Genomic DNA, 55,754 nt, shown 5'->3' with positions numbered 1-55,754 from the left:
ATGGAGACCCTGGCGGATTTCGGCGCTGTCTCGGTGTTCAATTTCGACACCTTCACCACCGCCATCTACAAGACCTGGTATGGCTTTTTCAGCCTGTCCAGCGCCGCTCAACTGGCCAGCCTGTTGCTGCTGGTGGTGATGCTGGTGCTCTACGGTGAACGGCGTGCCCGAGGGGCGAGTCGGCCGAGCAATGAGCGGCCTCGGGGCAAGGCGTTGTATCACCTGCGTGGGTTCAAGGCAGCGGCTGCGAGTACCTGGTGTGGCGTGGTATTCGCCTGCGCCTTTGTCATTCCGATGCTGCAGCTGGTCGCCTGGTTCTGGCAGCGTGGCCGGTTCGATCTGGATGAGCGCTATACCGGTTTGATTATCCACACCCTCTACTTGGGCGGCATCGCGGCGCTGATCACGGTCAGCGTGGCGCTGGTACTGGCTTTCGCCAACCGTCTGGCGCCGACGCGGGCGATTCGTTCCGGTATCAGCCTGGCCAACGTCGGCTATGCCTTGCCGGGCTCGGTGCTGGCAGTGTCGATCATGTTGGCGTTCAGCTACCTGGACCGTGAACTGGTGGTGCCGTTGTCGGGTTGGCTCGGCGGTGCGGGCAAGCCCTTGTTGCTTGGCAGCCTGTCGGCGTTGGTGCTGGCCTATCTGGTGCGATTCCTGGCGGTGGCCTACGGGCCGCTGGAAAACAGCCTGGCGCGAATCCGCCCGTCTTTACCCGAAGCGGCACGCAGCCTGGGCGTGAGTGGGCCACGACTGTTTTGCAAAGTGTATCTGCCGCTCTTGCTGCCGGGGACGTTGAGCGCGGCACTGCTGGTGTTCGTCGATGTGCTCAAGGAAATGCCCGCGACCCTGCTGATGCGCCCGTTTGGCTGGGACACCCTGGCGGTCCGGATCTTTGAAATGACCAGTGAGGGTGAATGGGCACGGGCCTCCTTGCCGGCGCTGACCCTGGTGTTGGTGGGCCTGTTGCCAGTGATTGGCCTGATCCGACGCTCCGCACGACAAATCGCTTAGGTGCCAGTCCTACAGCTTGCGGCTACAATGCGCGGCATTCGGTGCGCTCCGTCTTTCGGAGCGAGTCGCTGTATGCCGCTGCAGGCCTTGTAATCAAAGGCGTTCAGCACAAACGGCAACTCTGCGCATCTTCGCCAAGCCCGGAAGGAGAAACCCATGGGACAGCGTACGCCTCTGTATGACCTGCATCTCGCCCTCGGCGCGAAAATGGTCGATTTTGGCGGTTGGGATATGCCTTTGCATTACGGCTCGCAAGTTGAAGAACACCATCAGGTGCGACGCGACTGCGGGGTGTTCGATGTATCTCACATGACCGTGATTGATGTCACAGGCCTTCAGGCCAAGGAATGGCTCCAGCACCTGCTGGCCAATGATGTCGATCGTTTGCATGGCTGCGGCCGTGCACTTTACAGCGCCATGCTCAATGAGCAGGGCGGCGTGGTGGACGACATGATCGTTTACCGTACCGAGGCCGGTTACAGGCTGGTGGTCAACGCCGCTACGCGTGATCAGGATATGGCCTGGATGCAGGCGCAGTTGGGCAATTACTCGGTGCAACTGCATGAGCGACCGGAGCTTGCCATGCTCGCTATTCAAGGCCCGCACGCCCGGCAGAAAATCGCCGAGCTGGTCACCCAGTCTCGCGGCACCCTGATCCACCAGCTCAAGCCTTTTGAAGGCCAGGCCGACGGCGATTGGTTTATCGCCCGCACAGGCTATACCGGCGAAGACGGCCTTGAGATTGTCCTGCCTGCCGATCAGGCGCCGGGCTTTTTCAATGACCTGGTCGGTGCGGGGATTTCACCCATCGGCCTGGGCGCCCGCGATACCTTGCGCCTGGAAGCCGGCATGAACCTGTATGGCCAGGATATCCACCAGAATGTTTCGCCCCTGGCCGCCAACATGGCCTGGAGCATTGCCTGGGAACCCACCGAGCGCCAATTCATCGGTCGCGCCGCGTTGGAAGCGGAAAAGGCCGCGGGTGTGCAGTTCAAACTGGTCGGGCTGGTGTTGGAAGAACGTGGCGTTTTACGCGCTCACCAAGTGGTTCGTATCGCCAATGTTGGCGAAGGGGAGATCACCAGTGGTAGTTTCTCTCCTACGCTAAGCAAATCCATTGCGCTGGCGCGTGTGCCGACGGCTACCGCTGATCGGGCTGAAGTGGAAATCCGCGGCAAGTGGTATCCGGTTCGAGTGGTCAAACCGACCTTCGTGCGCCATGGCAAAACCTTGATCTAACTATTTCCGGCAGGCCAAAGGCCGCTGACATTTCTTCTTGAGGACACAGACTATGAGCGATATCCCTGCCGACCTGCGTTTTGCCGAAAGTCACGAATGGGCCCGTCTGGAAGCTGACGGCAGCGTGACCGTCGGTATCTCTGACCATGCTCAGGAAGCGTTGGGTGATGTGGTGTTTGTTGAGCTGGCCGAGGTTGGCGCCAAGTTTGAGGCTGAAGGCCAGGCTGGTGTGGTTGAATCGGTGAAAGCGGCTTCGGACATCTACGCCCCGGTAGCTGGCGAAGTGATTGCGGTCAACGAGGAATTGAGTGGTAGCCCTGAGCTGCTGAACTCCGACCCGTACAGCGCCTGGATCTTCAAGCTCAAGCCAAGCAACCCGGCTGATCTGGAAAAACTGCTGGACGCTGCCGGCTACAAAGCTGCTATCGGCGAGTAAACACAAAACCCATGTGGGAGCGGGCTTGCTCGCGAAGGCGGTCTGTCAGTAACGGATGTCCTGACTGATAAACTGCATTCGCGAGCAAGCCCGCTCCCACATTGTGCTGTGCCAGCCGTAAATGATCAGCCCGCTTTCAATACCGCTTTAACCGCCGCAACAGACCGCTCCACATCCGCCTCTGTCATCGCCGTGAACATCGGCAGCGACACGATCAAACGCCCAACACGCTCCGCCACCGGGAACATGCCTTCCTTGAACCCTTGTGCCCGATACAGGCTCAGCAGGTGAATTGGTGGGTAGTGATAGCCAATGCCGACGCCATGGGCTTGCATCTGTTCCATGAATGTAGCGCGGGCAGGCAGGCCGTCCTGACGTTCCGGCAAGACCAGCTGGAACAGGTGCCAGTTGCTGTTCTCGAAGTCCGCCGGCGGCAATTGCGCACCATATAGCGCTTCAAAGTCGCTGCCGAAGCACTTGAAGTAGTGCCGCGCCAGGTTCTGGCGATGTGCCGTGATCTGCTCAATATGCGCGAACTGGCCCAGACCAATGGCCGCCGCAATATCGGTCATGTTGAACTTGCCGCCCAACACATCCACATCCAGACCGTCGAAGCCGGTACGGGTGACGCCTTGCAGGCGATACTTTTCCGCCAGGCGGGCTTCCTCGGCATTGTTCAATACCAGGCAACCACCTTCGGAGGAGGTGATGTTCTTGTTGGCCTGGAAGCTGAACGACACGAAGTCGCCGGTGGCGCCGATACGCTCGCCGTCCCAGCTGGAACCCAAGGCCTGGGCCGCGTCTTCAACGATGCGCAGGTTGTACTTGTTGGCCAGTGCATAAAGCATCGGCATGTCCAGGGGCAAGCCCGCCAGATAGACCGGGATGATCGCTTTGGTGCGCGGGGTGATCGCGGCTTCCACTTGGGCCAGGTCGATATTGCGGGTGACCGGGTCGATATCGGCAAACACCGGCGTGGCGCCCACTTCCAGAATGACGTTGGCCGTGGCAACCCAGGAGATCGGCGTGGTGATCACTTCGTCCCCAGGGCCAATACCGGCGATGCGCAAGGCAATCTCCATGGTGCAGGTGCCGGAGTTGAACGTGCGCACCGGCCGGCCGCCAAAGTACTCCGACAGTTGCGCTTCGAATGCCTGGACTTTAGGCCCGCTGGTGATCCAGCCCGAGCGCAGTACATCGCCGACCGCCGAGATGGTGGCTTCATCAATGGTAGGTTTGGAAAACGGCAGAAAGGGCTGTTGGCTCATAACGACGAAGGCATCCGTTTCAGGTAGGCGATGAGTAAGGGGTGTATCAGTACCGGCATGGTTGCACGGCTCGACTGAATATAGCCTGTCGCCCGTGAACGAATCGTCATGTTGCGCACGAAAAATGCCGCGTTGTCAGCGGCATTCTCATCGGCGTGTCAGAAGGACAGGCGGGCTTCAAGAAACACATTCTGCTCTTTGAGCTTGCCCTTGAGCTGCTCATCCTTGGCATTTGCCCGGTTGACGAAGGTGTTGTAGCCGGTTTCAACCTGCCCCATGTCCACGTAACGCCAGCCGGCGCCCACGGTCAGCTTTTCGCTGACCTTGGCATCCAGGCCCAGGCCTACGCTATAGGCGAAATTGTATTGGCGGTTGCTGGCGAACTGACGGTTAGGGTTGCCCTGATAACCTTCGGCATCAATTTGCGCCACACCCACGCCGGCCATGCCGTAAAACGACAGCCAGTCGTTAAGCGGGATGTTTTTATAGCCGTTGAGCATCAAGCGCTGGCTATCGACTTCAAGGCGGTTCACGTTGGCATTGAAGGGCGCCCAATAGGAGTCGAACGTTGAGCTATTGCGGGTAGTGTATTCGCCCTCCAGGCGCCAGCCCTCGGCAAAGGCATACCCTGCAGCGAATGAGCCGGTGAAAGCTTTGTTGCTGTCAGGTGCATCTATCTGATGAGTGACGCGTGGGCTGGTCAGCAAGGAGCTGGAGAGATTCTGACGGGCGCTGTTGAGCTTTGCCGAGCCGTACCAACCTTCTGCCTGGGCATACGGCGTGATGATCGCGGCGAGGAGTAGAAGGGAAGACAGTTTTTGCATGGTGGTCGATTCGCTGGTGGAAAAGGAATCGATAGCTTGTTGCTGCCCTCGTGAAGTGGTCGACAGGACTTATCCTGTTCAGGCACCCATGTCTGTACCGTCGCGGTAGGAAAAATCCGTGCAAAAAAATGCCGCTCCCAAAGAGCGGCATTTTTTGTGAAGCGCTGTTACTCGGTCACAGCATTTTTCGCGAGGATGGCGTTAGCCAATTGCATGTCCGTGGCTTGTAAGCCAGGGTTATCGGCGCGGACTTTCTGCATGGCAGCTTCCAGGTACGGGCCCCGGATGCCGCCGTCGCTGGCAACAAAGCTGCCTGCGTCGTCTTGGGCGGCGACCACCAGCTTGTGGTCCTTGAAGGTCAGGTACGTCGAGCCGGTAGTGGCGCCGGACGAAATGACATTGCGCCAGAAACTGTCGGCCATGGCTGAGCCGACAGGAAGGGAAAGCACAGCGAGGGTTGCGACAGCATATTTGAGACGCATGGGGGTGACTCCGGGTGGGTTATCTGAACAGTTTGATTGTAGATAACCCAACCGAGTTCCATCACTGACTAAACAGTTTCGACCTGTAAAATCACCCCGTCCTGACCAGTGACACGTACATGCGCGCCTACTGGACTGTCCGGCCCGGTTGCCATCCACACGCTATCACCGACTTTTATCTTGCCCCGGCCATCAATGATCGCCTGATGCACCATAAAGGTGCGGCCGACCAGCTCGGAGCCACGCATGTTCAGCCCCGGCTGGTCACTGACCTTGGCGCTGCTGCGCTGGCGTTTCCACCAGTACACCGCGGTCAGGATCGATAGCACGGCGAATAGCAGCAGTTGCCATTCCAGGCCGAGCGGTGGGACCAGAAACTTGATCACACCCACGGCGGCGGCAGCGATCCCCATCCACAGCAGGTAGCCACCGGCGCCGAACACCTCAAGAATCAGTAGCACCGTCCCCAGTGCCAGCCAATCCCAGAACGACAGATGCTGCAGGAAATCCCACATGGCGATGGCCTCAGCCTTTCTTGTTGTCGAAGGTGGCCTTGACGATTTCGCCGATACCACCGACGGCGCCAATCACCTGGCTGGCTTCCAGCGGCATCAAGATGACTTTGCTGTTGTTGGCCGAAGCCAGTTTGCCCAAGGCGTCGATGTATTTTTGCGCAACAAAATAGTTGATGGCCTGCACGTTACCGGTGGCGATTGCTTCGGAGACCACCTGGGTTGCACGGGCCTCTGCCTCTGCCTGGCGTTCACGGGCTTCAGATTCCAGGAATGCGGCTTGACGACCACCTTCTGCTTCGAGGATCTGCGCCTGCTTCTTGCCCTCGGCGGTCAGGATCGCGGAGGCTCGCAGACCTTCGGCTTCCAGGATTTGTGCGCGCTTGATTCGCTCGGCTTTCATCTGGCCGGACATGGCGGCCATCAGGTCGGCAGGTGGGCTGATGTCCTTGATCTCGATGCGGGTAATCTTGATGCCCCACGGTGCGGTTGCTTCATCCACGGTGCGCAGCAGCTTTTCGTTGATACCGTCACGCTGGCTCAGCATCGCATCCAGCTCCATGGAGCCGAGCACGGTACGGATGTTGGTTTGCAGCAGGTTGCGAATGGCGTGTTCGAGGTTGTTGACCTCGTAGGCGGCCTGGGCGGTGTTGACCACCTGGAAGAAGCACACAGCGTCGATCTGTACCGTGGCGTTGTCAGCGGTAATCACTTCCTGGGGCGGGATATCCAGCACGCTTTCCATCACGTTGATCTTGCGACCGATGCGGTCCATGACCGGGATGATGATGTTGAGGCCGGGTTTGAGGGTGTTGGTATAGCGCCCGAAACGCTCGACTGTCCATTGGTAGCCCTGAGGCACTACTTTAAAGCCCATGAACAGGATGGCCACGGCCAAACCCACGAAAAGAAGCAGTACGGTTCCGATCTGCATTGCGATTCCCTATCTGATGGTGTCAGTGAAACTACGTTCGGGCGATTGTAACGGTCTGGTCACAGATAAGGACGGTTTCACGGCCCAACAATAAAAGCATTTGTATCTGAATCCCCAGGCGTTACCCGTAAGACCTCCGCCAGGGTCGTCAGCCCGGCGTTGACTTTGTCGATGCCGGCCATGCGCAGGCTGTGCATGCCTTGCGCAAGCGATGCCCGGCGTAGAGCCTGCACGTCGGCGCCGGGGGTGATCAGCGCCTTGAGTTTCTCGTCCACAACCATGATCTCATAGAGCCCGGCCCGGCCTCGATAACCGCTGTCACGACATTCTGCGCAGCCGACCGCCTCATGAACCTCCCCCAGGGCATTTGCCGAACGTTTGCAGTGCGAGCACAAAACCCGCACCAAGCGCTGCGCCATCACGCCTATCAGCGTAGCTTTGATCAAGTAATGAGCAATGCCTAGTTCCTGCAAACGGCTGATGGCGCTGGGCGCATCGTTGGTGTGCAGGGTCGAGAGCACCAAATGCCCGGTCAGCGCGGCCTGGATCGCCATTTCGGCAGTTTCCAGGTCACGAATCTCACCGATCATGATGATGTCGGGGTCTTGGCGCAGCAGGGCGCGAATACCACTGGCGAAGGTCAAGTCGATATTGTGCTGCACCTGCATCTGGTTGAAGGCGGGCTCGACCATTTCTATCGGGTCTTCCACCGTGCACAGGTTGACCTCGCGGGTCGCCAGCCGCTTGAGTGTGGTGTAGAGCGTGCTGGTCTTGCCTGAGCCGGTCGGCCCGGTGACCAGGATGATGCCGTTGGCCTGGCCGGTCATGGCGTGCCAGCGCTGTTGGTCCTCGTTGGATAAACCCAACTGATCAAAATCCTTGAGCAGCACCTGCGGGTCAAATATCCGCATCACCAGTTTTTCGCCAAACGCCGTCGGCAAGGTTGAAAGACGCAGTTCCACTTCGACACCCGCCGGGCTCTTGGTCTTGATCCGTCCGTCCTGGGGTTTGCGTTTTTCTGCCACATTCATGCGGCCCAGGCTTTTCAGGCGGCTGACCACCGCCATGGTGACCTGGGGTGGGAATTGATAGACGTCATGCAGCAGCCCGTCGATGCGAAAACGCAGGCGGCCCTGGTCGCGACACGGTTCAATATGGATGTCGCTGGCCCGTTGGCCGAAGGCGTATTGCAACAACCAGTCGACGATATTGACGATATGCGCGTCATTGGCATCCGGCTCCTTGTCGCTGGCGCCGAGGTTGAGCAGGTCGATATTGCCCGCCACCGCCACCTTTTGATCCGCGCCGCTGACCGACTTGGCCAGCCGGTAAAATTCGTCGATGCAGCGCTGAATGTCCTTGGGGTTGGCGACCACGCGTTTGATTGAGCGCTTGAGCACTTGCGCCAACCCAGCCTCCCAGCCGCGGATGTATGGCTGGGCGCTGGCGACGGTGACGGTCTGCGCATCCACGGCCACCGCAAGAATGGCATGGCGTTGCGCAAAAGCATGGGACATCAATGGCACTACCGTCGCCACGTCGATTTTCAGCGGGTCGATACGCAGATAAGGCTGCCCAACATGCCCGGCAAGCCACTGGGTCAGCGTTTCCAGGCAAGGCCCCTGCGCCGCGATGCATTCCAAAGGATGTTGCGTGGAGGGCTCCGCCGCCAACCTTTGCGCCACGTCCGCTGTAACAAGCGCCTGCTCAACCAGGGCAGGCAGCAACTGATGCAGTTCCAATGGGTGATCGTGCAAAGCCGCGGGCATGTAGATTTCCTGGGTGGCGTGGGGCGTAATCCCAGGCTAGTCAGCCCCTGAAAAAACACCGCCCAGGGTGTATTTCAGCCTTTTACAAACTACCCGCCATCACCGCCGCAGGCCGCAAGGAATCAGCCGGCCACACGTCCAGCGAGCACACGCTGATCAGGTTTCGAATCTTTTCACCGATCACTTGGGCGCGGTGCCAGCTCAAACCGTCCATCACGATTTCAATGTTTAGCAGGTCGTCCAGGCGGCTTACATTGACCTGTTGCGGCGTCAGGAACTGCAGCGCGAAGTAGTTGAGCACGCGGCACAGCACATCCGGCTCAGCCTCGGCGATGATCTGATAATGCGCCTGGCAATGGGCACTGTTGACGGCCCACGCATCGACGCGGGTAGCGGGGTGGGATGTTTCGACGGCGTGCATGCTGACTCTCCAATTTCGACTGAAGAAATTTTTACATTCGTCTGCGGAGATTTCTTATCTAAGATGAGCCGTATCCGTAGAAAATAGACTCAAACAATTCAAGTTAAGCATCATCATAGGTATTTTTATGCAAGGCGAGTTGGACGCCTACGACCGCCGCATCCTGGCCCTGCTGCAAGAGGACGCTTCGCTTTCCAGCGCGCAGATCGCCGAACAGGTTGGCCTGTCGCAGTCACCGTGCTGGCGGCGCATCCAGCGGCTCAAGGAAGAGGGCGTAATTCGCGGCCAGGTCACGCTGCTGGACCGCAAGAAAATCGGCCTGAACACGCAGATTTTTGCCGAGATCAAACTCAACGCCCACGGCCGATCCAACTTCACGGAATTCACCGAAGCGATTCGCGGGTTTCCGGAGGTGCTGGAGTGTTATGTGCTGATGGGTGCGGTGGATTTTCTGCTGCGCATTGTTACCTCGGACATCGAGGCGTATGAGCGGTTTTTCTTCGAGAAGCTGTCGATGGTGCCGGGGATTCAGGAGGTGAACTCCATCGTGGCGTTGTCGCAGATCAAGTCCACCACCAGCCTGCCTATTTAGCGCTAAACCTGTGGGAGCGGCTTGCTCGAGAAAGCGGTGAGTCAGCCACCAAAAAGTCGACTGATCCAACGCCTTCGCGAGCAAGCCCGCTCCCACATTTGACCGAGTTGCCCGGTGTTACAGGCGCAGCAGGGTCTTCCAGGCACGGTTCTGATACACCGCAATCGCCTGATGCATACGTGCATCCAGCGACTCATCGGTGATCGGCTGGTTGGCCAGTTGCGCCAGTTTATTCAGCTCGCCGTACAAACGGTCCAGTTCAGGAATGTCGACCACCTGACGTGCGTGGTGCAGCCAGGCCTGGATGCGTTCGATACGCGGCAGTTGCTCGGCCAGGTCTTCCGGTTGCTGCTGGTAACGCTGCAGTTGCAGCGCAACGGCGTCGTCAGCCAGCAGGCGTGGCAGCCAGTTGGTGATTTGCGCAGCGCCCTGGCGGTTGCCGCGCACGTTGCGGTCGGCGGTCCAGGTGCGGGCCAGCAGCCAGCGCGAGGTGTTCAGCGAGAACAAGCCCCAGCGCACGTCTTGCAGTTCTTCAACAAACTGTTCCGGTGCGGCTTTGCGGATGTCTTCATCGTCGTCACCGGCCTGCACCAGTGGGCGCCAGTCTTCGAGCAACGCATCCAGTGCACTGCGCAGCTCACTGGTGGATTGACGTGGGGCGGCTTGGCCGAGGCTGCCGATCAGGGCGCGCAGTTCGCCGAGGTTTTCGACCCAGTCCTGCAGCAGGCGCCAGTGGCCATTGAAACGGTATTGCTCTGCCAGGCGCTGACTGCTGCCGAGCAGGTGCCACATGATGGCGGCGAAGGCGTCGTCCAGCGGCATTTCGGCGTGGATCTGCGGCGCAGGCAGGCTCAAGGAGTAGCTGCTGGCGTCGTACAGGCGGTAGCCGCGTTCGGCCTTGCTGATATCGCATGGCATCAGCGCCAGGGTGGCGGCCAGCTCGGCAGCCAGTTCCAGCAGGGCGGCGGGTTCACCTTCGCGCAATTCCAGTTCCAGCTCGCAGATTTCTTCTTTCTGCTTGCCGACCACCACATGGCCCAGGTCCAGGGCGGCTTCGATCACGACCTTCGCCTTGCCACGGCCCCAAGCGATTTCGGCGCGCTCACGCACGAAGTCGGTGGTGAAGATCGGCTTGAGGGTTTTTTTGTCCAGCTCGGCCAGTTGCTCGGGCCAGCACTCGCCATCGAGTTTCTTCACATCGAGCTTGGCTTTGGGCAGGTCCCAGTTGTATTCGTTACGTTCCGACAAGCCGGCGACGCTTTGGCCACGGGTCTTGAGGGTCTGGATGATTTCGTCACCGTCCTTGCGCAAGCGCAGGGCGACTTTGGCCTGGGCCAGGTCGCGCTCGGGGGTGTCGAAATACTGGTTCATCAACTCACGGCGTTCCCAGCCACTTTTGTTGCGTTTTTTCAGTAGCGGGTGCTCACGCAGCGCGGCGAGTGTTTCGCGGCTGACGCGGAGCTTGATTTCGGTTTCTTTCTGCATGGCCGGAAAATCCAGGATCGGGAGCGCAGCCGGGGAAAAGAGTGGCTGCCAAGGTCGTGCAGTGTACAGGACTGAGCCCGGCAACGCGCCGCAACGGTTTATTGTGTCGTGCAGATGGTTCTATAGTGGGGCTCATCCGGGACGTTGAGAGGCCGCGCATGCCGTTACCTACTATGAAAGAGCAGTTCGCCGCGCTGATCGCCGCGCCGTCGGTCAGTTGCACCCAAGCGTCTCTCGACCAGACCAACCGCCCGGTGATCGACCTGCTCGCCAGTTGGCTGGGCGACCTGGGTTTCGCCATCGACATCCAGCAAGTCAGCCCCGGCAAGTTCAACCTGCTCGCCAGTTTCGGCAGCGGCCCTGGCGGCCTGGTGTTGGCTGGGCATAGCGATACCGTTCCTTATGACGCTGCGCTGTGGAAAACCGACCCGCTCAAGTTGACGGAAGTCGACGGCCGCTGGGTAGGCTTGGGCAGCTGCGACATGAAGGGTTTTTTCGCCCTGGCCATCGAAGCCGTGCTGCCGTTGTTGGATCAGCCGTTCAAACAACCGCTGCTGATACTCGCCACCTGCGATGAAGAAAGCTCCATGTCCGGCGCCCGCGCGCTGGCCGAGGCAGGGCGCCCGTTGGGCCGCGCGGCGGTGATCGGCGAGCCGACAGGCCTCAAGCCAATCCGCCTGCACAAAGGCGTGATGATGGAGCGCATCGACATCCTTGGCCAAAGCGGCCATTCGTCGGACCCAAGCCTGGGCCACAGCGCCCTTGAAGCCATGCACGATGCCATCGGCGAACTGCGTGGCCTGCGCCTGGCCTGGCAGCGCGAGTACCGCAACCCGCAATTCAGTGTGCCGCAGCCGACCATGAACTTCGGTTGCATCCACGGCGGCGACAACCCCAACCGCATCTGCGGCCAGTGCTCCCTGGAATTTGACCTGCGGCCCTTGCCGGGCATGGACCCGCAGGTGCTGCGCGCGGCCATCCGGCAGAAGCTCGAACCCCTGGCCGAGCGCCACAAAGTCAAGATCGACTACGCGCCGCTGTTCCCCGAAGTGCCGCCGTTCGAGCAGGCCGAAGACGCCGAGCTGGTGCGGGTTGCGGAACGTTTGACCGGTCATCGTGCCGAAGCAGTAGCGTTCGGCACCGAAGCGCCTTATCTTCAGCGCCTTGGTTGTGAAACCCTGGTGCTTGGCCCTGGCGACATCGCCTGCGCCCACCAGCCGGGCGAGTACCTTGAAATGTCACGCTTGACGCCTACAGTGCGTCTATTGCGGGAACTGATCGAGCATTACTGCCTGAAACCTGCATAAATTAACCCCTGCCCATTCGTACATAAGGAGAGCGAGCGTGTCGCCAAGCCTGTTCCGACGATAACCATCAGCCCGCTGTGCGCTTTCACGATTCATCCTTTTTTGGCTGCTTTTTATTACAGGCCCAGGTTTTATGCCCGAATACGTCAATTGGCTTCGTCACGCTTCGCCCTACATCAACGCCCACCGCGACTGCACCTTTGTGGTCATGCTGCCCGGCGATGGTGTGGAACACCCCAACTTCGGCAATATCGTCCACGACCTGGTGCTGCTGCACAGCCTGGGTGTGCGGCTGGTGCTGGTGCACGGTTCGCGCCCACAAATCGAAGCGCGCCTTGAAGCGCGCGGCCTCACCCCGGCTTACCACGAAGGCTTGCGCATCACCGATGCGGCAACACTGGAGTGTGTGATCGACGCGGTCGGCCATTTGCGTATTGCGATTGAAGCGCGCCTGTCGATGGACATGGCCTCTTCACCGATGCAGGGCTCGCGCCTGCGCGTGGCCAGCGGCAACTTGGTCACGGCGCGGCCGATCGGTGTGCTTGAAGGCGTGGATTACCACCACACCGGCGAAGTTCGCCGGGTCGACCGCAAGGGCATCAACCGCCTGCTCGACGAGCGCTCCATCGTGCTGCTGTCGCCGCTGGGTTATTCGCCCACCGGCGAAATTTTCAACCTGGCTTGCGAAGACGTCGCCACCCGCGCCGCCATCGACCTGGCCGCCGACAAGCTGCTGCTGTTTGGCGCGGACTTGGGCCTGATCGATGAGCATGGTCGCCTGGTCCGTGAGCTGCGCCCGCAACAAGTGCCGGCGCACCTGCAACGCCTGGGCAGCAACTATCAAGCGGAATTGCTCGATGCAGCCGCCGAAGCGTGCCGTGGTGGAGTAGGGCGCAGCCATATCGTCAGCTACGCCGAAGACGGCGCCTTGCTCACCGAGCTGTTTACCCGGGACGGCGGCGGTACGCTGGTGGCCCAGGAGCAATTCGAGCAGGTGCGCGAAGCGGCGATTGAAGACGTCGGCGGTTTGCTTGACCTGATCAGCCCGCTGGAAGAGCAGGGCATTCTGGTGCGGCGTTCGCGAGAAGTGCTTGAACGTGAGATCGAACAGTTCAGCGTGGTCGAACGCGAAGGCATGATCATCGCCTGTGCGGCGTTGTATCAGATCGCGGATTCGGATGCGGGTGAGCTGGCGTGTCTGGCAGTTAACCCGGAGTACCGTCACGGCGCACGCGGTGATGTATTGCTGGAGCGCATCGAGACCTGTGCTCGGGCTCAGGGTTTGAAGACCTTGTTTGTCCTCACCACCCGAACCGCCCACTGGTTCCGTGAGCGCGGGTTTGTGCCGAGCAGCGTGGACCGCCTCCCATCGGCGCGGGCGTCGCTGTACAACTATCAGCGTAACTCGAAGATTTTTGAGAAAGCGCTGTAAACCCGATTTTGGAAGTGAAGCAGGTCTAAATGTGGGAGCGGGCTTGCTAGCGAAGGCGCAGTGCCAGTCACTGAATGTGTTGACTGACCCACCGCTTTCGCGAGCAAGCCCGCTCCCACATTTGATCGCGTTTAGTCTTTGATGAATTTGTCGGTCACATATGCCGAGTAGTCCGGCAACACCGTTTCAACCTTCCCCTGTTCCTTCAAAAACTTCGCCGTCTCCCCAATCGCCTTCGCTGTGCCCCCTTTTAGCAGGGCATCGGTTTGTTGCGCCTGGGCATCCGGGAATGTAGTGCCAGCCAGCAACTCAGGAATGTCGGCAGCATTTGAACCTGTCAGTTTAGCGATTTTCTGCACCGGCTCGGAGTTCACCGTCCAGCTGTCTTTATGGGCGGCATAGTCGGCGAAAGAATCCAGCGTGACCTTGGCAAACTTGGCCACAACGTCAGGATGTTTTTCCGCGAAATCCTTGCGCGTCACCCACACTTCGAATGTTGGTGCACCCCACTGACCCACCTGGGCCGAGTCTGTCAGGGTTTTGCCGGTCTTGCGGATCTCGCCCAAGGCCGGTGACCACACGAACGCACCGTCAATATCACCCCGTTTCCACGCGGCGGCAATTTCGGCGGGTTGCAGGTTCACCACGTTGACTTTTTTAGTGTCCAGCCCCCAATGCTTCAGCGCGCCGAGCAGGCTGTAATGAGACGTTGAGACGAAGGGCGTAGCGATGGTTTTGCCGACCAGATCTTCTGGTTTGTCGATGCCGCTACCATTGCGCACCACCAAAGCTTCAGAAGCATTGATTTGTGCCGATACGATAAAGGCCACAATGGGGAGATTGCGTGAAGCCGCCGCCGCAAGCGGGCTAGAGCCCAGGTTGCCGATTTGCACATCGCCGGATGCGATCGCGGCTACAACTTCGGGCCCGCTGTTGAAGCGGCGCCAGGCAATCTTCTCGCCGATGGTTTTTTCATAGAGTCCGTCGGCCTGAGGGACTTTGCTGGGGTCGATGCCGGTTTGATAGCCGATGGTTAAATCGGCGGCTTTGACACCAAAAGAAAGAATTAGTGACACAAAAACTGTAACAAATTGACGGGAGGATGTGCCTTTGGCCATGATGGCGTCGCCTTTTTGATCGTGGGTGACGTATGCAAACGTACGGCCACACTAATCGATCTAAAAAAAGGCTAGTAAATACCATTTAGGAATTAGCTTATGGAGCGGTTGGTCTACGCTGATCGGCTCGCCTCATGGGGAGGCTTATTCCTGAATCGTATGAAAAAGAATGAAACAATTCTTTTTGGGTGTATGAAAAACTCATTACCCTGCAGGGACCAAATCAACTGCGGTTAGACGAAGGTAGTAGACACACAAGGTTACGATTGACTTGTCGGTCACTATCCGGCGCTAATCGCGCATCTGTGGATCGAGGGCGTCAGACCCGAGACCAAAGAAATACAAAAATTAGAAATGAGAGGAGCGGTACATGAAGAAGTCTACCTTGGCGTTGGCTGTGACCCTGGGCGCAATCGCTCAGCAAGCAGGCGCTGCCGGTTTTATCGATGACAGCAAAGTAACACTGGGTCTGCGTAACTTTTATATCAACACCGATAACCGTGACAGCGGTACCAAAGCGGCCGGTGCGCAGAACAAGAACGAAGAATGGGGCCAAGGCTTCGATCTGCGTTTCATCTCCGGTTTCACCCAAGGCACCGTAGGCTTCGGTCTTGACGCTATTGGCCTGCTGGGTGTTCGCCTGGATTCCGGCGGCGGCACCAATGGCGCGACTGCTTCGTCCTACGGCGGTACCGTGTTCCCGAGCAAGTCCAATGGCGAAGCCGTTGATAACTACTCCAGCCTGGGCCTGACCGCTAAAGCCAAGATCTCCCAGACCGAACTGAAGCTGGGTACTCTGCAACCTAAGCTGCCTGTTATCGTGACCAACGACGGTCGTCTGCTGCCGCAAACCTTCCAAGGTGGCCAGATCACGTCCAACGACATCAAGGACCTGACGCTGGTTGCTGGTCAGATCGAAAAGGCCAAAGGCCGTAACTCCAGCAACGTAGACAATCTGTCAATTGCGGGCGCGAACTCCCGTGGCGTGAACTGGCGTGACAGCAACAAGTTCTACTACGCCGGTGGTGACTACAAGATCACCAAAGACCTGACTGCGCAGTACTACTACGGCAATCTGGAAAACTTCTACAAGCAGCACTTCCTGGGCCTGACCCACAACTGGGCAATCGGCCCGGGCGTACTGAAGTCTGATCTGCGTTATTTCAACAGCTCCGATGACGGTTCCAACGGTAACGATCCGGCTTACTACAGCTCGGGTAACTATCAAGGTTTCCGTGCCGGTAAAGGCAAGGTCGACAACAACCTGTACAGCGGCCTGTTCCTGTACACCGTTGCCGGTCACACCTTCGGTGGTGGTTACCAAGTCAGCAACGGCAGCAGCGATTTCCCTTGGTTGAACCAAGGCGACGGTTCGTCCGCTTACCTGACCACTGACATGCAGATCGCCAAGTTTGCCCGTGCCGGCGAACGTACCTGGCAAGCTCGCTACGCATTCGACTTCGCCCAAGTGGGTGTACCTGGTCTGACCGCCGGTGTTGTTTACCTCAAAGGTACCGACATCGACACCGTGGCCAACAATGCTCAGCGTTCCCAGTTCAACGGCCAGTCCGAGTGGGAACGTGACATCACTGTTGCCTACGTGATCCCACAAGGCCCGTTCAAAAACCTGGGTGTTGCCTGGAAAAACGCTATGTGGCGCAACGATGTTGCTTCCGCACGCGATCAAGACGAAAACCGTGTAATCGTCAGCTACTCGTACGCATTCAAGTAACTGCTTAAAGCCTTGCCCGGCGCAACGCCGGGCAAGGTGTGTTGCTTTTCAAGTCGGGCTCAACCCCCGCAAGCCCTTCCTGAAACCCTCTTTGTACAGCGTCTCAAGGCCTTCTCGAACCTTGTTGCAGATGTTGATCCTCGCCGTTTCCCGCGTCCAATGAATTGATTTTTAATATTCGTTTATCGTCTAAATAAATCGATATTTATTCTTTTTAAATAATCCGCAACCCATGCACAGTGGGCTCCATAAGCACTCACCAGGAGCCACACCATGAGCCTAAGACTGGGCGACATCGCCCCCGACTTCGAACAGGATTCCAGCGCCGGCAAGATTCGTTTCCACGAATGGTTGGGCGATAGCTGGGGCGTGCTGTTTTCCCACCCGGCCGACTTCACCCCGGTGTGCACCACCGAGCTGGGCTTTACCGCCAAGCTCAAGGACGAGTTCGCCAAGCGCGGCGTCAAGGCCATCGCCCTGTCGGTAGACCCGGTGGACTCGCACCACAAGTGGATCGAAGACATCAACGAGACACAGAACACCGTCGTCAACTTCCCGATCCTGGCGGATGCCGATCGTAAAGTGTCGGACCTCTATGACCTGATCCACCCGAACGCCAGTGACACGCTCACCGTGCGGTCCTTGTTCGTGATTGACCCGAACAAGAAGATTCGCCTGACGATTACCTACCCGGCCAGCACTGGCCGCAACTTCCACGAAATTCTGCGGGTCATCGATTCGCTGCAACTGACCGACAACCACAAGGTTGCCACCCCAGCCAACTGGCAGGACGGTGATGAAGTGGTGATCGTGCCGTCGCTCAAGGACGAAGAAGAGATCAAAAAACGCTTTCCGAAGGGCTATCGTGCCGTGAAGCCGTACCTGCGCCTTACCCCACAACCCAACCGTTAACACCGAACTAACTGTGGGAGCGGGCTTGCTCGCGAATGCAGGCTTTCAGTTGATGCATCTGTGAATGACACACCGCTTTCGCGAGCAAGCCCGCTCCCACATTTGATTGCATTTCAAGTTTCACAGAGCAGGGGTTTTCAGGCCGTTTCGACGGCCTTTTTTTTCGCCCGCAGATCTATAAATCTCATATGCATTTATAGAATAAACAAATGAAAAAATAAGATTTATAGATATATAAATCTGCTGCTAAGGTCTGTCCCATCTTGGCGCCATCGCCACACAGCGAACCGCCGACACTTGCTCAAGGAATTTCCTACATGCTGGTCGTAACACTTGGAGGCAGTCCCAGCCAGCGTTCCCGCTCCGGGGTCTTGCTGGAAAAAACCCGTCAGTGGCTGCAAGACAAAGGCGTGGAAGTGGTGAGTTATCAGATACGGGACTTCCCGGCCGAAGACTTGCTGCACGCGCGCTTCGACAGCCCAAAAGTCATCGACCTGCTGCAACAAGTCGCCAACGCCGACGGCCTGGTGATCGCCACGCCGGTGTACAAGGCCTCGTTTTCCGGCGCGCTGAAAACCGTGCTGGACCTGCTGCCCGAGCGCGCCCTGGCCCACAAAATCGTGTTGCCGATGGCCACCGGCGGCAGCATCGCGCACATGCTGGCAGTGGACTACGCCTTGAAACCAGTGTTGTCGGCCCTGAAAGCCCAGGAATTGCTCCACGGCATCTTTGCCGAAGACAGCCAGATCGCTTATGCCGAAGGCAGTGCCCAGGCGCAATTGGTGCCGGTGCTTGAACAGCGTTTGCACGAGGCTTTGGAAACGCTCTACGGCGCCATGGCGCGTCGCCCCAAACCGCTGGACCCCAATGTGTTGAATGAACGTTTGTTGAGTGCTCGCTGGAGCATTTAAGCCGTACCGGATTTTGTAGTACTCACCTTACTCAGCCGCCAACGGCCAAGCAGGTGCAGCCAACCCCCTAATCGCATTTTTTGGAGAGAGCGCCATGCGCACTGTCATCTTGCGTCGTGGTCTGGTCGCACTGTTTGCTGCGGCTGTGTCCTTCGGCGCCATTGTTCAAGCCCAGGCCGCCGAAACCCTGCGGATCGGTTATCAGAAGTACGGCACGTTGGTGCTGCTCAAGGCCAAGGGCACTTTGGAAAAACGCCTGGCCGCCCAGGGTGTGCAGGTGCAATGGACCGAGTTCCCGGGTGGCCCCCAACTGCTCGAAGGCTTGAACGTCGGCTCCATCGACTTCGGTGTGACCGGCGAAACCCCACCGGTGTTTGCCCAGGCTGCCGGCGCGGATTTGCTCTACGTCGCCTACGAACCACCCGCGCCGACCAGCGAAGCGATCCTGGTGCCGAAAGACTCGACGATCAAATCCGTGGCCGAGCTCAAAGGCAAGAAAATCGTGCTCAACAAAGGCTCTAACGTGCACTACCTGCTGGTGCGTGCGCTGGAAGACGCCGGCCTGAAATACACCGACGTAAAAACCATCTTCCTGCCGCCCGCCGATGCCCGCGCCGCGTTCGAGCGTGGCAGTGTCGACGCGTGGGTGATCTGGGACCCGTACCAGGCCGCCGCCGAGAAACAACTGCAAGCGCGCACCCTGCGTGATGGCACCGGCATCGCCGACAACCACCAGTTCTACCTGGCCACCAAGCCGTACGCCACGCAGCATCCGGAAGTGATCAAGGCGTTGGTGGAAGAAGTGCGCGCGGTGGGCGAATGGTCCAAAGCCAACCCGCAAGAAGTCACCGAACAAGTCGCGCCGCTGCTTGGCCTGCCGGCTGACATCACCCTGACCTCGGTGAAACGCCAAGGCTACGGTGCGTTGTTTCTGACCCCGGAAGTGGTCGCCGCGCAGCAGAAAATTGCCGACAGCTTCTACCAGCTCAAATTGATCCCCAAACCCTTGAGTATCAAGGACGTGATCTGGACGCCACCCGCCGCCGTCGCCAAAGCGCCGTAATCCGACTTCTTCAGGAGACAACTCCATGAGCCTCACTATTTTCTGGTTCCTGCCTACCCACGGCGACGGCCACTACCTTGGCACCGCCGAAGGCGCTCGTGCCGTCGATCACGGCTATTTGCAGCAAGTGGCCCAGGCTGCTGATCGGCTGGGTTTCGGCGGTGTGCTGATTCCTACCGGTCGCTCCTGCGAAGACTCCTGGCTGGTGGCCGCCTCACTGATTCCGGTGACCCAGCGTTTGAAATTCCTCGTCGCACTGCGCCCCGGGATCATTTCCCCGACGGTGGCTGCGCGCCAGGCCGCAACCCTGGACCGCTTGTCCGGCGGCCGTGCGTTGTTCAACCTGGTGACCGGCGGTGACCCGGAAGAGTTGGCCGGCGATGGTTTGTTCCTCAGCCATGAAGAACGCTATCAGGCGTCGGTGGAATTCACGCGCATCTGGCGCCGCGTGCTGGAAGGCGAAACCGTGGATTACGACGGTGAGCACATCAGCGTCAAAGGCGCCAAATTGCTCTACCCGCCGATCCAGCAACCACGTCCGCCGCTGTACTTCGGTGGTTCCTCCGAAGCGGCCCAGGACCTGGCAGCCGAACAGGTGGAAATGGTCCTGACCTGGGGCGAGCCACCGGCCGCCGTCGCGGAAAAAATCGAACAGGTACGCGCCAAGGCCGCAAAACTTGGGCGCACTGTTCGCTTCGGTATTCGCCTGCATGTGATCGTGCGCGAAACCAACGATGAAGCGTGGAAAGCCGCCGACAAACTGATCTCGCACTTGGACGACGAGACCATCGCCCGCGCCCAGGCTTCGCTGGCGCGCTTCGACTCCGTTGGCCAGCAACGCATGGCGGCCTTGCACGGCGGCAACCGTGACAACCTCGAAGTCAGCCCCAACCTGTGGGCCGGCGTCGGCCTGGTACGTGGCGGTGCAGGCACTGCGCTGGTGGGCGATGGCCCAACAGTTGCGGCACGCGTCAATGAATACGCTGCGCTGGGCATCGACACCTTTATCTTCTCCGGTTACCCACACCTGGAAGAGTCGTATCGCGTGGCCGAGCTGCTGTTCCCGCACTTGGATATCGAACGTCCCGAGTTGCCGAAAAGCGCCGGTTACGTCAGCCCGTTCGGCGAGATGGTCGCCAACGACATCCTTCCCAAAGCTGCGTCGCAGAGCTGAGGCGTAGCCATGAACTTTGAAAAATTGAGCCATCGTGTCGCGCCCTGGGTGCTGCCGATCTTGTTGCTGGCGGTGTGGCAGCTGTCGGTGTCGGCGGGCTGGTTGTCGACCCGCATTCTGCCGGCGCCGAGTGCAGTGATCGAAGCCGGGGTCAACTTGGTCCGTACGGGCGAAATCTGGACACACCTGGCCATCAGCGGCTGGCGTGCGGGCCTGGGTTTTGTGATCGGTGGCAGCATCGGTTTGGCCCTGGGCTTTATCACCGGCCTGTCGAAGTGGGGCGAGCGCCTGCTGGACAGCTCGGTGCAGATGATCCGCAACGTGCCGCACTTGGCGCTGATTCCGCTGGTGATCCTGTGGTTCGGCATTGACGAGACCGCGAAGATCTTCCTGGTCGCCCTCGGCACGTTGTTCCCGATCTACCTGAACACCTACCACGGCATTCGCAACGTCGACCCGGCGCTGGTGGAAATGTCACGCAGCTACGGCTTGTCCGGTTTCAGCCTGTTCCGCCAGGTGATCCTGCCGGGCGCGTTGCCGTCGATCCTGGTGGGCGTGCGCTTTGCCTTGGGCTTTATGTGGCTGACGCTGATCGTGGCGGAAACCATCTCGGCCAGTTCGGGTATCGGTTACCTGGCGATGAACGCCCGCGAATTTTTGCAAACCGACGTGGTGGTATTGGCCATCGTCATGTACGCCATCCTCGGCAAGCTGGCCGATTTGGCTGCGCGCGGCCTGGAACGTGTGTGGCTGCGCTGGCACCCGGCTTACCAAGTGAATAAAGGAGGTGCGGCATGACCGCTCAACAACCTCCGCGCCTGCTCAAGGGCATCCCGCTGGCGGTGCGCAAATTGCGCAAGGCCTTCGGTGCGCGGGAAGTCCTTAAAGAGATTGATCTGCACATTCCCGCCGGCCAGTTCGTGGCGGTGGTCGGTCGCAGCGGCTGCGGCAAAAGTACCTTGCTGCGCCTGTTGGCCGGTTTGGACAAAGCCAGCGGCGGCGAGCTGCTGGCCGGCGCCGCGCCGCTGAGTGAAGCGATTGAGGACACGCGGTTGATGTTCCAGGAAGCGCGCCTGCTGCCGTGGAAAAAAATCATCGACAACGTGGGGCTTGGTCTCAAGGGCAACTGGCGCCCCAAAGCTTTGGAAGCGCTGGAGGCGGTTGGCCTGGCCGAGCGTGCCAATGAGTGGCCGGCGGCCTTGTCCGGTGGCCAGAAGCAGCGCGTGGCCCTGGCGCGTGCGTTGATTCACCAACCGCGCCTGCTGCTGCTCGATGAGCCGCTGGGCGCGCTGGATGCCCTGACCCGCATCGAGATGCAGCAACTGATCGAAAACTTGTGGCAAAAGCACGGCTTCACCGTGTTGCTGGTGACCCACGACGTCAGCGAAGCCGTGGCGATTGCCGACCGGGTGATCCTGATCGAAGACGGCGAGATCGGCCTGGACCTGATCGTCGACCTGCCACGCCCGCGCGCTCGGGGCTCACATCGCCTGGCCGCGCTGGAAGCCGAAGTGCTCAACCGTGTGCTGTCGTTGCCAGGCTCGCCGCCGGAACCTGAACCTGTTTCACCGCTGCCTACGCAATTGCGTTGGGCTCAATAACTCACTTGTCCTACGAAGGAAGAACACCATGACTATTAAAGCCATCAACGTACGTAACCAGTTCAAGGGCACCATCAAGGAAATCGTCGAAGGCGACGTGCTGTCGGAAATCGACGTGCAGACAGCGTCTGGCATCGTGACGTCTGTGATCACCACGCGCTCGGTGAAAGAGCTGGAGTTGGTGATTGGCAGTGAAGTGATTGCCTTTGTGAAGTCCACCGAGGTGTCGATTGCCAAGTTGTGATTGCCTCACTAGATCATTCCCACGCTCTGCGTGGGAATGCCGCCAGGGACGCTCCGCGTCCCACCAGCCACCGCATGACCTGAATTTTGCGCGGGGGTGACGCAGAGCGTCACGGGATGCATTCCCACGCGGAGCGGGGGAACGATCATGTGGGTCGCTTGGGCAGGTAGGGCGGTAGGTAGAGCCCCACATACGCATCAAACACCCGCATCCCTTCCTCTGCCATGCGCGGCGTAATCTGCCCATGCTGATGCACCGAGCGCGCATACACGCGGTCGCTCAGTTCCAGCGCCAAGGCAAACACATCCACATCGGCGGGCAACGTCGGCACCTCGAAGTGCCGGTTGAACACGGCGAGCATCAAATCCCCCAACTCCAGATCATGCTGACGGTCCGCCTGGGTCACTTCGGTCAGCCCGTGCTGCGCCAGAATCAACTGCCGTGCGGCCGCGTCGTTACTGTAGATGTTGAGCATGCGCTGTTCGACGATGCAGGACAGGTCGCGCCAGTGCTTGAGTGAGTCATGGTCGATGGGCGCCTGAATCGCGGCGCGGAAAGCGGCGTGCACATCCGCTGTCAACGCTTCCAGCAACGCTGGCACGCTGGCGAAAAAGTGATACACCGACGACGGCGGAATCTGCGCGCGCTCGGCGACGCTGTAGATCGACAAACTGGCCACGCCTTCGGTCGCCAGCAAGGTGCGGGCGGCATCGAGGATCGCATCGATCCGGGCCTGGCTGCGGGCGCGGGGTTTGCGAGGGGCGGCGGTGCGGGTGGTCATGGAAGTCTCCTACAAGGCAGCGGGCATTGTATGAGCAGGAAGGTGTGTTGTCTGCCAGGCCGCCTTCGCGAGCAAGCCCGCTCCCACATTTGACCGAGTTCCAACTTTGGAATGCAGTCAAATGTGGGAGCTGGCTTGCCTGCGAAGAGGCCAACTCGGTCTCCATGAATACACCCATAAAAAAACGCCACAGACCAAAAGCCTGCGGCGTTCTTTTAAAGCAGCAACCGCTTACACGGTATGCAAGTACCAGTTGTACTCAAGGTCGGAGATGGAGTGTTCGAACTCTTCCAGCTCACTTTCCTTACAGGCGACGAAGATATCGATGTATTTAGGATCGATGTACTTGGCCATCACCTCGCTGTCGTCCAACTCGCGCAGAGCATCACGCAGGTTGTTCGGCAGGCTCTGTTCGTTCTGCTCGTAGCTGTTGCCTTCCACCGGAGCCCCCGGCTCGATCTTGTTGGTCAGACCGTGGTGCACGCCCGCCAAGACCGAAGCCATCAGCAGGTAAGGGTTGGCGTCGGCGCCGGCCACGCGGTGTTCGATACGTACGGCATCTGACGAGCCGGTGGGTACGCGAATCGCCACGGTGCGGTTATCCAGGCCCCAGCACGGCGAGTTCGGCACGTAGAACTGTGCGCCGAAACGGCGGTAGGAGTTGACGTTAGGGCACAGGAACGCCATTTGGGCGGGTAGGGTCTCGAGCACACCGCCGATCGCGTGACGCAATGCGGCGTTCTGCTCGGGATCCTCGCTGGCAAAGATGTTCTTGCCGTCTTTGTCCAGGATCGAAATGTGTACGTGCAAACCGTTGCCTGCCTGGCCTGGGTAAGGCTTGGCCATGAAGGTGGTGTCCATTTCATGGTCGTAGGCGATGTTCTTGATCAGGCGCTTGAGCAGTACTGCGTAGTCGCAGGCCTTGATCGGGTCGGCCACGTGGTGCAGGTTCACTTCGAACTGCGCCGGGGCACTTTCCTTGACGATGGCGTCAGCCGGGATGCCTTGCTCTTTGGCACCTTCCAGAATGTCCTGGAGGCAGTCGACGTATTCGTCGAGGTCGTCGATCAGGTAGACCTGTGTCGAGTGCGGGCGTTTGCCGGAGATCGGCGAGCGGGGCGGTTGTGGGCGGCCGTTCACGTTCTCCTGGTCGATCAGGTAGAACTCAAGCTCGAAGGCGGCGCAGATGGTCAGACCGAGGTCGTCAAATTTGCTTACAACTTGGCGGAGCACTTCGCGAGGATCGGCGAAGAAAGGTTCACCTTCAAGTTCGTGCATGGTCATCAGCAGTTGCGCGGTTGGGCGCTTTTGCCAGGGCTCATTGCACAGGGTGTCAGGGATCGGATAACAGATTCGGTCAGCATCACCGATGTCCAGACCCAGGCCGGTGCTTTCCACCGTTGAGCCGTTGATATCCAGGGCAAATAAAGAGGCAGGCAGGTTAATGCCCTTCTCGTAAACCTTGTGGAGGCTGGTGCGTTCGATGCGCTTGCCGCGCACCACACCATTCATATCCGCAATTAGAAGGTCTACGTACAGAACCTCAGGATGATCCTTAAGGAACGCGTTCGCTTCGTTAAGCTGAACGGCACGCGGGGGTACCGACATGATGCAACACCTTTGTTGTTAAAAATATCAATCATTGATCTTTTCTGGTTTCAGTCAACCCGAACGGCATGCCGAAGTCAAGCGAGGGCTTTTTTGCCCTAAAAAAGCGCCTTGTGGCCTTTTTTGGGGCTTTTTGGGGCGGTTTTTTGGGTTTGAAGGGCTTGGGACTAGCAGGCTTGAGCGGGCCGTGTTGTATTTTTTACGGGGGTGTTGTGTAAAAAAATGAACAAGGCTAAGCTCGATTCAAACCCATAACAGCAATAATACCGGGGTGCTTCATGTCTCGCCTGCCGCGACTCGGCGTTTCAACCTGTTTCAGACAAGTCTTGTCACCCGTCCAATTTTTCCTCGTGAATGACCGCGCCCCGGCCAATATTCTTGACGCCTTGGCTGACCTCTTTTTTGCTCCCTCCTTTCCCTCGTGCCTGCCATTGAGCGGCTCCCGTCTGGGGTGCTGCTCATGATTCTGCACGACTTTGGCGTGAGGAATGCAACGCTGCAGCAAATGGCAGGTAAGCTCCTACCCTGAACGAATAGACGACGCGGATGCTGCGTCCACCAACGCCTGACCTTTTAATGGATGTCAGGAAACCCAGCCCAGAGGCATTTATGAGTAACAACCTCGACCAGCTCACCGATTGGTTGAAAGACCACAAGATCACAGAAGTCGAATGCATGATTGGCGACCTCACCGGCATCACCCGGGGCAAGATCTCGCCGACCAACAAGTTCATCGCCGAAAAAGGCATGCGTCTGCCCGAGAGTGTTCTGTTGCAGACCGTCACCGGCGACTATGTCGAAGACGACATCTATTACGAATTGCTCGACCCGGCCGACATCGACATGATCTGCCGCCCCGACCAGAACGCCGTGTTCCTGGTGCCCTGGGCCATCGAGCCCACCGCACAGGTGATCCACGACACCTACGACAAGCAAGGCAACCCGATCGAGCTGTCGCCGCGTAACGTGCTCAAGAAGGTTCTGAAGCTGTATTCCGACAGGGGCTGGCAGCCCATCGTGGCGCCGGAGATGGAGTTCTACCTGACCAAACGCTGCGAAGACCCGGACTTCCCGCTGCAGCCACCGATTGGCCGTTCCGGCCGCCCGGAGACCGGTCGCCAGTCCTTCTCTATAGAAGCCGCCAACGAATTCGACCCATTGTTCGAAGACGTCTACGACTGGTGCGAGCTGCAGGAGCTGGACCTCGACACGCTGATCCACGAGGACGGCACGGCGCAGATGGAAATCAACTTCCGTCACGGTGATGCCCTGTCCCTGGCTGACCAGATTCTGGTGTTCAAACGCACCATGCGCGAAGCCGCGCTCAAGCACAACGTGGCCGCCACCTTTATGGCCAAGCCGATGACCGGCGAGCCTGGCAGCGCGATGCACTTGCACCAGAGCATTATCGACATCGCCACCGGCAAGAACGTCTTCTCTAATGAAGACGGGACCATGAGCCAGCTGTTCCTCAACCACATTGGCGGCCTGCAGAAGTTCATCCCTGAATTGCTGCCGCTGTTTGCCCCCAACGTGAACTCGTTCCGCCGCTTCCTGCCCGACACCTCGGCGCCGGTTAACGTGGAGTGGGGCGAAGAGAACCGCACCGTCGGCCTGCGCGTACCGGATGCCGGCCCGCAGAACCGTCGCGTGGAAAACCGCCTGCCGGGCGCCGACGCCAACCCGTACCTGGCGATTGCCGCCAGCCTGTTGTGCGGCTACATCGGCATGGTCGAAGGCCATAACCCAAGCGCGCCAGTGGTGGGCCGTGGTTACGAGCGACGCAACCTGCGCCTGCCGTTGACCATCGAGGACGCCCTGGAACGCATGGAAAACAGCAAGACCATCGAGAAGTACCTGGGTCAAAAATTCATCACAGGCTACGTCGCGGTCAAGCGGGCCGAGCATGAAAACTTCAAGCGCGTGATCAGTTCGTGGGAGCGGGAATTCCTGCTCTTCGCCGTCTGATGCGCCGGGCGCGTCGCAGGAATGGCGCGCCCTCACCTGAAAAGTCTAGGAGATTGGTATGTCCAGCAACAACCCGCAAACCCGTGAATGGCAAGCCTTGAGCAATGATCACCACCTGGCGCCGTTCAGCGACTTCAAGCAATTGAAAGTGAAAGGCCCACGGATCATCACCAAAGCCCACGGCGTTTACCTGTGGGACAGCGAAGGCAACAAGATCCTCGACGGCATGGCCGGCCTGTGGTGCGTGGCGATCGGTTACGGTCGCGATGAACTGGCTGACGCCGCCGCCAAGCAAATGAAAGAACTGCCGTACTACAACCTGTTCTTCCAGACCGCTCACCCGCCGGTGCTGGAGCTGGCCAAGGTCATCTCCGACATCGCGCCAGCCGGCATGAACCATGTGTTCTTCACCGGTTCGGGCTCGGAAGGCAACGACACCATGTTGCGTATGGTCCGCCACTACTGGGCGATCAAGGGCCAGCCGAACAAAAAAACCATCATCAGCCGCAAGAATGGCTACCACGGCTCCACCGTGGCCGGCGCCAGCCTGGGCGGCATGACCTATATGCACGAGCAGGGCGACCTGCCGATCCCGGGCATCACCCACATTGCCCAGCCGTACTGGTATGGCGAAGGTGGCGACATGAGCCCTGAAGAGTTCGGGGTGTGGGCCGCCAACCAGTTGGAAGAGAAAATTCTGGAACTGGGCGTGGACAACGTCGGTGCCTTTATTGCCGAGCCGATCCAGGGTGCCGGTGGCGTGATCGTGCCGCCTGCCACCTACTGGCCGCGCATCAAGGAAATCCTCGCCAAGTACGACATTCTGTTTGTGGCCGACGAAGTGATCTGCGGTTTCGGCCGTACGGGTGAGTGGTTCGGTAGCGACTTCTACGACCTCAAGCCGCACATGATGACCATCGCCAAGGGCCTGACCTCGGGTTACATCCCCATGGGCGGCCTGATCGTGCACGACGACGTGGTTGCCGTGCTCAACGAAGGTGGCGATTTCAACCACGGCTTCACCTATTCCGGTCACCCGGTGGCGGCAGCGGTGGCCCTGGAAAACATCCGCATCCTGCGCGATGAAAAAATCGTTAACCGTGTGCACGACGAAACGGCACCGTATTTGCAGAAACGTCTGAGGGAACTGGCTGATCACCCGTTGGTGGGTGAAGTGCGCGGTGTGGGCATGCTCGGTGCGATTGAGCTGGTGCAGGACAAGGCCACGCGCAAGCGTTATGAAGGCCGTGGTGTGGGCATGATCTGCCGCACCTTCTGCTTCGAGAATGGCCTGATCATGCGCGCCGTGGGCGACACCATGATCATTTCGCCGTCGCTGGTGATCAGCAAAGCGGAAATCGACGAGCTGGTGACCAAGGCTCGCCAGTGCCTGGACCTGACTTTGGCGGCATTGCAGGGCTAAGTGCTAGGCTCAGTGCGCAGCGGCTTCGGGCGCTGCGTCCGGGCAGTGACAAAAACACAGTAATAAAGGGGGCTTTGGTTGAAAGCCGGCCCCTGAACTTGCCAGACTGTCGCCCTGTTTTGTTGCCCTTTGGAAGGGCCGTGAGACGACTAAAGAACGTGGCCCAAAAAAGAAAAAATTGGAGCATCACCAAAATGAAGGCATTAGGTTTGAAGAACGCTGGCAAGACCCTCCTCGCCTTGTCCCTGATGGGTGCAATGGCGGGCGCGGCCCAGGCAGACAGTAAAGTGCTGCACATCTACAACTGGTCCGACTACATTGCCCCGGACACCATCGCCAACTTTGAAAAAGAGTCGGGCATTAAAGTGGTGTACGACGTTTTCGACAGCAACGAGACCCTTGAAGCCAAGTTGCTGGCAGGCAAGTCCGGTTACGACATCGTCGTACCGTCGAACAACTTCCTGGCCAAGCAGATCAAGGCGGGTGTCTACCAGGAGCTGGACAAGTCCAAGCTCTCCAACTACGACAACCTGAACAAGTCCCTGCTTAAAGCCGTGTCGGTCAGCGACCCGGACAACAAGCACGCGTTCCCGTACATGTGGGGCTCGATCGGCATCGGCTACAACCCGGAGAAGGTCAAGGCTGCGCTGGGCGTGGACAAGATCGATTCCTGGGACGTGCTGATGAAGCCGGAAAACATCGCCAAGCTGAAAAGCTGCGGCGTAAGCTTCCTCGACTCGCCAACCGAAATGCTGCCGGTGGCCCTGCATTACCTGGGCTTGCCGACCGACACCCAGAAGAAGGCCGACCTGAAACAAGCCGAGGACCTGTTCCTCAAGCTGCGCCCATCGATCGGCTACTTCCATTCGTCCAAGTACATCTCGGACCTGGCCAACGGCAACATTTGCGTAGCCGTGGGTTACTCGGGTGACATCCAGCAGGCCAAATCCCGCGCGGCTGAAGCCGGTGGCAAGGTCAAGGTGGCCTACGACATTCCGAAAGAAGGCGCCGGTAGCTTCTACGACATGGTCGCCATCCCTAAAGATGCCGAAAACGTCGATGCCGCCTACAAGTTCATGAACTACCTGCTGGAGCCAAAAGTAATGGCTGCGATCACCAACAGCGTACGTTTCCCGAACGGTAACGAGAAAGCCACCGCACTGGTCGACAAAGACATCACCAGCGACCCAGGCATCTACCCGCCAGCGGATGTGCAAGCCAAGCTCTACGCCATTGCTGACTTGCCGGCTGCAACCCAGCGTGAAATGACACGCAGCTGGACCAAAATCAAATCGGGCAAATAAGCCTTGATACCTGTGGGGGCGGCGAACCGCCGCTCCCACAAATTAAATGACAGAAAGCTTTGCCGGATCGGTTTATCGAGGGTAAGTTGCGCGCCGGTTTTGTTGCCGGGCAACAACTTTGGGCCCAACTATTTAAGAGGACCTCCACTTGCCAATTTCTTTATTTCGCAAAGCCATGCTGGTGGGTGCAGGTATCACGCTGGCTATCAGCGTGCAGGCCGCGCCGACGGTGCATATTTATAACTGGTCGGACTACATCGGCCCCGACACCCTGGCCAACTTCGAAAAGGCCAGCGGCATCAAGCCCGTGTATGACGTGTTCGACTCCAATGAAACCCTGGAAGGCAAGCTGCTCGCCGGGCGTACCGGTTACGACGTGGTCGTGCCGTCCAACCATTTCCTCGGCAAACAGATCAAGGCCGGGGCGTTCCAGAAGCTCGACAAGTCATTGCTGACGAACTATTCCAACCTTGACCCTGCGCTGCTCAAGCGCCTGGAAAAGAACGATCCGGGTAACAGGTACGCCGTGCCGTACCTGTGGGGCACCAACGGCATCGGTTACAACGTCGACAAAGTCAAAGAAGTGCTGGGCGTCGACCACATCGACTCCTGGGCCGTGCTGTTCGAGCCGGAGAACATGAAGAAGCTGGCGACCTGCGGCGTCTCGTTCATGGACTCGGCGGATGAAATGCTGCCGGCGGTGCTCAACTACATGGGCCTGAACCCCAACAGCACAAACCCGGCCGACTACAAAAAGGCCGAAGAGAAACTGCTGAAAGTGCGTCCTTATGTGACCTACTTCCATTCTTCCAAGTACATCTCGGACCTGGCCAACGGCAACATCTGTGTGGCGGCAGGCTTCTCCGGTGATGTGTTCCAGGCCAAGGCCCGCGCGGCCGAGGCAGGCAAGGGCGTGAACATCGCCTACGCCATTCCGAAAGAAGGCGGCAACCTGTGGTTTGACGTGCTGGCGATCCCAGCCGACTCGGCCAACGTTAAAGAGGCCCACGCCTTCATCAACTATTTACTGCAACCTGAGGTGATCGCTCAGGTCAGTGATTACGTCGGTTACGCCAACCCTAACCCAGGGGCGGACAAACTGATGGAGCAATCGATACGCACCGACGCAGCGGTTTACCCACCGCAGGCGGTTCTCGACCGGACCTTCGTCAACTTCGAGTTACCCCCGAACGTGCAGCGTTTAATGACCCGTAGCTGGACCAAGGTCAAGACGGGCAAGTAAGGCTTAAAGCTCAAACTATCCAAGGTTTCGCCCGTATTGGGCGAACCTCAAATTTTGTTGGGAGTTTCGTAAATGGCAGTTGCCTCCGGCGCCTATAAGAAAGCCCTCGAGGGCGACCAGACACCGAAAAAGGTGTTGGTCAAAATCGACCGGGTCACGAAGAAGTTCGACGAGACGATTGCCGTGGACGATGTGTCCCTGGAAATCAAGAAAGGCGAGATCTTCGCCTTGCTCGGCGGTTCGGGTTCGGGCAAATCCACCTTGCTGCGCATGCTCGCAGGCTTCGAGCGCCCAACGGAAGGTCGCATTTACCTCGACGGTGTGGACATCACCGACATGCCGCCCTACGAGCGGCCGATCAACATGATGTTCCAGTCCTACGCGTTGTTCCCGCACATGACCGTGGCGCAGAACATCGCGTTCGGCCTGCAACAGGACAAGATCCCCAAGGCCGAAGTCGACGCCCGTGTGGCCGAGATGCTCAAGCTGGTGCAGATGAGCCAGTACGCCAAGCGCAAGCCGCACCAACTGTCTGGCGGTCAACGTCAGCGTGTGGCACTGGCTCGCTCCCTGGCCAAGCGCCCGAAACTGCTGCTGCTCGATGAGCCGATGGGCGCCCTCGACAAGAAACTGCGCTCGCAGATGCAGCTCGAATTGGTGGAAATCATCGAGCGCGTCGGCGTGACCTGCGTGATGGTGACCCACGACCAGGAAGAGGCCATGACCATGGCCGAACGCATCGCGATCATGCACCTGGGCTGGATTGCCCAGATCGGCAGCCCGATCGACATCTACGAGACGCCAACCAGCCGCCTGGTGTGCGAGTTCATCGGCAACGTGAACATCTTCGACACCCAAGTGGTGGACGACGCCGAAGGCCACGCGGTGCTCAAGTGCCCGGACCTGGACCGCGACATCTACGTGGGCTACGGCATCGCCACCTCGGTGGAAGACAAGTCGGTGACCTACGCGATCCGCCCGGAAAAGCTGCTGGTGACCACCGAAATGCCGACCTGCGAACACAACTGGTCCAGCGGCAAGGTACACGACATCGCCTACCTCGGCGGCCACTCGGTGTTCTACGTGGAACTGCCGAGCGGCAAGCTGGTGCAGTCCTTCGTGGCCAACGCCGAACGCCGTGGCCAGCGCCCAACCTGGGGTGACCAGGTGTACGTGTGGTGGGAAGACGACAGCGGCGTGGTACTTCGCTCATGAACATGAAGAAGTTCAAACGCCAGCTGCAACGAATAACACCCGGTGGCCGGCACGTGGTCATCGGGATCCCTTTCCTCTGGCTGTTCCTGTTTTTCGCACTGCCGTTCTTCATCGTCTTGAAGATCAGCTTTGCCGAAGCCGACGTGGCGATCCCGCCTTACACCGAGATCTACACTTTCGTTGAGCAAAAGCTGCAATTGGTGCTCAACCTGGGCAACTACGCGATGCTCGGCGACGACGAGTTGTACATCGCCGCGTACCTGGGCTCGCTGAAGATGGCGTTTTTCAGCACGCTCCTGTGCCTGTTGATCGGCTACCCGATGGCCTACGCGATTGCCAGCGCGCGCAAAGAGATGCAGACCGTGCTGGTGCTGCTGATCATGATGCCGACCTGGACCGCGATCCTGATCCGCGTGTATGCGTGGATGGGCATCCTCAGTAACAACGGGTTGCTCAACGGCTTTTTGATGTCCATCGGGCTGATCAACGAACCGCTGCAGATCCTCAACACCAACATTGCGGTGTATATCGGCGTGGTCTATTCGTACCTGCCGTTCATGATCCTGCCGCTGTACGCCAACCTGGTGAAACACGACCAGAGCCTGCTGGAAGCCGCGTCCGACCTGGGCTCGAGCACCTTCAACAGCTTCTGGAAGATCACCGTGCCGCTGTCCAAGAACGGCATCATCGCCGGCTGCATGCTGGTGTTTATCCCGGTGGTGGGCGAGTTCGTGATCCCGGAACTGCTCGGCGGCCCGGAAACCCTGATGATCGGTAAAGTGTTGTGGCAAGAATTCTTCAACAACCGTGACTGGCCGGTGGCGTCTGCCCTGGCGGTGGTGATGCTGGCGATCCTGATTGTGCCGATCATCCTGTTCAACCGCAGCCAAGCCAAAGAGATGGAGGGCAAGATATGAAGCGCTTCAGTTTCTCGAGTTTTATGCTGGTGGCGGGGTTGGTGTTCATCTACCTGCCGATGCTGATCCTGGTGATCTACTCGTTCAACGAATCCAAGCTGGTGACGGTGTGGGGCGGTTGGTCGATCAAGTGGTACGTGGGCCTGCTGGACAACACCCAGTTGATGGGCTCGGTGGCACGCTCCCTGGAAATCGCCTGCTACACGGCGGTGGCCGCCGTGGCGCTGGGTACGTTGGCGGCATTCGTGCTGACGCGCATCAGCCAGTTCAAGGGCCGCACGCTGTTCGGCGGCCTGGTGACGGCGCCGTTGGTGATGCCTGAAGTGATCACCGGTCTGTCGCTGTTGCTGCTGTTCGTGGCCATGGCGCAGATGATCGGTTGGCCCCAGGAGCGTGGCATTGTCACCATCTGGATCGCCCACACCACGTTCTGTGCGGCGTATGTGGCGGTGGTGGTGTCGGCGCGCTTGCGTGAGCTGGACCTGTCGATTGAAGAAGCGGCCATGGACCTGGGCGCGCGGCCGTGGAAGGTGTTCTTCTTGATCACCATCCCGATGATCGCGCCGTCGTTGGCGGCGGGCGGCATGATGTCGTTCGCGCTGTCGCTGGATGACCTGGTACTCGCCAGCTTCGTGTCGGGCCCGGGCTCGACGACGTTGCCGATGGAAGTGTTCTCGGCCGTGCGTCTTGGGGTTAAGCCTGAGATCAACGCCGTGGCCAGCCTGATTCTGTTGGCGGTGTCGTTGGTGACCTTCCTGGTGTGGTTCTTCAGCCGCCGTGCCGAAGAGCACCGCAAGAAAGCCATCCAGCAAGCGATTGAAGAAGCCGCGGCGGATGGCTGGCAGCAGCCGGACAAACGCCGGGCGCCTGCACCGGTGTAATCAGGCCCTCCTGAAGAAACCGGATCAAAATGTGGGAGCGGGCTTGCTCGCGAATGCGTAGTGTCAGTCACCAGATGTACTGACTGATCCACCGCTTTCGCGAGCAAGCCCGCTCCCACATTTAGTTGTATTTCAAATTGATTATGCTGCCCACGGCGACTTACGAATCACCTCCACAAAATTCATCGGCTTGAACCCCGGCTCCTGATCCACCAGCACATCGGTCTTCACGTTGCCAAACGTGGTCTGCGGGCGATGGCGCAGGCCGTCGGCAAACGCACAGATGATGCACTCCTTGAACCCTTCACCGCGTGGATGCGCATGCACCACGGCTTCGCGCTGCACGCTGGAAAACGCGGCGTAGTCCATGCCCAGCACGTCCATCTCCACACCGGCGGTCACCAGCGCCACGGTCGGGCGCAGATGCTGCGGCACACCCGGCGTGGTGTGCAGGGCGATAGACAGCCACACTTGCTCGATATCGTCATCGCTCAACCCGTACGGCTTGAGGAACGCGGCGGCGGCGTTGGCGCCGTCCACTTCGAAACGCTCGTTGTCACTGCGATGGCCTTCGACCAGGCCCAAATCATGGAACATCGCGCCGACGTACAGCAGCTCCGGGTTGTAGGCCAGTTGCTTGCGCTCACCGCTTAACGCGCCGAACAGAAACACACGGCGCGAGTGGTGATAAAGCAGGTCGGATTCGACGTCGCGAATGTATTCGGTGGTGGCCTTGGCCAGGGCGCTGTCCGGGATCTGGATGCCGGCGATGGTGGTGCTCATGGTCGTTCTCCTCAAGCAAGCGCCGGGGGTGGCGCCGATGAGTCCAGTCTGGTCGCGCGTGCGTGAGGGGGCTATCGCGGCGAGGGTGCGATGTCGGCCAATGTGGCGCGATATCGCGCCAAGGGTGTACACGGTCAAATGTGGGAGCTGGCTTGCCTGCGATGCTGGCGACTCGGTCTGTCAGTTAGACTGAGGTGATGCCATCGCAGGCAAGCCAGCTCCCACAGGGGATTTGTGTTCATTCAGTTAATCAAGGTTTACCACCCATGGGCAAAACCGTCGCCATCCTGATCTTCCCCGGCGTCCAGTCACTGGATGTGACCGGCCCCATGGATGTGTTCTGCGAGGCCAACCGTTTCCTGCCGCCGCAAGACCATTACCAGCTTGAAGTAATCGGCCTTGGCCACGGCAGCATGGCCGCCTCAAACGGTTTGTCGTTGCAGGCCCATCGGCATTACAGCGATGCCCTGCAAGCCTACGACCTGCTGCTGGTCGCCGGCGGCCCGCAATTACCCTTCGAAGATTTCGGCGCACCCTTTGACGATTGGCTACGCGCCGCTGCTGCCCGGGCGCAACGCTTCGGCTCGATCTGCAACGGCGCCTTCATGCTGGCCCGCGCCGGCTTGCTGGATGGCAAAACCGTCACCACCCATTGGAACGACGCCGCTGACCTGGCGCGCTTATGCCCTTCGGCTCAGGTCGACGCCGACCGCCTCTACGTGCAGGACGGCAACCTCTACACCTCGGCCGGGGTCACGGCAGGTATCGACCTGTCGCTGTACCTGCTGGCCCAGGATCATGGCCCGGAAGTCGCGCTGAGCGTGGCCAAGCGCCTGGTGGTGTTCACCCAGCGCTCGGGCGGCCAGTCGCAGTTCAGTCCGTTTCTCACGCCCCACGCCGAAAGCACCTCGGCGGTGGCGTTGGTGCAGTTGTACGTGCTGGCAAACCTGACCGGGGATTTGACCATCGCCGACCTGGCCAAGGCGGCCAACATGAGCGCGCGCAATTTTTCCCGGGTGTTTGCCCGTGAGGCGCGCATAACGCCGGCTGAGTTTGTCGAGCGGGCGCGGGTGGATGCGGCGCGGGTGATGCTTGAAAGCAGCCCCGCACCGCTCAAGACCGTGGCTTATCAATGCGGTTTTCGCGACGCCCAGCACATGCGCAGTGTGTTCAATCGCCGGCTGGGCGTGACGCCGCAACAGTTTCGGCTCAACTTTGCGGCGCCGGTTTGAGCGTGTCGTAGGCTTCCAGCGCGCGCAGCGAGTAGATGTACGCGGCGCCGGCATTCAACGAAATCGCCGTGGCCAGTGTTGCCGCCACCTCTTCGCGGGTGGCGCCGGCCTTGATCGCCGCGTCGGCATGCACGCCGATGCAACCGTCGCAGCGCGTGGTGATGGCCACGGCGATGGAAATCAGCTCACGGGTCTTGGCGTCGAGCACGTTGTTTTCCTCGGCAGCTTCGCCCAACGCCATGTAGGCTTTGACCATCTTCGGGTTGCTCTTGCCCAGCGCGCCAAAGGCTTTCTTTACGGTAGGCAGCAAGTCGGACCAGTTATTGAACATTGCGTTAACTCCTGAACAGGTGGGGTGTGAAGCCAGTTTCTGCTGTTCGGCGTTGGCGTTATTGTTCGATCCGCTCATCTTTTTGACCGAAGCTCGCAAATGAATTCGATCGACACCCTTATCGCGCTGGCCAACCTGCGCGGCAGTCTGGATTTGCGCTGCCAGTTTCAGGGCGACTGGGCGCTGGATCACCTGCCTGAGAACCTCGGCGTGGCCTATGGCGAGGCGCCGGGGCGAATGCGCACACGATAGTCGCTACAACACAAAGCAAATGTGGGAGCGGGCTTGCTCGCGAATGCAGTGGGTCAGTCGATACATCTGGTGACTGATACTCCGCATTCGCGAGCAAGCCCGCTCCCACATTGAACCGCATCCTTCAGCGCTATTGCCTGGCTGGCAGCAGCTTCAACGTACCGCGCGTATTCGCCGTCACTTCCTCATCGCTCAAATGCGCCTGCTCATACCCGCCTTCGATGTAGGTTTGCGCCTGGTCGCCATAGTGCGAATCAAACGGCACACCGCTTTGCCCCACCGGGTTGATGGTCAGGGCGTGGGCCGCGTCGGCGAAGTCGATCAGCCGGCGCGTCGACGGCCCGTACGTCACCGGCCACGGCGCGGGGCCGATCATGGCTGATTGGTTGTTCGGCACTTCGTGGGTGCCGGGGGCGGGGAACGGGCCGACGTTGAAGAGCTTGTCCAACGGCTTCTGCATGCCCAGCGGGTGGCCGTGGGTCAGGGTGTGCGCCTTGCCCCACTGCCACTGCGCCGGGTCATCGCCGAAGGTGGCTTTCAGATGCGCCAGGCTGTTGTCCCACGCGAGTTTGACCGTGTCGGCGCGCTTGCCGTCCCACCAGGGCGAGTCCGGCGAGGCAGCGAGGCGTGGCAGGGCGGCGTCAATCACCCGTGTCGTGAGCAGGGTTTTGAATAGGTTATCGCCGAGTTTGGGGTGAAAAGCCGCGTCGGTGAGGTTGAACAGGAACTGGTTGAACAGCGTGGCGCTGGTGGAGTCCAGCGGGTAGTCACCCTTCCAGCTTGCAAGCTGCTCCACCAGTTTCAACTGCGCCGGGTCTTTCACCACGTCACGCAGCACCGGCAACAGCGGCGCCAGCAGGCGTGGGCCATAGGCGGTGGTGGTGCCCAGTTGCAGGGCCTGGCTGTTGTTCACGTCCCACTTCACGCTTTTGTCGCTCAACTGCGTGTTCAACTGTTGGCCACGGTCGGCGAGGTTGTAATAGCCGGGGATTTCCATGCCGGTGGGCGAGACCGGCTGGGCATTGGCCGACACCACATAACCGCGCGCCGGGTTTTCTTCCTGCGGGTTGGCGCTGAACGGGTAGAAGCCCAGCTTGTCGGCCTGGGCGGTGCTGCCGTCAAGGATGAAACCGGGGTTGACCCCGGCCGGGCGAATCGGCAATTGCGCAGCCGCCCACCAGCCGATATCACCCTTGGCATTTGCCCACACGATATTCAGGCCGGGCGCCGATACCTTGGCCGCAGCAGCGCGTGCCTTGGCCAGGGTGTCGGCGCGGTTGAGCTGGTAGAAGCCTTCGAGGATCGGGTTTTCGGTGTCGAGGAACGCCCACCACATGGCGATGGGTGTGTTGCCGGCGTTCTCGCCGAGCACGTCATTGATGATCGGGCCGTGGGGCGATTGGCGCAGCGTCAGCGTGACCGGCGCCTGGCCCTTCACCGCAATCTGCTGCTCGCTGCGGGTCATGTCGACCCATTGGCCGTGATACCAGACCTGGTTGGGATTGTCCGGGTTGACCTTTTCGGCGATCAGGTCGAGGTCATCGTTCTGGAACATGGTCAGGCTCCAGCCGAAATCCAGGTTGTGGCCCAGAAACGCCACCGGCACCAGCGCGTTGTGATAACCGTACAGCTCAAAGCCCGGCGCGCAGAGCTGCGCCTCGTACCACACCGACGGCACCGAGAAGCGGATATGCGGATCGCCCGCCAGCAATGGCTTGCCACTTTTGGTGCGGCTGCCGCTGATGGCCCAGGCGTTGCTGCCTTCGAACTGTGGCAAACCATTATCGGCCAAGGCCTGTTCGCTCAGGGCGGCGATGGCGCCGAGGGTGTTCCAGTCGCTGGCGGCCAGGTTCAGCGCGCCTTTGGGTTGCCAGCCCAGATCAAAGACTTTCAGGTAGTCGCTGCCCAACTGGTCGCGTACGTAAGTCAGCAGTGGCTCGGTACGAAACGCAGCGGCAAAGCTGTAGGCCATGTACCCGGCGACGCTGATGGTGTCCTCGGCGGTAAACGGCCGCTTGGGGATGCCCAGCACGTCGAACTCCATGGGGCTGGCGTGGCTGTCCTGATACTGGTTGATGCCGTCCAGATACGCTTGCAAGGCCTTCCAGTGTGCGGATTCATGGTCCAGTTGCGCGACATAAGTGGCCGCACGTTCACGAATGCGCAGGCTGCGGAACAGTTTGTCGGTCTCCAGCACCTTCGGCCCCAGCACCTCGGCCAGTTCGCCACGGGCCAGGCGCCGCATGATTTCCATCTGGAACAGCCGGTCCTGGGCATGCACGTAGCCTAAGGCGCGATACAGGTCGGTCTCGTTTTCGGCGCGGATATGCGGCACGCCACGGTCGTCGTAACGCACCGTGACCGTGCCTTGCAGGTTGGCCAGTGTCTCGGTGCCCTGGCGGGTGGGCTGCTTGCTGTAGACATACCAGCCGGCGCCGGCCATAAGGGCGGCAATCAGGATAGCGAGCACGGTCAGGCTGCGTTTCATGGACGGTCCTTGGTCATTCACCTTTCAGGTCAGCGGAGTCTAATAGGTTTGGCGGGGGCTGAGGGAAATGCTGATGTGCCTTGCCGACAGCCGAGGTTCAAGTGGAGAACACCCCATCGGGGCTATTATTTGACCTGTCATCTTTGAGCTTTTTGTCATGACCTGCGCCACGCAACCACTGCCGAACTCCAGTTGCCCCGAGGTTGCCTATGCGTGCTGCCTGGAAGCGCAATCGCTGATCGAGCGCTTTTTGCAGCACCCGCCGGTGGGTTTTGATGCGCGTTTGTCCGAGCAGGGCCTGCCGTACTTCTTCACACCCTTCGACCTGCTGACCACCGCCGACGATGCGTTCGAAACGCGTGTGCGTGGCTGGCCGGGGTATCGTTTCTGGCATTCGTGGCTGCGTATCGACAGCTGTTTTGTCGGCACCACGGTCAGTGAATACTCACCGTTCCCCCAAGGTGTGTCGCCGCAGGACCTCGCGCAGTGGCTGCAATATGAATGTGCGCCGCAGCGCAAACTCACCGTCATCAAAGACGTGCCGTGCAACTCGCCGCTGCTCAGCGACGCGGATAATCGCTACGCGCAAGACCTGATCGAGGACTGCACCCGGCGCGGCTTCATCAGCCTGGAAGGCCAGGCGTTGGCGTATGTACCGATCAACTTCACCACTGTCGACGAATACCTGGCGCGCTTGTCCCACAGCCGTCGGCGCAATATCCGACGCAAATTGCGCAGTCGCGAGGCGTTGCGCGTGGAAGTCCTGGAAACCGGTGATGTGCGTTTCAACGATGACGCCTGGCTGGCGCACTTGTACGCGCTGTACCGGGCCGTGTACGACCAGAGCGAAATCCATTTTGACCTGCTCACGCCTGAGTTTTTCAGCGGCTTGCTGACGGACGCCGCCAGCAACGGGCGCGTGTTCTGCTACTGGCACTGCGACGAATTGATCGGCTACAACCTGTGCTACGTGGAGGGCGACAAGCTGCTCGACAAGTACATCGGCCTGAATTACCCGCTGGCGCTGGAGTTCAACCTGTACTTCGTCAGTTGGTTTGTAAACCTGGAGTACGCGGTGGCCAACGGCCTGAAGTTTTACGTGGCCGGCTGGACCGACCCGCAGGTCAAGGCCAGCCTCGGCGCCGACTTTACCTTCACCCGCCATCTGGTCTGGTTGCGCAACCCGCTGCTGCGCAAACTGGGCAATCGATTCCGCCATCACTTTGAAAGCGATGCCCAGTGGCAACAGGAGCAGGCGTCATGAGCCAGGATCGACCACCGCTGATTCTGGATTTCGATGGCGCCGTCAGTGACATACCCGGCGCTATCATTTTGCCGTTGCAGGCCTGGCAGGAAAAAATCCGCTTTGGCTGCCGTTGGGCACAGTTCAAAGAGTTGGAAGCCGCCCTGCATGCACAGATGCCCAGCGACTACGGCTGTGTGTTTACCGGCAGCGGCGATTATCACCACCTCAGCCAGTTGCTGTTGAACCGGCTGCCGACGCAGCAGAAATTCCAGCTGATCATTTGTGACAACCACCCGGACAACATGCGCTACCCGTTCGGCATTCATTGCGGCTCGTGGGTCTATTGGGCCAGCCGCTTGCCGCAGGTCGAGCATGTGCATGTGCTGGGCATCGGCTCGCAGGATATCGGGCTGGGCCACGCTTGGGAGAATCACTGGTCGCCGCTGCTCAAGCGCAAGCTGACCTACTGGAACGTCAACGTCGACACACGCTGGATGAACTGGGTCGGCGCCGGGCGCAGCAATCGCGCGTTCAGCAACCCGGATGAGTTGATGCGCGCGTTCCTGGCGCAGTTTGACCGTTCGCTGCCGGTTTACCTGTCCATCGATAAAGACGTGTTGAGCCCCGAGGTGGTGAACACCAACTGGGACCAGGGTGAATTCCTTGAGCAGCACTTGACCGACCTGATCAGCGCCTGCCAGGGCCAGATCATCGGTGCGGACGTCACCGGCGATGTGTCGGCGTACCACTATGAAAGCAAGTTCAAGCGCTGGTTGAGTGCCTCCGATGGTCAGGAAGAACTGCCTGCGGCGCAGGTACAGATTTGGCAACGGCAGCAGAACGAACTGAACGGCCGCTTGGTGGCACGTATCAATCAGGGCTGGCGACGATAGCGTTGAGCTGGGCCAGTACTTGTTCGAAGAGGGCGTCCGTCAGCCAATGGCTGTTGCTGATCGACAGCGTGCGGCTGGCGAAGGCTTGGGCCTGGGTAATGTCGCTGCCTGGCTGCAACAGCGGGGCCACGGCCGGGTAGTCCGGCAAGGTGTGGATAAACAGGCGGGTCACGCCCAGCCCTGAGGTCCACAGCTGCGCCATCGCCGCATCACGCATCTGTGTAGACGGCATCATCACCATCAGAAAGGGCCAGGTGCCTTGCTGGCCCGGCCGGTCCATCACGACCGAAACGTCGGGCAAGGCATTCAAGCGTATGGCGCGGCGCAGTGCCCGGCTGCGGCCTTGTTGCAGATGGTCAGGCAAGCGAGCCAGTGCGGCGGCGCCGACCTTCTGGCGATAGCTGCCGAGGCGGTGCAACGGGATGTCGTTGATCGAAAAGTCGTCGCCCACGGCAGCCACTTCATCGCCCTGCGCCAGCGCCGCGCGCAACCCGTTGCCATACACGTAGTACAAACCGCGTGGCTGATAGGCCAGGGCGTAACCCCACAACTCGGCGCTGCGTTGCAGTTCCCAGCGCGGGCTGAAGGGCAAGTCTTGCCGGCATTGTTGGTGCAGTGCCTGATGCAACACCGGGTCGCGGCTGAACAGCACGCCGCCTTCGGCTGTCGTCAGGCCTTTGCCCAGCGCCATACTGAAAAAGCCCACATCGCCTTTGAGCCCGACGCTGTGGCCATCGTCGAGTGCGCCCATGGCTTGCGCGGCGTCTTCGATGACCGCCGCACCGACTGAGTCAGCAATACGTTTGGCGGTGTCGACATCTGCCACGCGCCCCGCCAAGTGGGTGACCACCACGGCCAGTGTGCTTTCATCGCACAACTGCTTGAGTTGTTGTTCGTCCAGATCAATGCCGCCCGGTTGCAAATCACAGGGCACCACCCGCAACGGCGGGCAGTAATGCGCAGCCAGTGCCACCAACGGGCAGGTGTAGGCAGGCACGATGAGCCGGGTGCGGCCGGGCATGCGCTGCTGCAAGGTGCGCAGCGCGATGATCAACGCCGCCGTGCCGGAGCAGGGCAGCGCCGGCAGTGGAATCGAGAATTGGCGGGCCAGCGAGTCGGCCAGGTTGCCCGAAAGGCCGAGTAAATCCCGCCAGCGCAAAGGGAGCCCTGCGGTTGGCGGAATTTCCCATCGGCGTGTCATGACACCGGGGCCTGCGCCGTCTCGACCTCGGCCTGTTTGCTCTCTTTGTCTTCGCTGCGCGCCAGGCACAGAATGCCCGCGATAATCAGCGCACCGCCGATGATTTTAGGCAGGGTCAAGGTGTCATCGAACAGCCAGACGGAGATCAGCGTCACACTGATCAGCTCCAAGTGAGAGGCTGCAAACGCCGGGCCCACCGGGGCGTACTTGAGCAACGTCATCCAGGTGAAGAAGGCGCCGATGTAGCCAACAAAGGCGCCGTAGATCCACGGTGCGCCGAACACACGAACCAGCCAGGCGGCGTCCATGGTCAGCGGCTCGGCGTGCACGGAGGCGAACTTGAAGCTGACCTGCGCCAAGGTGTCGAAAATGATCAGCGCCAGAAAACCCAGGATATAAAAGCGTTTCATCATTCAAACCCTACGACGGTCACACCACAGGCGATCAGCATGATGCCGATCAGGCGCCATTTGCTCAGGCTCTCTTTGAACAGGAACCGCCCGGCAATCATGATCACGACAATATTGATCGAGCCCAGCATCACCCCCACCGACAGCGGCACCAGGGTCAGGAACGCCAGCCACAACACGAATTCGAAGACGTAGCAGATCACACCCAGCCAGATCCACGGCCGCTTGAGCATGTGCTTCCAGTGGGCCATGCCATCATGCTCGGCGCTGGCCGAGGCGGCGGCTTTAAAAGCCAACTGGCCGCACGTATCAACGATAACGTTGAGCATCCAGAGGATGATGGTTAACTGGCTCATGTATTCCTACGCTTACAATCTCACTGAAAACGTACGATACAGCAGCCGATTGGTCGGGTGATTGGAGTTTGCCGGTTGAACAGGCTGTGTTCAGTTTGGTGCCTTGCTCCACTCGCAATAGCAGCCCACCGCCAGCGTATGGGTGGCATCGACTTCGCGCCCAGCCTTTAGGGCTTGCAGGATCGGTTCGATAAAACTGTTGCTGGCGTTACACGTGAGCCCTTCGCTGTACGGCCCGAAATACGCAAGTTTGCCCGTACGGTCCCAAATCCCGACAGCCGGGGTCGCCGGCACTTGGTCGGCCCCGAGCAGGGTATTGAGGGTTTTCATCTTGCGCAGGTTGTCGGGCAGTTGGCCGTGGCTGCCGGCCTTTTGCAGGGCATAAAACTCGACGCCTTGGGGCGCGTAGTGCTCGATCAGCTCGCCCAAGTGTTGCTGGTTGCCGACGTTGCACGGGCAGGCCGGGTCCCAGAAGTGCACCAGGCGGATCGGGCCAGGGCCTGAGAGTTCGGCGGGCAGGCGCAGGGCGTCGCCGGAGAACACGGCCGTGTGTTCGCTGAATGCGCGCAGGTAGCGGCCCTGGAACCAGTCATACGCCGCCCACAGCACACCAGCGCAGATGACCAGGATCAGGCTGGCGAGCAAGGCGGAACGGTAGGGCTGTCGCATTCAGATCAATCCTCGAAGGTCGCGTAGCTTGCCATGCTTGCCCTGACAGATGAATATCACAGCTCGATATTCATCTTCACCGCAAGTCTGGAACCCTTTATGCCTGTCAGCTTTGACCCCGATCATCTGCGCGAAAGTTTGCGGCCACTTGTGGATGCGCAACCGCTCAGCGCCGAAGCGCGGGTCTACCAGCGTTTCTACGGGCTGGACCTGGCCGCACGCAAAGTACCCGCAACGAGCCGTCTGGGGCGTTTCGACGTGGATGGCTTCCAAGTGGTGGCCCAGGTGTGGTGGCCGCCAATGCCGGTGGCGACGATGTTCATGTTCCACGGTTTCTACGACCACATGGGCCTGTACCGCAACGTGGTGGACTGGGCGCTGGACCAGAACTTCGTAGTGATTGCCTGCGATTTGCCGGGCCATGGCCTGTCCAGCGGCGCGCGTGCCAGCATTGACGATTTTGCGGCGTATCAGCACGTGGTGCAGGCGCTGTTTGCGCAGGCCAAGGCGCTGCAGCTGCCGCAGCCCTGGCACCTGTTCGGGCAAAGCACCGGCGGCGCGGTGGTGGTGGACCATTTGCTCAATCACGGCGCCGACAGCCCGGCCCAGGGCAAGACCTTCCTGTTGTCGCCCTTGGTGCGCCCGCGTGCGTGGGGGTGGTCTCAGGTCAGCTATTACTTGCTGCGGCCCTTCGTCAAAGGCATCGCCCGGCGGTTCAGCGAGAACACCAACGACCCCACGTTCAAGCCGTTCCTGGAAGCCGATCCTTTGCAGCCGCGACAACTGCCTACGGCCTGGGTAGGTGCGCTGGCGGGTTGGATCAAGCGCATCGAAGCCGCACCGCGCAGCCCACGGCGGCCGCTGATTGTGCAGGGTGAGGAAGATATGACGGTGGACTGGCAGCACAACTTGCAGGTGCTGCGGGGCAAGTTTGATCAGCCTGAAGTGTTGATGATCCCGCGTGGCAGGCATCACTTGGCCAATGAGATTCCCGAGATTCGCCAGCAATATTTCAGCTTTCTCACGGACCATCTGAAGTAACACAATCCAAATGTGGCTGGCTTGCCTGCGATAGCGGTGTTGACTGACACGCCGCGATCGCAGCATAGGTATCTACGCAACTTTTTGTGTTGCGCTGGGGCTGTGGCGCGTTTAGGTAGATTGAGTACATATCCGTTGCTGCGGTAACGGCTTCGTATGGTTCCGCTCTTACAGCGGGTCACTTTTGGCAAACGCCCCAAAAGTAACCAAAAGGTCTTTGCCCCACCACTCGGTGCCTCGCTAAGGCTCGGCATGCCCGCACTCCGGCCCGTTTCCGCGGGTCGCCGCGATGGGCCATCCCTGGCCCAGCGCGGCTAAACCGGCATCCCTGCCGGTTTACCCGCTCCACCGTGCCTACGTGCGGCCATCGTGGTTAACGGGGCCTGTCAGATCAAGATCAAAATCTACAGCACGGCGGCCTAGTAGCCGACCTGAGTGGTTGAAGCAAAAGCAGGGCAACAGCACAGCAAGAACAGATCAAAAGCAGAACTGCTTTTCTGTGGGAGCTGGCTTGCCTGCGATGCAGACACCTCGGTACATCAGTAAGACACAGTCGATGCCATCGCAGGCAAGCCAGCTCCCACATTGACCGAGTACACACACATCTACCTGATGTACTGAGCTCCAAATGTGGGAGCGGGCTTGCTCGCGAATGCGGTGAGCCAGTTACAAATAAGCTGACTGACACACCGCATTCGCGAGCAAGCCCGCTCCCACAATTAGACCGAGAACAGCTTCAGTAAACAGGTCGGCTGCCAGGCCGCCTTGGCTTTGCTTTTGATTCAACCACTCAGGTCGGCTACTAGGCCGCCTTGCTGTAGATCTTGATCTTGATCTTGATCTTGATCTTAGGCGCCCCGTTAAACCACGCTGGCCGAACGCAGGCTTTGGAGCGGGGGTAAACCGGCAGGACGCCGGTTTAGCCGCGCTGGGCCAAGGATGGCCCATCGCGGCGGCCCCCGCTCCAAAGCCTGCGTGAGGGCACACCGAGCCGGAGGCGAGGTGCCGAGTGGTGGGGCAAGAGCCCTTTTGGTTACTTTTGGGGCTCTTTTCCAAAAGTGACCCGCCGTAAGGGCGGAACCAATATCAGCCAATACCGCAGCAACGGATATGTACCCAGCGGCCCCGTGACAACCACAGCACTCAACCCGAAAAAAGTTGTGTAGATACCTATGCCCATCGCAGGCAACCCAGCTCCCACAATTCTACTGCGCCAGGCTGGAAGTGCTCTGGCCGACGGCAAGACCTGCGCGAATGGCTGCAAGCGCCGCCTTGTAATACGCCCGACCCTCCGGCGACTCTGCAAACGTGGCGAATTCTTCCAATTCCGGATCAGACAAATCCCGATAGACGTACAGCAACGTATTGTTCAGGTCATTGCCGATCTGCTGCATCAACCGCTCACGCTGGCCATTCAACATGCCTTGAGCCTGACCGCCGCCCAACAGGCCGGGAATCATTTGGCTCAAGCTATCGGCGGCTACACCGGCAATCGCCAGGCTGACTTCCGCACCGGCTTCACGCGCAGGCAGTGCCTGGGCCAGGTGGCCGATGATCAGGCTGCGGGTGGCGTCGGCTTCGATGTGCGGCAGGCCCTTTGAATTTTTTGCAAGCTGATCACGGCGCGTGGCCAGCAACTCGGCGGCGACAATCTTGCGGCCCAGCGGCGATTGGAAAAACGCCAGGGCGGGTTTCGGGTCCGCCAGGTTCTTGCGCAACTGCGCTTCGGCACGCTGGTCCACCGCCTGGTCGGCAAAGCGTTTATTGCTGTTGTCCACCAGCGCCTGGTACACCGCCGGCGGCAGGCTATTGCGGTAGCGTTGCTGGGCGGCACTGAGGGCGTCATTGAAATGCGCACGTTGTTCGGCCCAGCCGGCGACCTTGTACAACTGGTCATGGCCGTCTGCCCAAGCGGGCAAAACGCAGAACATCAGCATGGAAAAAAACAAACGACGCATATGGACTCCTGTCAGTCGGCCACTATTGTCCGTGTCGGGCGTAGGATTTGTCGAGAAATCCTATCGGTCACCTGACTAAAGTGTATTCAGACGCTCGGCGGCTCTGTCGGATTCACAGGCGTATGGATACTATGCGCGCCATGCAAATACCCCTCGATCATCCTCTGCTGCAACGCATTGTCGACGACCTGGCCGAAAAAGGTTGGTCGCAGCAGAACGGCTTCCTGCCCCAGGCTCTGACCCTGGAACTGGCGGCTGAGTGCCGTAAACGTGCGGCCGAGGGGGAATTGGCACCTGCTGCTGTAGGGCGCGGCCCGGCCCAGGAGATTCGCGAGGGCATTCGCGGTGACCATATCCAGTGGCTGGAAGAAGGCGATGCGGCCGTCTGCGAGACCTACATGGGCGTGATGGACAGCCTGCGCCAAGCGATGAATCGTGGCCTGTTCCTGGGCCTGGAAGATTTTGAAAGCCACTTTGCGATGTACCCGCCGGGTGCGTTCTACCTCAAGCACCTGGACCGTTTTCGCGACGATGACCGGCGTATGGTCTCGGCGGTGGTCTACTTGAACGACGCGTGGCTGCCCGAGCATGGCGGCCAACTGCGCATGTACCTCAAAGGCGGCGTCGAATACGATGTGGTGCCCACCGGCGGTTGCCTGGTGGTGTTCCTGTCGGGTGAAGTGCCCCACGAAGTCCTGCCCGCCACGCGCGAACGCCTGTCCTTGACCGGCTGGTTTCGTCGGCGGGGTAACGAGCCGTTTTAAACATGGAAAAGATTCTGATCAGCCGCTGCCTGCTCGGGCACAAAGTGCGCTACGACGGCGGGGCCAGCGGCCCATTCGACCAGTTGGCGGCGTGGCAGGCTGAAGGCCGCGTGGTTGCGATCTGCCCGGAAGTGTCGGGTGGTTTGCCCACGCCGCGGCCGTCCGCTGAGATCCCGGGCGGGCAGGGCATTGATGTGTGGGAAGGCCGTGCCCAAGTGCTGACTGCCGAAGGTGAAGACTTCAGCGCCGCATTTATCGACGGCGCCCGCCAAGCCTTGGCGTTGGTGCAGCGCCATGACATCCGTATTGCCATTCTCAAGGCCAATAGCCCGTCCTGCGGCAACGTGCTGACCTATGACGGGACGTTTACCGGTGTGAAGGTGAGCGGCGAAGGCGTGACGGCGGCGTTGCTCAAGCGCCATGGGGTATTGGTGTTCAGTGAGCTGGAGTTGGCTGAAGCGGCACTGCATCTCTCACGCCTTGCATAGATCAAAAATGCGGGAGCATTTACTCGGGCTTAAACCACTTCTGCGTCAGCGCCTTCAGTCGGCCATCGGCCTTCACGTACTGCAACGCCTTGTCCAGGCTGCTTTTGAACGCCGGGTTGCCCTTTTGGAATGGGATCGCCAGCTCAGGTGTTTCCTTATAAGGCTCACTGAAATCGAAACGATCCTGCAGCTCGGCAGTCATAGCGATATGGTTGATGGCCACGTCGTACTTGCCGGTTTCAACGCCAGGCAGCATGTCCGCGTCGTCGGTGGTGATAAACGAGGGGCGTACATCCATTTCCTTGGCCAATTGTTCACCCAGTTCCACTTCAAAACCGGTTAGCTTGTCACCGTCCTTGAAGTTGAACGGCGGTGTGTTGGCGTCCAGGGCGATGCGCAGTTCGCCGCGATCAAACACATCATCGATCAATTCGGCGTGAGCCAAAGGACTCAGAAGGGGTAGCAAAAGTACAAGGCCAGGCGGAAAGCGCATGGTCACTCCTAAAGAATTCGTAATGCGAGGCGCCATTCAGCATCGCTTTGCTAGGGTGTTGAGTGCCTTGGACAGCAATTTGTCGCGAAGTTGTGATAACCCAACAGATTTCCTGGAAAAACTGGAGAAGCGAATGAAAGCCCTATTGTCCCGTGCAACGATTGCCAGCCTGCTGCTGGGTGCCTCGATGTTGGCTACCGCCGCTGACGGTATCCCGCGCAGCGCGCCACCTGAAGGCGCCAAAGTTTTTATCGTGTCGCCAAAAGACGGCGCCACCGTCGATAAAACCTTCACTGTCAAATTCGGCATGGAAGGCCTCAAACTGGCCCCGGCCACCAGCCAGGACCCAGGCACTGGTCACCACCACCTGCTGATCGACCAGAAAGCGCTGCCTGACGCCAGCGTGCCGATCCCGGCCACTGACACCGTGATCCACTACGGTAAGGCTCAGACCGAAACCGAACTGACCCTCACCCCAGGCAAGCACACTTTGCAACTGGTCGCCGGCGACAAACTGCACATGCAGTTCAACCCGACTGTAGCCTCAAAAGTCATCACGGTTAACGTCAAGTAAGATTTGTTCAGACAAAAAAATGGGAGACCTTTGCGGGTCTCCCATTTTTTATGCAGCGTTTAAAGCCTTAGAACAACACGCGGCTGCGAATCGTGCCGTTGATGTGCTGCAGCTTCTCTTGCGCCAGGTCCGAGTACTCGGCGTCGACGTCGATCACCACGTAGCCGACCTTCTCGTTGGTCTGCAGGAACTGACCGGAGATGTTGATGCCGTTTTCCGCGAAGACCTTGTTGATCTCCATCATCACGCCAGGGATGTTCTGGTGGATGTGCAGCAGACGGTGCTTGCCAGGGTGAGCCGGCAGGGCCACTTCCGGGAAGTTGACGGAAGACACCGACGTACCGTTGTCGCTGTACTTGACCAGCTTCTCCGACACTTCCAGGCCGATGTTGGCTTGGGCTTCAGCGGTGGAGCCGCCGATGTGCGGGGTCAGGATCACGTTGTCCAGGCCGCGCAGCGGGCTTTCGAAGATGTCGTCGTTAGAGCGTGGCTCTACCGGGAACACGTCGATAGCGGCGCCGATCAGGTGCTTGTCCTTGATCGCGTCAGCCAGGGCGTCCAGCTCAACCACCGTGCCGCGTGCAGCGTTGATCAGGATGCCGCCTTTCTTGATCGCGCGGATTTCCTTCTCGCCGATCATCCACTGGGTTTCGGCAGTTTCCGGCACGTGCAGGGTGACGATGTCGGACATGCCCAGCAGCTCGGTCAGGCTCGACACCTGAGTGGCGTTGCCCAATGGCAGCTTGGTCAGGGTGTCGTAGAAGAACACCTGCATCCCTAAGCCTTCGGCCAGCACCGACAACTGCGTGCCGATCGAGCCGTAACCGACGATACCCAGCTTCTTGCCGCGGATTTCGAAGGAGTTGGCCGCGCTTTTGATCCAGCCGCCACGGTGGCAGGAAGCGTTCTTCTCAGGGATGCCGCGCAGCAACAGGATCGCCTCGGCCAATACCAGCTCCGCAACGGAGCGGGTGTTGGAGTACGGTGCGTTGAACACCGCGATGCCGCGCTCGCGCGCAGCGTTGAGGTCGACCTGGTTGGTGCCGATGCAGAAACAGCCGACAGCCACGAGTTTCTTGGCGTGGTCGAAGATCTCTTCGGTCAGCTGAGTGCGGGAGCGAATGCCGATAAAGTGCGCGTCGGCGATCTTTTCCTTTAACTGGGCTTCCGGCAGAGAACTGGTGATGTACTCAATGCTGGAGTACCCAGCGGCTTTCAGTACGTCGACAGCCGATGGGTGGACGCCTTCCAGAAGAAGGAACTTGATCTTGCTCTTATCGAGAGAAGTCTTGCTCATCTGCGTAAACCTGTATCCCGGAGAAAAATGGCAGGGAATCGAGCAGTTAGTGCCTTGAATCAGTGCACAAGAGCTGACCCGGACGGCAGGAAAGCCGTCACCGCAGAACGCCCTTGGGCTCTGTCCTGCGGGGGCGGTATGCTAGCATACGTGCCCCGCTAAACACCCATTCCTGCGACGTGAAGCGTTCTCAGGATGACCATGAATTGTTCGAGAGTTCTGTCGATGACCCATCCTGCCCTGATTGATGAGCTGAAGACCCTGGTTGAGCCTGGCAAGGTCCTGACCGACGCTGACTCCCTTGAGGCTTACGGCAAGGACTGGACCAAGCACTTCGCACCTGCACCGTCCGCCATCGTCTTCCCGAAGACCACCGAACAGGTGCAGGCCATCGTCCGTTGGGCTAATGAACACAAGGTTGCGCTGGTGCCGTCCGGTGGCCGTACCGGCCTGTCGGCGGCTGCGGTGGCGGCCAATGGCGAAGTGGTTGTGTCGTTCGACTACATGAACCAGATCATCGAGGTGAACCTCACCGACCGTACCGCCGTGTGCCAGCCGGGCGTGGTCACCAAGCAATTGCAGAACGTTGCCGAAGAGAAGGGCTTGTACTACCCGGTGGACTTCGCGTCGTCGGGCTCGAGCCAGATTGGCGGCAATATCGGCACCAATGCCGGCGGGATCAAGGTGATTCGCTACGGCATGACCCGTAACTGGGTGGCCGGCATGAAAGTGGTCACCGGCAAAGGTGATGTGCTGGAACTCAACCGCGATCTGATCAAGAACGCCACCGGCTACGACATGCGCCAGCTGTTTATCGGCGCCGAAGGTACGTTGGGCTTTGTGGTCGAAGCCACCATGCGCCTGGACCGGGCGCCGAAAAACCTCACCGCCATGGTGCTCGGCACCACTGATTTCGACTCGATCATGCCGGTGCTGCACGCGTTCCAGAGCAAGCTGGACCTGACCGCCTTCGAATTCTTCTCCGACAAAGCCCTGGCCAAAGTCATGGGCCGTGGCGACGTGCCAGCGCCGTTCGAAACCGACTGCCCGTTCTATGCGCTGCTGGAATTCGAAGCCACCACCGAAGAAGTCGCCAACCACGCCCTGGAAACCTTCGAGCACTGCGTCGAGCAGGGCTGGGTGCTGGACGGCGTGATGAGCCAGAGCGAAACCCAACTGCACAACCTGTGGAAACTGCGCGAGTACATTTCCGAGACCATCTCCCACTGGACACCGTACAAGAACGATATCTCGGTCACTGTCTCCAAAGTGCCGGCGTTTCTGAAGGAAATCGACGCGATCGTCGGCGAACACTACCCGGACTTCGAAATTGTCTGGTTCGGCCACATCGGCGACGGCAACCTGCACTTGAACATCCTCAAGCCGGAAAACCTGAGCAAGGACGAGTTCTTCGCCAAGTGCGCTACCGTGAACAAGTGGGTGTTCGAAACCGTTCAGAAGTACAACGGCTCAATCTCTGCCGAACACGGCGTGGGCATGACCAAGCGCGATTACCTGACTTACAGCCGCTCGCCGGTTGAAATCGAATACATGAAGGCAGTCAAAGCGGTGTTCGACCCGAACGGGATCATGAACCCTGGCAAGATCTTCGCTGTTTAACCGCCCTGAAGGAGTCGTTTCATGAGCTACCAGCACAAGTACGTCGACGGCACCAACATCCACTTCCCGCTGGGTAAAGTGGTGTGTATCGGGCGTAACTACGCCGAACATGCCAAGGAACTGGACAACCCGGTGCCCACCGAGCCGTTGCTGTTCATCAAGCCGGGCAGTTGCGTGGTCGCGCTGGAAGGCGGTTTCGCCATCCCTACCGAGCGCGGTTCGGTGCACTACGAAGCGGAAATCGCGGTATTGATCGGCAAGCCTTTGTCGACCAAACCCAGCCGTGAAGAAGTGCTGGACGCCATCTCCGGTTTCGCCCCGGCGCTGGACCTGACGTTGCGCGACAAGCAAGCCGAGCTGAAAGCCAAGGGCCTGCCGTGGGAAATCGCCAAGTCCTTCGACGGCGCAGCGGTGATTGCCCCGTTCGTGGTCGGCAGCACCTTCCCGGACGTGACCGACATCGGCATTCGCCTGACCATCAACGGCGAAGTGCGCCAGGATGGCAACAGCTCGCAAATGCTCAACCCGATCATCCCGATGATCCAGCACATGGCCGGCTGCTTCTCGCTGCAGGCTGGCGACGTGATTCTCACCGGCACACCAGCCGGCGTGGGGCCATTGAATGTGGGTGACGAGCTGGTGTTGGAATTGGGGGGCGGGAGCCGCTTCGAAAGCAGCGTTCGCTAGCATCAGCGCCGATCGTTCCCACGCTTTGCGTGGGAATGCAGCCCTGGACGCTCCGCGTCCGCCCTTGAGTTGGTGACGCGGAGCGTCACAAGAGGCATTCCCACGCGGAGCGTAGGAACGATCAGCTAGTACATCGGCTTTTGCATTTTTTTCACACACCATCCGGATAATCCTCAGCCTCCTGCGCGCGGGCCCGTTGATCCTGTGCTATCACCTAACGCTGACTTTCCGGAAAAGCGCTCAATGGCCGTGACTTTGCCCACCGCTACACCCAAGCCCCGTTCACGTGTTGCCTTGCGCTGGTATTCCTGGCTGTTCCTGGCCGGAGCGATTGTGTATGGCGTCGCCTGGCTCATGCATTGGGATGATCGTGGCGTGCTGTGGGTGGCGGAGCGCTTTGAGTCGCCGGCCGAGCAACAGGCCAGCGTCTGGCTGCCTGACTACCACGCGGTCATCGACGGCAAATTGCTGCCCGGCATGGAGAAGGACGAGGCTTCGGACCTGGCCTACAACCCGCAGACCAAAACCCTGTTTTCCGTCATGGGCAAAAACCCATTCCTGGTGGAGTTGAGCCTGCAGGGCGACGTGCTGCGCAAGATGCCACTTAATGGCTGGAACAACCCGGAAGGCCTGACGATGATGGAGAACGGCTGGATGGCCATTGTCGATGAGCGCATGCACACGCTCACCGTGGTGAAAGTCGACGCCGGCACCCAACAACTGAATATTGCTGACTTCAAGACCTACGACCTGGGCCCGTCCAAAGACCAGAATAAGGCTTTTGAAGGCATCACCTGGGACAAGCGCAACCAGCAGATCGTGCTCGGCGAAGAGCGTCCACCGGCGCTGTTCACCTGGAAAAGCGATGGCGCCACGCTGACGGGCGACAAGCAAAAAGTCGCCAGCACCGAGCTGGACATGCGCAACCTCTCGGCCCTGGCCGTCGACCCGCGCACCGGGCACTTGCTGGTGTTGTCGGCCGACTCCCATCTGTTGCTGGAGTTGGATGAAAAGGGCGAGCAAGTCAGCTTCATGACCCTGCTCGGCGGCTTCAACGGCCTCAAGCACACCATTCCGCGTGCTGAGGGCGTGACCATGGATGACAGCGGCACCTTGTACATGGTCAGTGAGCCGAACCTGTTTTACCGTTTCGAAAAGCAGAAATAACCCACGATTGCGTCGGGTATTTCTCCAATAGCGGCATTCGCCCGACATTCGGCAGCGTTTAAGTTTAAATTCAGACAGGCGTGATATTCATTCGCCACTTTTTGACTTCGAGCTGCCCTGATGCGTCGATTTGCCCGCCCCAAACCCGCGTTTTTCATTGTGTTGCTGATCGCCTTGGTGGCTGCCGGGGTGGTCGCACAGCAATTTCGCCTGTTCGAACGCGCCTGGTTTAACTGGCAGGCCTGGCGCCAGCCAGCCGATCAGCGCTCCATCGGCTTGGCCGATTACCGCGTCAGCCTCGAGGCCAAGGTCATCGAGGGCCTCGACGATGATGTCTCGGCCCTCACCTACGACCCGGTGCGCAAAAGCCTGTTTACCGTCACCAACAAAAATGCCGAGCTGGTCGAGCTGTCCCTGGACGGCAAGATCCTGCGGCGCATTCCGCTGGTGGGCTTTGGTGATGCCGAGGCGGTGGAGTTCATCAGCGACAACATCTACGTCATCAGCGATGAAGCCCAGCAGCGGCTGATCAAGGTGCATGTGAATGACGACACGCAGTTCCTCGACGCCGCCGACGCAGAGCAGATGACCTTGGGTGTGCACATCGGTGGTAACAAGGGTTTCGAGGGCCTGGCGTACGACTCGGTAGGTAAACGCCTGTTCGTGGCCAAGGAGCGCGACCCGATGCTGATCTACGAGGTCCACGGTTTCCCGCATTTCAAGCCGGAAAAAACCTACTCGGTGCACGTGATCAACAACCCCAAGCGCGATGCCGGGCTGTTTGTGCGCGACCTGTCGAGCCTGCAATACGACGAGCGCAGCGGCCATCTGTTGGCGCTGTCGGATGAGTCGTTTCTGGTGTTGGAGCTGGACATCGACGGTCGCCCGCTGAGCAGTCTTTCTCTGCTCAACGGGCGCCATGGTCTGCAAAAGCGTGTGCCTCAGGCCGAAGGCATCGCCATGGACGACGAAGGCAGCTTGTACCTGGTCAGCGAGCCGAACCTGTTTTACGTGTTCAAGAAGCCCTGATCAGAACACCCATTGCACACCCAGCGAATAGCCAGTCTGGCTGCCCTCGGCATGCCCCAGGCGGCTGTTCACTTCGGCGTAAACGCCCAGTTGAGGGGTGATCGCCAACTGGCTGCCGATTTGTGCGCGGCCAAAGCGCTTGTCCACTGAGCCCAGCTTGGCGGTGCGCGCTTGGCCATCGGCGCGGGCGGTCAATTGCAGGTCGTCGAGGCGCCCGTCAGCCAACTCCTTGACCCAAGCGAGGTCGCCGTAAGGCAGCAGGCTCAAGCCATAGGGCAGGGCGACTGCGCCGCGCACGCGCCAACCGAGGCTGGCTTCCAGGGAATCGAAGGCTTGCTCTTCATACTCCAGCGCCGTGCGCAGGTTTTGTTTCTCGTGGAATTTATCGATGCGCGAGTGGCTGTAATCCAGGCCGGCAAACGGCCCGCTCTTGATCGCGCCGACGTCGAAGTCATATCCGCCCAGCACCCGTGCACCCAACGTCAGGGCGTCAGTGTTACCGTTCAGTTGCTGGTTGAGCAGCACTGGGCCGCCGTTGGCCTGGATCAGCAGGTTGCGCTTGGCGTCGAACCGCGTACGGCCAGCGCTCAGGTCGCCGGCCAGCCAGCTTGGCCCACCGTCGTTGAGCAAGGCGTAGACCGCAGCCTGCCAGGTGTCACTGTCGAGTTTGCCGCGGTGCTCAAGTGTGTCGCGACCGTTGAGGTAGCTCAGGCTGGCACCGATGTTCAGGCTTGAACTGAGTTGATAGTCGCCGAGCGCATGCACGCCAAGGCTGCGGGCGCTACGGTTGAGCGGGCTGTCGAAGCCGCTGTCCGGGGTGTATTCGCCGTCCACGCCGATTTCGCCATCGAAGCTGCCGACCTCGCGGCTGGCCGCTTGCAAGGTCAGCCAGCGGCGATCATGCAGGCGCACCATGGCTTGGTGTTGACGCTGCAGATTGTCTTGCATGTTGCGCGCAACGGCGC

Annotated in this window: 54 protein-coding genes and 1 pseudogene (2 of these 55 cut by a window edge); 33 read left to right on the top strand and 22 right to left on the bottom strand. The window is 59.7% G+C overall.

What is annotated here, in order from left to right; all coding sequences use genetic code 11:
* From ACA065_RS29435 to gcvH, 3 genes are all read left to right on the top strand, one after another.
* Positions 1–1,014 carry the 3' portion of an ABC transporter permease gene (locus ACA065_RS29435; protein ID WP_497692595.1) on the top strand. Its footprint begins 603 nt before the window's first position, so only the last 1,014 of its 1,617 coding nucleotides appear in the window; its start codon lies beyond the left edge, outside the window; its stop codon occupies positions 1,012–1,014.
* Between the two features lie 156 nt (positions 1,015–1,170).
* On the top strand, positions 1,171–2,253 hold the full coding sequence (gcvT, locus tag ACA065_RS29430) for a glycine cleavage system aminomethyltransferase GcvT (RefSeq protein ID WP_497692594.1): 1,083 nt from the start codon (positions 1,171–1,173) through the stop codon (positions 2,251–2,253).
* Between the two features lie 52 nt (positions 2,254–2,305).
* Positions 2,306–2,689 (top strand): glycine cleavage system protein GcvH, encoded by a 384-nt coding sequence (gene gcvH / locus ACA065_RS29425; protein ID WP_497692593.1) that lies wholly within the window; start codon positions 2,306–2,308, stop codon positions 2,687–2,689.
* Positions 2,690–2,814: 125 nt separating this feature from the next.
* On the opposite strand, the gene ACA065_RS29420 is transcribed toward gcvH, so the two are convergent.
* The 7 genes from ACA065_RS29420 to ACA065_RS29390 form a co-directional block, all read right to left on the bottom strand.
* A complete protein-coding gene (locus tag ACA065_RS29420; protein ID WP_497692592.1) occupies positions 2,815–3,957 on the bottom strand; it encodes a DegT/DnrJ/EryC1/StrS family aminotransferase in 1,143 nt (380 codons plus the stop codon).
* 158 nt (positions 3,958–4,115) lie between these two features.
* Positions 4,116–4,781 carry an outer membrane protein gene (locus ACA065_RS29415; RefSeq protein WP_497692591.1) on the bottom strand — a complete coding sequence of 222 codons (666 nt, stop codon included), beginning with the start codon at positions 4,779–4,781 and terminating at the stop codon, positions 4,116–4,118.
* A 167-nt stretch (positions 4,782–4,948) separates the two neighbouring features.
* The gene (locus ACA065_RS29410) at positions 4,949–5,263 is read right to left on the bottom strand and encodes a DUF2388 domain-containing protein (RefSeq protein ID WP_497692590.1); all 315 of its coding nucleotides are present in this window, start codon (positions 5,261–5,263) and stop codon (positions 4,949–4,951) included.
* Positions 5,264–5,331: 68 nt separating this feature from the next.
* Positions 5,332–5,778, bottom strand: a complete 447-nt coding sequence (locus tag ACA065_RS29405; RefSeq protein ID WP_497692589.1) for an NfeD family protein — start codon at positions 5,776–5,778, stop codon at positions 5,332–5,334.
* A 10-nt stretch (positions 5,779–5,788) separates the two neighbouring features.
* Positions 5,789–6,709 (bottom strand): SPFH domain-containing protein, encoded by a 921-nt coding sequence (locus tag ACA065_RS29400; RefSeq protein WP_024077991.1) that lies wholly within the window; start codon positions 6,707–6,709, stop codon positions 5,789–5,791.
* Positions 6,710–6,786: 77 nt separating this feature from the next.
* Positions 6,787–8,478 carry a GspE/PulE family protein gene (locus ACA065_RS29395; RefSeq protein WP_497692588.1) on the bottom strand — a complete coding sequence of 564 codons (1,692 nt, stop codon included), beginning with the start codon at positions 8,476–8,478 and terminating at the stop codon, positions 6,787–6,789.
* A gap of 82 nt (positions 8,479–8,560) precedes the next feature.
* Positions 8,561–8,899, bottom strand: coding sequence for an ACT-like domain-containing protein (locus tag ACA065_RS29390; protein ID WP_497692587.1), 339 nt, complete (start codon positions 8,897–8,899; stop codon positions 8,561–8,563).
* 127 nt (positions 8,900–9,026) lie between these two features.
* Between ACA065_RS29390 and ACA065_RS29385 the strand changes: the two genes are divergently transcribed.
* Positions 9,027–9,491 carry an Lrp/AsnC family transcriptional regulator gene (locus ACA065_RS29385; RefSeq protein ID WP_497692586.1) on the top strand — a complete coding sequence of 155 codons (465 nt, stop codon included), beginning with the start codon at positions 9,027–9,029 and terminating at the stop codon, positions 9,489–9,491.
* Positions 9,492–9,608: 117 nt separating this feature from the next.
* Here the strand turns inward: ACA065_RS29385 and ACA065_RS29380 are convergent, their stop codons facing one another.
* Positions 9,609–10,976 (bottom strand): CYTH domain-containing protein, encoded by a 1,368-nt coding sequence (locus tag ACA065_RS29380; RefSeq protein ID WP_497692585.1) that lies wholly within the window; start codon positions 10,974–10,976, stop codon positions 9,609–9,611.
* A 158-nt stretch (positions 10,977–11,134) separates the two neighbouring features.
* On the opposite strand from ACA065_RS29380, the gene argE reads away from it, so the two are divergent.
* Positions 11,135–12,283 (top strand): acetylornithine deacetylase, encoded by a 1,149-nt coding sequence (argE, locus tag ACA065_RS29375; protein WP_497692584.1) that lies wholly within the window; start codon positions 11,135–11,137, stop codon positions 12,281–12,283.
* A 133-nt stretch (positions 12,284–12,416) separates the two neighbouring features.
* Positions 12,417–13,715: an amino-acid N-acetyltransferase gene (gene argA / locus ACA065_RS29370; RefSeq protein ID WP_497692583.1), complete on the top strand. Its 1,299-nt coding sequence runs from the start codon at positions 12,417–12,419 to the stop codon at positions 13,713–13,715.
* Positions 13,716–13,846: 131 nt separating this feature from the next.
* On the opposite strand, the gene tauA is transcribed toward argA, so the two are convergent.
* Positions 13,847–14,833, bottom strand: a complete 987-nt coding sequence (tauA, locus tag ACA065_RS29365; protein ID WP_497692582.1) for a taurine ABC transporter substrate-binding protein — start codon at positions 14,831–14,833, stop codon at positions 13,847–13,849.
* Positions 14,834–15,203: 370 nt separating this feature from the next.
* Here tauA and ACA065_RS29360 point away from each other — a divergent pair, with 370 nt between their 5' ends.
* The 8 genes from ACA065_RS29360 (at position 15,204) to ACA065_RS29325 (ending at position 22,470) form a co-directional block, all read left to right on the top strand.
* Entirely contained in the window at positions 15,204–16,565 is a 1,362-nt protein-coding gene (locus tag ACA065_RS29360; protein WP_497692581.1) for an OprD family porin, read from the top strand.
* A 273-nt stretch (positions 16,566–16,838) separates the two neighbouring features.
* Positions 16,839–17,477 (top strand): peroxiredoxin, encoded by a 639-nt coding sequence (locus ACA065_RS29355; RefSeq protein ID WP_003195267.1) that lies wholly within the window; start codon positions 16,839–16,841, stop codon positions 17,475–17,477.
* Positions 17,478–17,794: 317 nt separating this feature from the next.
* Positions 17,795–18,388, top strand: a complete 594-nt coding sequence (ssuE, locus tag ACA065_RS29350; protein ID WP_094948821.1) for an NADPH-dependent FMN reductase — start codon at positions 17,795–17,797, stop codon at positions 18,386–18,388.
* Positions 18,389–18,482: 94 nt separating this feature from the next.
* Positions 18,483–19,451, top strand: coding sequence for a sulfonate ABC transporter substrate-binding protein (locus tag ACA065_RS29345; protein ID WP_497692580.1), 969 nt, complete (start codon positions 18,483–18,485; stop codon positions 19,449–19,451).
* 25 nt (positions 19,452–19,476) lie between these two features.
* Positions 19,477–20,625: an FMNH2-dependent alkanesulfonate monooxygenase gene (gene ssuD, locus ACA065_RS29340; protein WP_497692579.1), complete on the top strand. Its 1,149-nt coding sequence runs from the start codon at positions 19,477–19,479 to the stop codon at positions 20,623–20,625.
* A 9-nt stretch (positions 20,626–20,634) separates the two neighbouring features.
* Entirely contained in the window at positions 20,635–21,423 is a 789-nt protein-coding gene (ssuC, locus tag ACA065_RS29335; RefSeq protein ID WP_094948824.1) for an aliphatic sulfonate ABC transporter permease SsuC, read from the top strand.
* Entirely contained in the window at positions 21,420–22,226 is an 807-nt protein-coding gene (gene ssuB / locus ACA065_RS29330) for an aliphatic sulfonates ABC transporter ATP-binding protein (RefSeq protein WP_497692578.1), read from the top strand. Before ssuC ends, ssuB begins: the two co-directional genes overlap by 4 nt.
* A 28-nt stretch (positions 22,227–22,254) precedes the next feature.
* Positions 22,255–22,470 carry a TOBE domain-containing protein gene (locus ACA065_RS29325; protein ID WP_003213899.1) on the top strand — a complete coding sequence of 72 codons (216 nt, stop codon included), beginning with the start codon at positions 22,255–22,257 and terminating at the stop codon, positions 22,468–22,470.
* A 145-nt stretch (positions 22,471–22,615) separates the two neighbouring features.
* Here the strand turns inward: ACA065_RS29325 and ACA065_RS29320 are convergent, their stop codons facing one another.
* Both ACA065_RS29320 and ACA065_RS29315 read right to left on the bottom strand, forming a co-directional pair.
* The gene (locus tag ACA065_RS29320; protein WP_497692577.1) at positions 22,616–23,251 is read right to left on the bottom strand and encodes a TetR/AcrR family transcriptional regulator; all 636 of its coding nucleotides are present in this window, start codon (positions 23,249–23,251) and stop codon (positions 22,616–22,618) included.
* 231 nt (positions 23,252–23,482) lie between these two features.
* Positions 23,483–24,859 carry a glutamine synthetase family protein gene (locus ACA065_RS29315; protein WP_003213894.1) on the bottom strand — a complete coding sequence of 459 codons (1,377 nt, stop codon included), beginning with the start codon at positions 24,857–24,859 and terminating at the stop codon, positions 23,483–23,485.
* 609 nt (positions 24,860–25,468) lie between these two features.
* Here ACA065_RS29315 and ACA065_RS29310 point away from each other — a divergent pair.
* The 7 genes from ACA065_RS29310 (at position 25,469) to ACA065_RS29280 (ending at position 33,810) form a co-directional block, all read left to right on the top strand.
* Positions 25,469–26,827, top strand: coding sequence for a glutamine synthetase family protein (locus tag ACA065_RS29310; protein ID WP_017139534.1), 1,359 nt, complete (start codon positions 25,469–25,471; stop codon positions 26,825–26,827).
* A gap of 58 nt (positions 26,828–26,885) precedes the next feature.
* Positions 26,886–28,250 carry an aspartate aminotransferase family protein gene (locus tag ACA065_RS29305; protein WP_497692576.1) on the top strand — a complete coding sequence of 455 codons (1,365 nt, stop codon included), beginning with the start codon at positions 26,886–26,888 and terminating at the stop codon, positions 28,248–28,250.
* 209 nt (positions 28,251–28,459) lie between these two features.
* Positions 28,460–29,554, top strand: coding sequence for a polyamine ABC transporter substrate-binding protein (locus ACA065_RS29300; protein ID WP_497695437.1), 1,095 nt, complete (start codon positions 28,460–28,462; stop codon positions 29,552–29,554).
* 148 nt (positions 29,555–29,702) lie between these two features.
* A complete protein-coding gene (locus tag ACA065_RS29295; protein WP_497692575.1) occupies positions 29,703–30,797 on the top strand; it encodes a polyamine ABC transporter substrate-binding protein in 1,095 nt (364 codons plus the stop codon).
* A gap of 72 nt (positions 30,798–30,869) precedes the next feature.
* Complete coding sequence (locus tag ACA065_RS29290; RefSeq protein WP_003195240.1) at positions 30,870–32,012, top strand: ABC transporter ATP-binding protein; 1,143 nt, start codon at positions 30,870–30,872, stop codon at positions 32,010–32,012.
* Positions 32,009–32,929, top strand: coding sequence for an ABC transporter permease subunit (locus ACA065_RS29285; protein ID WP_438866454.1), 921 nt, complete (start codon positions 32,009–32,011; stop codon positions 32,927–32,929). The genes ACA065_RS29290 and ACA065_RS29285 overlap by 4 nt, the downstream gene beginning before the upstream one ends.
* On the top strand, positions 32,926–33,810 hold the full coding sequence (locus ACA065_RS29280) for an ABC transporter permease subunit (protein ID WP_497692574.1): 885 nt from the start codon (positions 32,926–32,928) through the stop codon (positions 33,808–33,810). The genes ACA065_RS29285 and ACA065_RS29280 overlap by 4 nt, the downstream gene beginning before the upstream one ends.
* A 141-nt stretch (positions 33,811–33,951) precedes the next feature.
* On the opposite strand, the gene ACA065_RS29275 is transcribed toward ACA065_RS29280, so the two are convergent.
* Positions 33,952–34,593 (bottom strand): HD domain-containing protein, encoded by a 642-nt coding sequence (locus ACA065_RS29275; RefSeq protein WP_106575744.1) that lies wholly within the window; start codon positions 34,591–34,593, stop codon positions 33,952–33,954.
* Positions 34,594–34,859: 266 nt separating this feature from the next.
* Between ACA065_RS29275 and ACA065_RS29270 the strand changes: the two genes are divergently transcribed.
* Positions 34,860–35,825 carry a GlxA family transcriptional regulator gene (locus ACA065_RS29270; RefSeq protein WP_497692573.1) on the top strand — a complete coding sequence of 322 codons (966 nt, stop codon included), beginning with the start codon at positions 34,860–34,862 and terminating at the stop codon, positions 35,823–35,825.
* Here ACA065_RS29270 and ACA065_RS29265 read toward each other — a convergent pair.
* A complete protein-coding gene (locus ACA065_RS29265) occupies positions 35,803–36,156 on the bottom strand; it encodes a carboxymuconolactone decarboxylase family protein (RefSeq protein WP_016973032.1) in 354 nt (117 codons plus the stop codon). The genes ACA065_RS29270 and ACA065_RS29265 overlap by 23 nt on opposite strands.
* Positions 36,157–36,195: 39 nt before the next feature.
* Here ACA065_RS29265 and ACA065_RS29260 point away from each other — a divergent pair.
* Positions 36,196–36,372 (top strand): annotated as a pseudogene (locus ACA065_RS29260) (AraC family transcriptional regulator); the annotation flags it as partial.
* A 166-nt stretch (positions 36,373–36,538) separates the two neighbouring features.
* Here the strand turns inward: ACA065_RS29260 and ACA065_RS29255 are convergent.
* On the bottom strand, positions 36,539–38,896 hold the full coding sequence (locus ACA065_RS29255) for a penicillin acylase family protein (RefSeq protein WP_497692572.1): 2,358 nt from the start codon (positions 38,894–38,896) through the stop codon (positions 36,539–36,541).
* A gap of 157 nt (positions 38,897–39,053) precedes the next feature.
* On the opposite strand from ACA065_RS29255, the gene ACA065_RS29250 reads away from it, so the two are divergent.
* Positions 39,054–40,160 (top strand): GNAT family N-acetyltransferase, encoded by a 1,107-nt coding sequence (locus ACA065_RS29250; protein WP_497692571.1) that lies wholly within the window; start codon positions 39,054–39,056, stop codon positions 40,158–40,160.
* Entirely contained in the window at positions 40,157–41,035 is an 879-nt protein-coding gene (locus ACA065_RS29245) for a hypothetical protein (RefSeq protein ID WP_497692570.1), read from the top strand. Before ACA065_RS29250 ends, ACA065_RS29245 begins: the two co-directional genes overlap by 4 nt.
* Here the strand turns inward: ACA065_RS29245 and ACA065_RS29240 are convergent.
* The 4 genes from ACA065_RS29240 to ACA065_RS29225 form a co-directional block, all read right to left on the bottom strand.
* The gene (locus ACA065_RS29240; protein ID WP_497692569.1) at positions 41,013–42,236 is read right to left on the bottom strand and encodes a DegT/DnrJ/EryC1/StrS family aminotransferase; all 1,224 of its coding nucleotides are present in this window, start codon (positions 42,234–42,236) and stop codon (positions 41,013–41,015) included. The genes ACA065_RS29245 and ACA065_RS29240 overlap by 23 nt on opposite strands.
* Positions 42,233–42,646, bottom strand: a complete 414-nt coding sequence (locus ACA065_RS29235) for a DMT family transporter (RefSeq protein WP_497692568.1) — start codon at positions 42,644–42,646, stop codon at positions 42,233–42,235. The genes ACA065_RS29240 and ACA065_RS29235 overlap by 4 nt, the downstream gene beginning before the upstream one ends.
* Entirely contained in the window at positions 42,646–43,002 is a 357-nt protein-coding gene (locus tag ACA065_RS29230) for an EamA family transporter (protein WP_497692567.1), read from the bottom strand. The genes ACA065_RS29235 and ACA065_RS29230 overlap by 1 nt, the downstream gene beginning before the upstream one ends.
* Before the next feature lie 90 nt (positions 43,003–43,092).
* The gene (locus tag ACA065_RS29225; RefSeq protein ID WP_497692566.1) at positions 43,093–43,671 is read right to left on the bottom strand and encodes a DUF6436 domain-containing protein; all 579 of its coding nucleotides are present in this window, start codon (positions 43,669–43,671) and stop codon (positions 43,093–43,095) included.
* Positions 43,672–43,770: 99 nt separating this feature from the next.
* Here ACA065_RS29225 and bipL point away from each other — a divergent pair, with 99 nt between their 5' ends.
* A complete protein-coding gene (gene bipL / locus ACA065_RS29220) occupies positions 43,771–44,712 on the top strand; it encodes a phospholipase BipL (RefSeq protein WP_497692565.1) in 942 nt (313 codons plus the stop codon).
* Positions 44,713–45,917: 1,205 nt separating this feature from the next.
* Here the strand turns inward: bipL and ACA065_RS29215 are convergent.
* The gene (locus ACA065_RS29215) at positions 45,918–46,670 is read right to left on the bottom strand and encodes a DUF2059 domain-containing protein (protein ID WP_497692564.1); all 753 of its coding nucleotides are present in this window, start codon (positions 46,668–46,670) and stop codon (positions 45,918–45,920) included.
* A gap of 131 nt (positions 46,671–46,801) precedes the next feature.
* Here ACA065_RS29215 and ACA065_RS29210 point away from each other — a divergent pair, with 131 nt between their 5' ends.
* Positions 46,802–47,434: a 2OG-Fe(II) oxygenase gene (locus ACA065_RS29210; RefSeq protein WP_497695436.1), complete on the top strand. Its 633-nt coding sequence runs from the start codon at positions 46,802–46,804 to the stop codon at positions 47,432–47,434.
* A 2-nt stretch (positions 47,435–47,436) separates the two neighbouring features.
* Complete coding sequence (locus ACA065_RS29205) at positions 47,437–47,922, top strand: 2-thiouracil desulfurase family protein (protein WP_497692563.1); 486 nt, start codon at positions 47,437–47,439, stop codon at positions 47,920–47,922.
* Positions 47,923–47,941: 19 nt separating this feature from the next.
* Here the strand turns inward: ACA065_RS29205 and ACA065_RS29200 are convergent, their stop codons facing one another.
* On the bottom strand, positions 47,942–48,415 hold the full coding sequence (locus tag ACA065_RS29200; protein WP_497692562.1) for a transporter substrate-binding domain-containing protein: 474 nt from the start codon (positions 48,413–48,415) through the stop codon (positions 47,942–47,944).
* 133 nt (positions 48,416–48,548) lie between these two features.
* Between ACA065_RS29200 and ACA065_RS29195 the strand changes: the two genes are divergently transcribed.
* Entirely contained in the window at positions 48,549–48,989 is a 441-nt protein-coding gene (locus ACA065_RS29195; RefSeq protein ID WP_497692561.1) for a DUF4399 domain-containing protein, read from the top strand.
* Between the two features lie 67 nt (positions 48,990–49,056).
* Here ACA065_RS29195 and serA read toward each other — a convergent pair whose 3' ends face one another.
* Positions 49,057–50,286, bottom strand: a complete 1,230-nt coding sequence (serA, locus tag ACA065_RS29190) for a phosphoglycerate dehydrogenase (protein ID WP_010167810.1) — start codon at positions 50,284–50,286, stop codon at positions 49,057–49,059.
* 225 nt (positions 50,287–50,511) lie between these two features.
* Here serA and ACA065_RS29185 point away from each other — a divergent pair, with 225 nt between their 5' ends.
* From ACA065_RS29185 to ACA065_RS29170, 4 genes are all read left to right on the top strand, one after another.
* Positions 50,512–51,906, top strand: coding sequence for a D-2-hydroxyglutarate dehydrogenase (locus ACA065_RS29185; protein WP_497692560.1), 1,395 nt, complete (start codon positions 50,512–50,514; stop codon positions 51,904–51,906).
* Between the two features lie 21 nt (positions 51,907–51,927).
* A complete protein-coding gene (locus ACA065_RS29180; RefSeq protein ID WP_497692559.1) occupies positions 51,928–52,593 on the top strand; it encodes a fumarylacetoacetate hydrolase family protein in 666 nt (221 codons plus the stop codon).
* A 243-nt stretch (positions 52,594–52,836) separates the two neighbouring features.
* Positions 52,837–53,760: an SdiA-regulated domain-containing protein gene (locus tag ACA065_RS29175; RefSeq protein ID WP_497692558.1), complete on the top strand. Its 924-nt coding sequence runs from the start codon at positions 52,837–52,839 to the stop codon at positions 53,758–53,760.
* Positions 53,761–53,880: 120 nt separating this feature from the next.
* On the top strand, positions 53,881–54,789 hold the full coding sequence (locus ACA065_RS29170) for an SdiA-regulated domain-containing protein (RefSeq protein ID WP_497692557.1): 909 nt from the start codon (positions 53,881–53,883) through the stop codon (positions 54,787–54,789).
* On the opposite strand, the gene ACA065_RS29165 is transcribed toward ACA065_RS29170, so the two are convergent.
* On the bottom strand, positions 54,790–55,754 hold the end of the coding sequence (locus ACA065_RS29165; protein WP_497692556.1) for an autotransporter domain-containing protein. 982 nt of this gene lie beyond the right edge of the window; the window shows 965 of its 1,947 coding nt (coding positions 983–1,947); the start codon falls outside the window, past its right edge; its stop codon occupies positions 54,790–54,792.

It is taken from the genome of Pseudomonas sp. LBUM1640, from assembly GCF_059716225.1.
The sequence above is the reverse complement of the archived record's forward strand: the minus strand, read 5'-3'. Positions and strand labels throughout refer to the sequence as shown.

What these genes read in the sequence shown, in the direction of transcription:
- gcvT (WP_497692594.1), top strand. Translation starts at nt 1,171, where the DNA reads ATGGGACAGCGTACGCCTCTGTATGACCTGCATCTCGCCCTCGGCGCG.
- gcvH (WP_497692593.1), top strand. Translation starts at nt 2,306, where the DNA reads ATGAGCGATATCCCTGCCGACCTGCGTTTTGCCGAAAGTCACGAATGG.
- ACA065_RS29420 (WP_497692592.1), bottom strand. Translation starts at nt 3,957, where the DNA reads ATGAGCCAACAGCCCTTTCTGCCGTTTTCCAAACCTACCATTGATGAA.
- ACA065_RS29415 (WP_497692591.1), bottom strand. Translation starts at nt 4,781, where the DNA reads ATGCAAAAACTGTCTTCCCTTCTACTCCTCGCCGCGATCATCACGCCG.
- ACA065_RS29410 (WP_497692590.1), bottom strand. Translation starts at nt 5,263, where the DNA reads ATGCGTCTCAAATATGCTGTCGCAACCCTCGCTGTGCTTTCCCTTCCT.
- ACA065_RS29405 (WP_497692589.1), bottom strand. Translation starts at nt 5,778, where the DNA reads ATGTGGGATTTCCTGCAGCATCTGTCGTTCTGGGATTGGCTGGCACTG.
- ACA065_RS29400 (WP_024077991.1), bottom strand. Translation starts at nt 6,709, where the DNA reads ATGCAGATCGGAACCGTACTGCTTCTTTTCGTGGGTTTGGCCGTGGCC.
- ACA065_RS29395 (WP_497692588.1), bottom strand. Translation starts at nt 8,478, where the DNA reads ATGCCCGCGGCTTTGCACGATCACCCATTGGAACTGCATCAGTTGCTG.
- ACA065_RS29390 (WP_497692587.1), bottom strand. Translation starts at nt 8,899, where the DNA reads ATGCACGCCGTCGAAACATCCCACCCCGCTACCCGCGTCGATGCGTGG.
- ACA065_RS29385 (WP_497692586.1), top strand. Translation starts at nt 9,027, where the DNA reads ATGCAAGGCGAGTTGGACGCCTACGACCGCCGCATCCTGGCCCTGCTG.
- ACA065_RS29380 (WP_497692585.1), bottom strand. Translation starts at nt 10,976, where the DNA reads ATGCAGAAAGAAACCGAAATCAAGCTCCGCGTCAGCCGCGAAACACTC.
- argE (WP_497692584.1), top strand. Translation starts at nt 11,135, where the DNA reads ATGCCGTTACCTACTATGAAAGAGCAGTTCGCCGCGCTGATCGCCGCG.
- argA (WP_497692583.1), top strand. Translation starts at nt 12,417, where the DNA reads ATGCCCGAATACGTCAATTGGCTTCGTCACGCTTCGCCCTACATCAAC.
- tauA (WP_497692582.1), bottom strand. Translation starts at nt 14,833, where the DNA reads ATGGCCAAAGGCACATCCTCCCGTCAATTTGTTACAGTTTTTGTGTCA.
- ACA065_RS29360 (WP_497692581.1), top strand. Translation starts at nt 15,204, where the DNA reads ATGAAGAAGTCTACCTTGGCGTTGGCTGTGACCCTGGGCGCAATCGCT.
- ACA065_RS29355 (WP_003195267.1), top strand. Translation starts at nt 16,839, where the DNA reads ATGAGCCTAAGACTGGGCGACATCGCCCCCGACTTCGAACAGGATTCC.
- ssuE (WP_094948821.1), top strand. Translation starts at nt 17,795, where the DNA reads ATGCTGGTCGTAACACTTGGAGGCAGTCCCAGCCAGCGTTCCCGCTCC.
- ACA065_RS29345 (WP_497692580.1), top strand. Translation starts at nt 18,483, where the DNA reads ATGCGCACTGTCATCTTGCGTCGTGGTCTGGTCGCACTGTTTGCTGCG.
- ssuD (WP_497692579.1), top strand. Translation starts at nt 19,477, where the DNA reads ATGAGCCTCACTATTTTCTGGTTCCTGCCTACCCACGGCGACGGCCAC.
- ssuC (WP_094948824.1), top strand. Translation starts at nt 20,635, where the DNA reads ATGAACTTTGAAAAATTGAGCCATCGTGTCGCGCCCTGGGTGCTGCCG.
- ssuB (WP_497692578.1), top strand. Translation starts at nt 21,420, where the DNA reads ATGACCGCTCAACAACCTCCGCGCCTGCTCAAGGGCATCCCGCTGGCG.
- ACA065_RS29325 (WP_003213899.1), top strand. Translation starts at nt 22,255, where the DNA reads ATGACTATTAAAGCCATCAACGTACGTAACCAGTTCAAGGGCACCATC.
- ACA065_RS29320 (WP_497692577.1), bottom strand. Translation starts at nt 23,251, where the DNA reads ATGACCACCCGCACCGCCGCCCCTCGCAAACCCCGCGCCCGCAGCCAG.
- ACA065_RS29315 (WP_003213894.1), bottom strand. Translation starts at nt 24,859, where the DNA reads ATGTCGGTACCCCCGCGTGCCGTTCAGCTTAACGAAGCGAACGCGTTC.
- ACA065_RS29310 (WP_017139534.1), top strand. Translation starts at nt 25,469, where the DNA reads ATGAGTAACAACCTCGACCAGCTCACCGATTGGTTGAAAGACCACAAG.
- ACA065_RS29305 (WP_497692576.1), top strand. Translation starts at nt 26,886, where the DNA reads ATGTCCAGCAACAACCCGCAAACCCGTGAATGGCAAGCCTTGAGCAAT.
- ACA065_RS29290 (WP_003195240.1), top strand. Translation starts at nt 30,870, where the DNA reads ATGGCAGTTGCCTCCGGCGCCTATAAGAAAGCCCTCGAGGGCGACCAG.
- ACA065_RS29285 (WP_438866454.1), top strand. Translation starts at nt 32,009, where the DNA reads ATGAACATGAAGAAGTTCAAACGCCAGCTGCAACGAATAACACCCGGT.
- ACA065_RS29280 (WP_497692574.1), top strand. Translation starts at nt 32,926, where the DNA reads ATGAAGCGCTTCAGTTTCTCGAGTTTTATGCTGGTGGCGGGGTTGGTG.
- ACA065_RS29275 (WP_106575744.1), bottom strand. Translation starts at nt 34,593, where the DNA reads ATGAGCACCACCATCGCCGGCATCCAGATCCCGGACAGCGCCCTGGCC.
- ACA065_RS29270 (WP_497692573.1), top strand. Translation starts at nt 34,860, where the DNA reads ATGGGCAAAACCGTCGCCATCCTGATCTTCCCCGGCGTCCAGTCACTG.
- ACA065_RS29265 (WP_016973032.1), bottom strand. Translation starts at nt 36,156, where the DNA reads ATGTTCAATAACTGGTCCGACTTGCTGCCTACCGTAAAGAAAGCCTTT.
- ACA065_RS29255 (WP_497692572.1), bottom strand. Translation starts at nt 38,896, where the DNA reads ATGAAACGCAGCCTGACCGTGCTCGCTATCCTGATTGCCGCCCTTATG.
- ACA065_RS29250 (WP_497692571.1), top strand. Translation starts at nt 39,054, where the DNA reads ATGACCTGCGCCACGCAACCACTGCCGAACTCCAGTTGCCCCGAGGTT.
- ACA065_RS29245 (WP_497692570.1), top strand. Translation starts at nt 40,157, where the DNA reads ATGAGCCAGGATCGACCACCGCTGATTCTGGATTTCGATGGCGCCGTC.
- ACA065_RS29240 (WP_497692569.1), bottom strand. Translation starts at nt 42,236, where the DNA reads ATGACACGCCGATGGGAAATTCCGCCAACCGCAGGGCTCCCTTTGCGC.
- ACA065_RS29235 (WP_497692568.1), bottom strand. Translation starts at nt 42,646, where the DNA reads ATGAAACGCTTTTATATCCTGGGTTTTCTGGCGCTGATCATTTTCGAC.
- ACA065_RS29230 (WP_497692567.1), bottom strand. Translation starts at nt 43,002, where the DNA reads ATGAGCCAGTTAACCATCATCCTCTGGATGCTCAACGTTATCGTTGAT.
- ACA065_RS29225 (WP_497692566.1), bottom strand. Translation starts at nt 43,671, where the DNA reads ATGCGACAGCCCTACCGTTCCGCCTTGCTCGCCAGCCTGATCCTGGTC.
- bipL (WP_497692565.1), top strand. Translation starts at nt 43,771, where the DNA reads ATGCCTGTCAGCTTTGACCCCGATCATCTGCGCGAAAGTTTGCGGCCA.
- ACA065_RS29215 (WP_497692564.1), bottom strand. Translation starts at nt 46,670, where the DNA reads ATGCGTCGTTTGTTTTTTTCCATGCTGATGTTCTGCGTTTTGCCCGCT.
- ACA065_RS29210 (WP_497695436.1), top strand. Translation starts at nt 46,802, where the DNA reads ATGCGCGCCATGCAAATACCCCTCGATCATCCTCTGCTGCAACGCATT.
- ACA065_RS29205 (WP_497692563.1), top strand. Translation starts at nt 47,437, where the DNA reads ATGGAAAAGATTCTGATCAGCCGCTGCCTGCTCGGGCACAAAGTGCGC.
- ACA065_RS29200 (WP_497692562.1), bottom strand. Translation starts at nt 48,415, where the DNA reads ATGCGCTTTCCGCCTGGCCTTGTACTTTTGCTACCCCTTCTGAGTCCT.
- ACA065_RS29195 (WP_497692561.1), top strand. Translation starts at nt 48,549, where the DNA reads ATGAAAGCCCTATTGTCCCGTGCAACGATTGCCAGCCTGCTGCTGGGT.
- serA (WP_010167810.1), bottom strand. Translation starts at nt 50,286, where the DNA reads ATGAGCAAGACTTCTCTCGATAAGAGCAAGATCAAGTTCCTTCTTCTG.
- ACA065_RS29185 (WP_497692560.1), top strand. Translation starts at nt 50,512, where the DNA reads ATGACCCATCCTGCCCTGATTGATGAGCTGAAGACCCTGGTTGAGCCT.
- ACA065_RS29180 (WP_497692559.1), top strand. Translation starts at nt 51,928, where the DNA reads ATGAGCTACCAGCACAAGTACGTCGACGGCACCAACATCCACTTCCCG.
- ACA065_RS29175 (WP_497692558.1), top strand. Translation starts at nt 52,837, where the DNA reads ATGGCCGTGACTTTGCCCACCGCTACACCCAAGCCCCGTTCACGTGTT.
- ACA065_RS29170 (WP_497692557.1), top strand. Translation starts at nt 53,881, where the DNA reads ATGCGTCGATTTGCCCGCCCCAAACCCGCGTTTTTCATTGTGTTGCTG.